We start from the raw sequence: 57393 nt of genomic DNA on the forward strand, positions 1-57393 counted from the left end.
AGGCTGGTCCGCAAAACCGCCTTGCAACCCAAACCAGCCGGCGCTTTTGCGGACCAGCAACGGGGAGAACTGTAACCCATGTATCCGGTCCATTCTGTTACCCATCCATCGGCTGGACACCCGAAGGGCCGGTGAGGGGGGTGCCTCAGCGTTTCGCCGTAGGCGAGGCGCCGAGGGCCCATGTGCGATTGCCCTGCCGTGAATCGAGAGAGATGTCCGGCAGGACAGTGAGGCGCAACGCCGCGACCGGCACCAGGCTATCCTGAATCTTCACCCGAAAATGCTCTTGCTGCGACGCGATGCAAAACCGCAACAACAGGTTGTCATGGCGCTTGATCCTTGCCATCGTGCCGCCGGGCGGCGGCCGAGCTTTTCGAACGCTGGCCGAATGCAAGGAGAGGTCATGATCAGAAGACGCATTTTATCGATTTCCGCCGCAACCCTCATGATAGCGGGTTGCCAGTCAAGTTCGGACCCGCAGGTGCAGGCTCGCAATCACGAGTTCGGCTGCATGGCCGGCACGGTGGGCGGCGCGGTCGTCGGGGGCCTCATAGGAAGCACCATCGGAGCAGGATCCGGACAGGTCCTGGCAGTGGCGGGCGGAATTGGCGCTGGCGGCTATATCGGCAACCGTCTGGCTTGTCGCTGAGCGAGGAGAGATACGATGAAAAAGCTTGTTCTGACCGCCGCGTGCTGCCTGCTTCTTGGAAACGGCATCGCCGCCGCGCAACAATCTCCCGCGATGAATGAGGGACAACTCAACCAGCTCGACAGCGACAAGAGCGGTAGCGTGAGCAAGGCCGAGTACCAGACCTTCATGTCCGCCGCCTTCACAAAGATCGACGCAAACGGCGACGGTTCGATAAGCGTGACCGAAGTGACGAAGATACTGACGCCGGACCAGTTCTCGGCAATGGATGCCAACGGCGACAAGCGCGTGAGCCGTGCGGAATTCATGGGTCAGGTCATGAAGGACTTTGCCGGAGCCGATCGTAGCGGTGACGGACAACTGAAGTGAATACCGGGCTGAGCCCGGATATTTCCGAAGCCGGGACCGACATCGCCCCGGCCGGGACATGCCGGCTGGCGGGCATCACATGCCCGCATCGGCGTCGTTGCGACTGCATGGCGGTGGGCCTCCACCTGTAACTGCAGTCACATCTCCTCGTCGCAGCCGGATTGTCGGACTATTCATAGGACAAACGGCCAATGTCGGGATGCGAAACCGCCTGCGGAGGCGCGAAGCCGTGCCTCCGCAGGAGCCCCGAAGCCTGACGCGGTTGCGTGGATTCGCGACATGCATCAGCCTTTCGGCGGATATGCATGCTCCGTGCCGCGAAAATCGGTGACGGCAAAAATCTCGCCGTCTGGCACGATGGCGGCGGGGCCGATCGGCGCCTTGCCGAAACCGCCGGGAATGTCGAGCATGTAGGCCGGCTGGCACAGGCCGGAGATGCGCCCGCGCAACGCCGCGACCAGCGCCTGGCCTTCCTGAACCGTTACCCGGAAATGGCCGGTGCCCGGCGCAAGATCGGGATGGTGCAGATAATAGGGTTTTATCCTCGTCTCGACGAAGGCGCGCATCAGCGCCGCCAGCACGTCGACGTCGTCGTTGACCCCCTTCAGCAGCACCGACTGGCTGACCATGGCGATGCCGGCGTCGATCAGCCTTGCCGACGCCGCCCTCGCCTCCTCCGTCAGCTCGCGCGGATGGTTGGCGTGCAGCGCCACGTAGATCGTCTTGCCGCCGGCCTTCAGCGCGTCGACCAACGCGGCGCCGACCCGTTCCGGCTCGACCACCGGCACGCGCGTGTGGAACCGCACGACCTTCACATGCGGGATCCGTTTTAGCCGCCGCATGATGTCGGAAAGCCGCCGCGGCGACAGCGCCAGCGGGTCGCCGCCGGTAAAAATCACCTCCCAGATTTCTGGGCGCGCGGCGATATAAGTGATCGCCGCATCGAGCTCGGCTTCCGACAGTACGCCGAGGCCTTTTGGCCCGACCATCTCGCGGCGGAAGCAGAAGCGGCAATAGACCGGGCAGGCATGCAGCGCCTTCAACAGCACGCGGTCGGGATAGCGGTGGACGATGCCCTTGACCGGGCTGCGCGCGGCATCGCCGATCGGGTCGGCGCGCTCTTCCGGCAGCACCGCCAGTTCGGCCGCGTCGGGCACGAACTGGCGGGCGATCGGATCGGCCGGATCGGCTGGATCGATGAGGCCGGCGACCGCTGGGCTGATCGCCACGGCGTAGCGCCTTGCCACCTCGTCGACAGCGGCTTCGAGACTTTCGCCGACCAGCCCGGCCTCGACCAGCTCCCGCGCCGTCTTGATGGTGCGGTGGATGGTCATGGCTCGGCGCCCTTCCTCTTCTCCCCAACGGGGAGAAGGTGGCCGCGAAGCGGCCGGATGAGGGGGCTGGCGCGACCCCTCACAAGGGTCGGAAAGAAGGCCGGCCCGAAACGGTCGATTGCAAACGAAAGATCCACGCCGGCGCCAATATCCGACCCCGCCCTCCCGGTAAACCCGTTGCACCGCGCCGCGCGGTCGCAGCCGCCATGATTGCCCCCTCCCTCACCGCATGCCATAGCTCCGCCCGAAATCGGAGCCACCACGGTGCAGGACAAAAAATTGCTGAAGGTGCTCGGCGGCGAGACGGTGCCGCCGCCGCCGCTATGGATGATGCGCCAGGCCGGGCGTTACCTGCCCGAATACCGCGCCTTGCGCGAAAAGGCCGGTTCCTTCCTCGACCTCTGCTACAATCCGGATTTCGCCGTCGAGGTCACGCTTCAGCCGATCCGCCGCTTCGGTTTCGACGCGGCGATCCTGTTCTCCGACATTCTGGTCGTGCCGCATGCGCTCGGCCGCGACCTGCGCTTTGTCGAAGGCGAGGGGCCGCGGCTGACGCCGATCTCGGCAGCGGAAATTCCGCGCCTCGGCGAAGGCCACGATTTCCATGCGCATCTGGCGCCCGTCTACGAGACCGTTTCCCGCCTGCGCAAGGAATTGCCGCAAGAGACCACACTGATCGGCTTCTGCGGTGCGCCGTGGACGGTGGCGACCTACATGATCGCCGGGCGCGGCACGCCGGACCAGGCGCCGTCGCGACTGTTCGGCTATCGCGAGCCGGAGGCTATTGCCGCCCTGCTTTCGAAACTGGCGGAGGTCTCGGCCGACTATCTCATCCGCCAGATCGACGCCGGGGCGGACGCCGTGCAGATTTTCGATTCCTGGGCGGGTGTGCTCGACGAAGCATCCTTCGAGGCCTGGTGCGTGAAACCGGTGGCGGAGATCGTCCGAAAAGTCCGGCAAAAGCATCCCAAAACGCCGATCATCGGTTTTCCGCGCGGTGCCGGCAGCCTCTATTCGGGCTATCGGGATAAGACCGGCGTCACCGCGCTGGGCCTCGACTGGTCGGTTCCGCTTTCGCAGGCCCGCGCCCTGCAGGCCGGGGGACCGGTTCAGGGCAATCTCGACCCGCTGCGCCTCATCGCCGGCGGCCGCGCCCTGGACGAGGGCGTCGACAACATCCTGCAGGCGCTGGGCGACGGCCCGCTGATCTTCAATCTCGGCCACGGCATCACGCCGGACACGCCGATCGCCCATGTCGAACGGATGGTGGAACGGGTGCGCCGCTAACCCTCCCCCTTGAGGGGAGTGTCGGCAAGCCAACGGAACGAAGTGGGGTTGCGCGAGCCGGAGTGGGGTCGCTTCCGGATGGAGCGCCTTTTCGATCGACGCCGAATCGGCGTGCGCGACGTCAAATCGAGATCCGCGAAGCCCAAGCGGCTATGCATGAAGCGCGCGGTGCGAAAAAACCGTCATCCGTGAAGCCCGAAACCGCACTGGGCTCCTGACATTCCACCCAAACCGTTGCGACATAACGATATTTCGGACTTCACGCGGCGAGGCGATGGGCTGCCGCTATCCAACCGCCTGCCGCCAACGCGCCACGTAGGAAAACCATTCCGGTTCCGGAACGATCATGGTTTCCGCGCCGCCGACCGGCCGAAAATCCGGCCCGGCGCAAAGCAGGGCGGCGCCAATGCTGGTGCCGGTGCTGCCTTTCGAGACGACCACCGAACGCCCGCTTGCAGTCGCCAACATCTTGATAAAACAGCGGTTCTGCCCGAAAGGCCCCTCGACCACCGAGTCGCCTTGCGCTCCGATCAGGTCAAGACAGGTGGCGGTCATCATGGCGAGATAAAAGGAGACGGCGGCAAAACGCTCGCCGGGGTTTTGAGGCTCCTGCGGTAACCATCTTGCCTTGCGGTGCTGGAACGGCCCGGAGCCCTGGTCGACAGACGGTGTCAGGAGGAACGGGGCGTTCAGGACGCGCCCGATCTCGGCCTCGCCTGGCTCCACGCCCTGGTCGCCGATCAGCAGCGAAAATTCGCGCCCGCCCATGAAGCGCGAGGACGGCACCGGGTCGCCGAAAGCGTTGACGTTGATCAGAGTATCGCGAGCCGGATCAAGCACTTGGCGCTCGCCACCGACCGCCATGACGATCACCCAGGTGCCGGTCGACACCACCGTGAACGGCGCCTGCCGGGCAAGCAGGTGCGGATAGAGCGAGGCGTTGGAATCGTGGATGCCGCAGAATACCGGCGTGCCGGCGGCAAGGCCTGTTTTCGCAACGATTTCAGGGAGTAAGGTCCCGAGCCGATCGCTCGCCCGGCGCACCGGCGCCATCTTTTGTCGCCAGCCCAGCCGGTCGACAAGGCTCGAAAAATCGCGATTTTCCGGGTTCCACAGGTCGGTGTGAGCCCCCAAGGAAGTCGCCTCGTTGGCCGCCACGCCGCAAAATCGGAACGTCCAGTATTGCGGATGGGTCAGGATCGTCGCAACACTTTGAAACTCTTCGGGAAATGTGTTCGCCTGCCAGAAGAACTGCGCACCGAGGTTTAGACCCACCGGCAGTCGCGGCGATCCGGTCTCGGCAAAACCGGGCCGCACAAGGTCATAATCAGCAAGGATCGTTTCGGGGCCGGAATGTTCGTAGTCGAGCATCGGCAAGGCGAGGCTTCCGTCCGCTGCAAGCAGCGCCCCCGACGCGCCGTGGGCGGTCGTCACCACCGCGTCCGGCCTTGCCCGACGGCCCGCCTCGGCCAGCCCGTCGAGCATGAACGCCCACAGACGTTCCGTGTCGAAATGCGGGTAACAGCCGGAATTCTTTACGGAATTCTCGGTTCGTGCGATGACCGTTTCTTCCAGCGACGCGAGATCGACCAGCGCTACCTTGGCGTTGCTCTTGCCGACATCGACAACGGCAACGGTGCGAATGGTCATGCGGCTCGGCTCACCGGCCGGTCCGCAGGCCGAGCTTGTCGGCGATGCGCGGAATGGCGATCACCGCGATCAGCAGAAGGCCGATATAGACGCTGACCACCTGCCCCGGAATGTTGTTCAGCGACATGCCGAAGGTCACAAGCCCTAGCGTCAGCACCGCAAGGAACACACCAAGGATTGAGCCGACGCCGCCGGCGATCGACACGCCGCCGAGGATGACCATGGTAACGATGTCGAGTTCCCAGCCTATGGCGATGTTGGAGCGCATCGACCCCAGCCGCGCCGTCAGCAGCGCTGCCGCCAGTCCGCAAAGCATGCCGGAGACGACGAACAGCAGGAAAGTCAGCCGATCGACCGCAATGCCCGAAAACCGCGCGGCGACCGGATTCGAACCGATGGCGAAGAGTTTTCGCCCCGTGGCGGTCTTGTGCAACACGATGCCGAAGATCGCCGTCAACACCAGAAAGATCAGGAAAGACAAAGGGATCGGCGGGATGAACAGCCAGGAAACGCCGCTCTCCTTCATCTTGATGAAATAGCTCTGGCCGAGTTCGAGGAACTCTGCCGGATATTTCGTCTTGGCCTGGTCGCCCAAAATCACCTGGGTAATGCCGCGAAACAGCGACATGGTGCCGATGGTCACGACGATCGACGGCAGGCCGGCGTAGGTGACCAGGAAGCCGTTGAAAACGCCGCATAAAATGCCGATGCCGATACCGGTGGCGAAGAGGCCCGCCGGCCCGAATCCGGCCTCGGCGGCGTAACCTATGCCCATCGCCGCCAGTGCAACGATCGCCGCCACCGACAGGTCGATCTGTCGGACAAGGATCAGCAGCGCCATGCCCAGCGCGATGATCGCCTTCTCGGAAAAGTTGAAGGTCGCATCGGCGAGGTTGAAAACGTCGAGGAAATAGGGCGAGACGATGGTGTTCACGACGATCGTCGCCACCAGCAGGATGACCAGGATCACTTCCCAGCGCAGCAGGATGTCGCGCGCCCGGCGCGGCGCGGCGTCGAGAACCGCATAGCGGCTTTCCGGCGGTTGCATCGGCGCGTTCATGCCCGCACCCGTCCGATGCGCCGCGCTTCCGGCAGGATGAGTTTCTCAGGCCGCTTTTCGGCGCGTGCATTGATGACCACCGCGGCGAGGATCACCGCGCCGGAAATGGCCATCTGCCAGAAAGGCGAGATCTGCAGCACCGGCAGCGCGGTCATGACGATGCCGAGGAACAGCGCGCCGAGCAGCGTGCCGGCGACCGAGCCGACGCCGCCGCCGATCGACACGCCGCCGATCACGCAGGCGGCGATCACCGTCAGTTCATAGCCGTTGGCGATCTCCGAATAGGCGACGCCGTAACGCGCGACCCAGAGATAGCCGCACAGCCCGGCGACCGCCCCGGAGATCGAATAGGCGAGCATTTCCTGCTTTTTCTGGTCGATGCCGCAATAGCGCGCCGCGACCGGATTGCCGCCGACCGCGTAGAGGCCGCGTCCGGCACGGGTGAGATTGAGGAAGACCCAGAACAGGATCGAGACGCCGATTGCGATCCACACCGGACTGGTCAGCCCGAGCAGAACCTGCTTGGGAAAGGCCTGAAAAGCAGCGCCCATTTCCGAGGCGTTCACCTGGTCGCCGCCGGCGATGATGATGATCATGCCGCGATAGACGGCGAGCGTGCCCAACGTCACCACGATCGGCGGGATGCCGAGAAAGGCGATCAGCCCACCATTGATCAGGCCTAGCACCAGGCCGGTGATCACGCCGGCCAGGATCATCAGAAGCAGCGGCGTATCGGGATAATACTGGCTGACGAGTGCGGCGATCATCCCGGACAGCGCCAGGTTGGCGGCGACCGACAAGTCGATGCCGCGCGTCAGGATCACCACCATCTGCGCCAGCGCCATCATGAACAGCACGGAGGTCTCGGTAAGCAGGTCGCTGATGTTCTCCCAGGCCAGGAATACCGGCTGGTAGGCGCCGATCGCCGCCACGCCGACGACCAGGATCAGCCCGAGCGCAAGCTCGCGATAGTTTACGAAACCTTTCACGCGGCCTCCTTGGCGGCGCCCGTGGCCGCGCCGACGATCTGTTCGGCGCTCCAGGCACCGCGCTTGAATTCGTCGACGATGCGACCTTCCTTCATGACGATGACGCGGTCGGCCAGACCCATCACCTCCGGCAGTTCCGAGCTGATTAGCACGACCGCCAGGCCGTCCTGCGCCAATTCGCCGATAAAATCGTGCACCGCCGCCTTGGAGCCGACGTCGATGCCTTTTGTCGGCTCGTCGAGCACGATCACTTTCGGCCTTGTCGCCAGCCATTTGGCGATCACCACCTTCTGCTGGTTGCCGCCGGAAAGCTCACCGAGCCGCTGTTCCCAGTTCGCCGCCTTGACCGCCAGCCGGCGGCCGAGCGACCGCGTCGCCTCCTGTTCGGCGGGGCGTGACAGGAACAGGCCGCGCACATACTTTGAAAGGTTCGCCAGCGTCACATTCTCGCGGATGCCGAGCGATAGAATCGCGCCTTGGTCCTGCCGGTCCTCGGGCACGTAGGAGATGCCGGCGGCAATGGCGTCCGACGGGGAATGGATGGAAAGCTGCCTGCCGTCCAGCGAGACCGTGCCGCGCGTCACCGGCGTGATGCCGAACAGGCCCTGCATGGCCTCCGTCCGCCCCGCCCCGACCAGCCCGTAGAGTCCAAGGATCTCGCCCCTGCGCAGGTCGAAAGAAACGTCGGCATATTCGGTGGCGTTGGAGAGGTTTTTCACCGACAGCACGACCTCGCCGATCGGCACATCGCGCTTGGGGAAGACCTGGTCCACTGGGCGGCCGACCATCATGCGCACCAGTTGCGCCTCGGTGACGGAGGAGATTGGCCCCTCGCCCACCTTCTCGCCGTCGCGCAGGCAGACGAAATCGTCGGCGATGCGGAAGATCTCGTCGAACTTGTGGCTGATGAAAACGATGGCGCGGCCTTCCGCCTTCAACTGCTCGACGATACGGAAAAGATCGTCGATCTCGTTTGCCGACAAGGCCGCCGTCGGCTCGTCCATGATGACCACGCGCGCCTCGTGCGAGAGGGCGCGGGCGATTTCGACGAGGTGTTTTTGCGCCACCGACAGGCGCTTCAGCTTAAATTCGGGCGGGATGGGCGCATCGATGCGCTTCAGCAGCTCGGCCGATTTCTTGCGCATCTCGGCCCAGTCCACGAGCCGCGTGGAACCCGTGGGCATATGGCCGGTAAAGATGTTCTCGGCGACGGAGAGCTCGTCGAACATCACCGTTTCCTGGTGGATGGCGGCGATGCCGGCCGCCCATGCATCGCGCGGCGAGGAAAAATGCTTTTGCTCGCCACCGACGCGGATCTCGCCTGCGTCCGGCCGGTAGATACCAGTGAGAATCTTGACGATGGTGGATTTGCCGGCGCCGTTCTCGCCGATGACGGCGGTGACACGGCCGGGCTGCAGCGACAGGCTGATGTCATGCAAGGCCCTGACGCCGGGAAAGCTTTTCGAGACGCCGGAAAGGGTGAGGATGGGATCGGACACGGAAACCTCTTAACCCTCCCCCTTGTGGGGAGGGTCGGCGAGCATGCTGAGCAAAGCGAAGCATGTAAGGCGGGGTGGGGGTGCCTGGGCAGCGACCCCCACCCCGCCGCTTCGCGTCGACCCTCCCACAGGGGGAGGGTAAGAACCGGCTTCGATCAGAAGACCTTGGCGAATTCCTCGACGTTGGTCTTGTTGAATTCGAAGGGCTCGCCCATGACGGCCTCGCCGTCCTTGCCGACGGTGGTCTCGCCCTTCTTGCCCATGGAGAGCTTCGAGCCTTCGGCGGTGTCCTTGCCGGCAAGGATGTCGGCCATGATCATGGTCGAAGAATAGCCGTATTCGACAGGGTTCCAGATGGCGAAGGTGTCGCAGGCGCCGGCAAGCACATAGTCCTTCATTTCCGAAGGCAGGCCGAGGCCGGTGATGAACACTTTTCCGGTCAGGCCGCCGTCGACGATCGCCTTGGCGCCCGAGCGGATGCCGATGGTGGTCGGCGAGATCACGCCCTTGAGGTTCGGATAGGCCTTCACCAGGCCCTGCATCTCGCGATAGCTCTTGTCGTCCTGGTCGTCGCCATAGACGGTCGCCACCAGCGGCATGTCCTTGTATTCCGGCTTCTTCCACTCTTCCTTCATGGCCTCGATCCAGGAGTTCTGGTTGGTCATGGTGGAGGCGGCGGAAAGGATGGCGACCTCACCCTTGCCACCCAGTGTCTTGGCGATCATCTGCACCTGCTTGGCGCCGATGAGCGGGGTGGACGAGGCCGAGAGGTGGACGATGCGGCCGGCCGGCGCGATGGCCGAGTCGAAGCTCATCACCTTGATGCCGCGCTCGGCCGCCTTCTTGCCGACCGGGACCAGCGCGTCGGCGTCGTTGGCCGAAACGATGATGCCGTCGACCTTCTGGGCGATCTGCGCGTCGATGACGGCGATCTGCTCTTCCGCCGTCGGCTTGGCCGAGGCGGTGTAGATGATCTCGATGCCGCCGAGTTCCTTGGCCGCTTCCTTGGCGCCGTTGGCGCAGGCGTCGAAATAGCTGTTGCCGAGGTTCTTCACGATCATGGCGATGCGCTTGTCGGCGGCGCGCGCCCTGGTGGTGATGATTGTCGGCATGGCAAGTGCTGCACCGGCGGCGCCGGCAAGCTGCAATACGGTACGACGTGTAGTCTTCATGGCAAATTCCTCCCTGCCATTCCCGGTTGAAATATCCTCGGACCGGCCCATGCCGGCCCGACCGTCCGCCGATCATGCGGCGGAAGCGATCTCCTTGGCAACGGGCGCGATTCTTACGTCGAGCCCGGCATTCTCCATCATCGCTAGCGCGGCCTCGCTGACGGCATCGTCCGTCACCAGCGTGGTGACGCGCGACAGCGGGCACACCACCAAGCTTCCGCGCGGCTCAAACTTGGTCGAATCGGCGAGCACGATCAACCGTTCGGCGCGGCGGAGCAGCTTCGCTTCTGCGCGCGCCACCAGCGGGTCGGCCTCGACCACGCCGAGCGGCGTGATCGCGGCCGCGCTCATGAACATGGTGGTGGCGTGCAGGGTCTGGATCGTGTCGTCCTCGAAAGGCGACAGGATGATGCCCTGTTCGCGATAGACCTCGCCGCCCGGCAGGGTGATGCGGTTGTCGCTGCTGCGGATCAGCGCCTCGGCGATCGGAAAGGAGTTTGTGAGGATGTTCAGTCGCCGGTCACGCAGGAAATCGACCATGGCGAAGGTGGTCGTGCCGGCGTTGATGATGATCGATTCGCCGTCCTCCACCAGCCCGCAGGCGAGCGCGGCGATGGCGCGTTTCTTGTCGGCGTTCTTGATGCGCTGCGAACTGAAGGTCGGCGCGCCGAGGGTGGCGGGGAAAGCCGGCGCCGGGGCGGAGATGCCGCCATGGACGCGCCTGACCAGACCTTCTTCTTCCAGCTTGGCCAGGTCACGCCGCAGCGTGGCGCTGGAGGCGCCGGTGAGGTCGACCAATTCGCGCACCGGCACGACGGGCCTGCCGGCCATCGCCTCCAGTATCGCAGATCGGCGGTCCATCTCGCGCATGTCGATGCGGTTGCCTCGAAATAATCGATCATCATGAATGCACGCTCGCTCACGATCGTCAAGAATTGTGAGCGTATTGCATCGCATCAATTCGATGCTGCACCGCAAACGCTCAAAGTTCGGGCGAATCACGATTGACCGTGAGCGAATAGGCTCATAACTTCCGCCAAAAATCTCGAAAGGGCGGAAACATGGCCATGCAAGGACTTGCCGATCTCTGGGACGACGCCAAGGCCGCCGGCATGAGCGAGGCGGAACTGCTCGTCTACCGCTCCAACCTGCTCGGCTCGGACAAGCGCATCACCAACTATGGCGGCGGCAATACTTCCGCCAAGGCTTCTGAGAAGGACCCGCTGACCGGCAAAGCGGCTGAGGTGCTGTGGGTCAAGGGCTCGGGTGGCGACCTCGGCACCATGAAGATGGACGGGCTGGCCAGCCTCTATATGGAGAAGCTCGAGGCGCTGAAAGGCCTTTATCGTGGCCTCGCGCATGAGGACGAGATGGTTGGCTATCTGCCGCACTGCACCTTCAACCTGAACCCTCGCGCGGCCTCGATCGACACGCCGCTGCACGCCTTCGTGCCCAAAAAGCATGTCGACCACATGCATCCCGATGCGGTGATCGCGATTGCCGCGGCCAGGGACAGCAAGGCGCTGACGAAAAAAATCTACGGCGACGAGATCGGCTGGCTGCCGTGGAAGCGGCCAGGATTCGAGCTCGGCCTTTGGCTGGAGAAATTCTGCAAGGAGAACCCCAAGGCGCTTGGCGTGGTTCTCGAAAGCCACGGCCTGTTCACCTGGGGCGACACGGCGAAAGAGTGCTACGACGTCACCATCCGCATCATCAACAAGGCTATGGAATTCTTCGAGGCTGAAGGCAAAGGGAAGGCCGCCTTTGGCGGAGAAGTGCGCAAAACTTTGCCGGCTGAGGAGCGCCTCGCCATCGCGGCAAAACTCATGCCGGCGCTACGCGGCATGATTTCCGCCGGGGAACGCAAGGTCGGACATTTCGACGACCAGGCGGCAGTGCTGGAATTTATCGCGGCGCGCGACATGGAAAAGCTGGCAGCACTTGGCACAAGCTGTCCCGACCATTTTTTGCGCACCAAGATCAGCCCGCTGGTGGTCGATTTCGACCCGGCCAACCCGGATATCAACGAGACGCTCGCCGGTCTTCCGGCCTCGCTGGAGGCATACCGGCAAGGCCACGCCGCCTATTACGAGCGCTGCAAGCGCCCGGTGAGCCCGCCGATGCGCGATCCCAACGCGGTGGTCTATCTCGTCCCCGGTGTCGGCATGATTACCTTCGCCAAGGATAAGGCGACGGCGCGCATTTCGGGCGAGTTCTACGTCAACGCCATCAACGTCATGCGCGGCGCCTCGACGGTGTCGGACTATATGGGGCTGCCCGAGCAGGAAGCCTTCGACATCGAATACTGGGTGCTGGAGGAAGCAAAGCTGCAGCGCCTGCCCAAGCCGAAACCGCTGGCCGGCCGCGTCGCGCTGGTTACCGGCGGGGCAGGCGGCATCGGCCGGGCGATCGCCGACCGGCTGATGGCCGACGGCGCCTGCGTGGTGCTGGCCGATATCGACGCTGGCTCGCTGGAAATCGCTGAAACCGAGTTCGCCAAGCGCCATTCGGCCGACGTGGTGCGCGGCGTGAAGCTGGACGTGACAAAAGAAGCCGAGGTCGCCGAGGCTTTTGTTTTCGCGGCTAAGGAATTCGGAGGGCTCGACATTCTGGTCTCCAATGCCGGCATTTCGTCCGCCTCGCCGGTCGAGGACACGGAACTGTCGATGTGGACCCGCAACATCGACATTCTGGCGACCGGCTATTTCCTGGTGGCGCGCGAGGCGTTCCGGCTGATGAAAAAACAGAAGGCTGGCGGCAACATCGTCTTCATCGCCTCCAAGAACGGGCTGGCGGCTTCGCCGAACGCCTCGGCCTATTGCACGGCCAAAGCGGCGGAGATCCATCTCGCCCGCTGCCTGGCGCTGGAAGGCGCGGACGCCGGCATCCGCGTCAACACCGTCAACCCGGACGCCGTGCTGCGCGGCTCCAACATCTGGAAGGGCGAATGGCGCGAGCAGCGCGCCGCCGCCTACAACATGAAGCCGGACGAGCTCGAGGAGCATTACCGCAAGCGTTCCATGCTGAAGCTCGGCGTGTACCCGGAGGATGTCGCCGAGGCGGTGTGGTTCTTCGCCTCCGACCTGTCGGCGAAGTCGACGGGCAATATCCTGAACGTCGACGCGGGTAATGCGCAGAGTTTTACGAGGTAGCGCAGCCTAACCCTCCCCCTTGAGGGGAGGGTCGACGAGCCGACGCAACGAAGTGGAGTTGGCGAGGCGGGGTGGGGTCGCTTCAGGATGGAGCACCTCTTCGGCGACCCCACCCCGCGTCACAAGCCCGCTCGTGCCGAGCGGGCTGCTCCGCGACCCTCCCCTCAAGGGGGAGGGTGAACGAAGGGAGGACCCATGACCGAATCCATCATCGCCGCTGACGCTGTCGCCGCCCACAACGCCGCGCGGGAAAACAACCTGCGTCGCGATTACGACCACCTCGGCGAACAGCTCGACCGACGCGGCATCAAGATCGACGCGATCCGCGAGAAGGTGGAAAACTTCGCCGTCGCCATCCCGTCCTGGGGCGTCGGCACCGGCGGGACGCGTTTCGCCCGTTTCCCCGGAGAGGGCGAGCCGCGCGACGTGTTCGACAAGATCGAGGATTGCGCCGTCATCCAGCAGTTGACGCGCGCCACGCCGACGGTGTCGCTCCACATTCCGTGGGACAAGGCCGATCCGAAGCGGCTGAAGCAGGCGGCAAGCCGTTTTGGCCTCGGCTTCGACGCGATGAACTCCAATACCTTCTCCGACGCCAGGGCCCAGAAGCTCTCGTACAAATTCGGCTCGCTCAGCCATGCCGACGCCGCCGTGCGCCGCCAGGCGGTCGAGCACAATCTCGAATGCATCGAAATTGGCAGGACGGTCGGCTCGAAGGCGTTGACGGTGTGGATCGGCGACGGCTCGAACTTTCCGGGGCAGGTCAATTTCACCAAGGCGTTCGAGCGCTATCTCGACGCCATGCGCGACATCTACGACGCGCTGCCGGACGATTGGCGGCTGTTCTCCGAGCACAAGATGTACGAGCCGGCTTTCTACTCCACGGTTGTGCAGGACTGGGGCACCAACTATTTGATCGCCCAGGAGCTAGGGCCGAAGGCTTTCTGCCTGGTCGACCTCGGCCATCACGCGCCCAACGTCAACATCGAGATGATCGTGGCGCGGCTGATCCAGTTCGGAAAGCTCGGCGGCTTCCACTTCAACGATTCCAAATATGGCGACGACGACCTCGACGCCGGTTCGATCGACCCCTACCGGCTGTTCCTCGTCTTCAACGAGCTGGTCGACGCGGAATTGCGCGGTGCGAAAGGCTTCGATCCGGCGCACATGCTCGACCAGAGCCACAACGTCACCGACCCGATCGAGAGCCTGATGCTGTCGGCGGTCGAGGTGCAGCGCGCCTACGCGGCCGCACTGCTGGTCGACCGCAAGGCGCTGGAAGCCCATCAGACGGACAACGACGCGCTGATGGCGACGCAGACGCTAAAAGCCGCGTTCCGCACCGATGTCGAGCCGATCCTGGCGATGGCGCGGCTGAATGCCGGCGGCGCTATCGACCCGGTCGGCGCCTATCGTGCCGCCGGCTATCGGCAAAAGGTAGCCGCCGAACGTCCGACCGTCAGTTCGGGTGGCGGCGGGATCGTCTGAGGGTTACCGCTCCGCGACGATGCGCGCGGTGATCGCCTCGGCCTTGTCGATGGCATTCATGAAACAGCCGCGCAGATCGGCGCGCATGCCGGTGAACCACAGGCCGGGCAGCTTCGGATCGCTGTGGCCGCCGTTGAACAGCGGTTTGCCGCGTTGGTCGAGTACGCCGAGATGGCCGACCATCGACTCCAGCCCGGTTCGGTAGCCGGTCGCGGCGATCACCACGTCGGGTTCGACGGAACAGCCGTCCTCCAAGACGACCTTCGTGCCGTCGAAGCTTTTGATCTCCGGCACCGCCTTGATGCGGCCCGCCTTCATCGCCGCTACCGCGCCGTCGTCGGTGGCGATCGCCACGCTGTCGATGGCGAGCCGGCTCGCCGGACCGCCGGCCGATTTCGGCAGACCGAGCCGGCTCAGGTCGCCGAAACTCAGGCGCTGCACGGTCGAGATGATGAGGTCGGCCAGCGCCAGCGGCAGCCGCGCCAGCATCGCCGAATTCTTGTGCACGGCGATGTTGAACACACGCTTCGGCAGCACCGCCAGCGCATGCCGCGCCGACAGCCAGATCGGCCCGGTCTCCACCCGGATCAGGTGGTTCAGCACATCGATGCCGGAATTGCCCGCGCCCGCCACAAGCACGCTGCGTCCACGATAGAATTCCGCTTCACCAAAATCGGCCGCGTGCACGATCCGTCCCGGAAACGTCGCCAGTCCCGGCCAGTCGGGAATGAAGGGCACGCGATCGCGGCCGGTGGCGACGATCACATGCCGCGCCCGGTAGGTGCGGTCGCCGGCCTTGATCTCCCAGCGCTCGCCCGCCCGGTCGATCCGCTCCACCGCGGTAGAATAGTCGATCGGCAATTTGTGCAGCCGGGCGAAATCCTCGAACAGCGAGATCACCGCGGCGCGGTTGGGGAAAGCAGGCGTGCCGGCCGGATAGGAAACGCCGGGCAGCACGGAGAGATCACGGTAGGAGTTCAGCGTCAGGTGCTTGTGCCGCCGCCGCCAAGGGCCGCCGAGTTGCGCTTCACCCTCGGCGAGCCGTACGGCGACGCCCGCCCTGGCCAGCGCCTGCGTCACCGCCAGACCGGCAGCACCGCCGCCGACCACCAAAACGTCCGTCTCGATCATGCCACGCTTGTGTCCCGGCCGTTGCGGCGCCGGTGATCGGGCGCAATGCCTGCCCTGTCAACCCATGCCGGCGGTGTTCCCGCGGCGGATGCGACATCACGCCCCGCGCGTCGGCGTGCCGCTTTGACCCGAAGCCCGCTCGGACATACTCTCCCGTTCAGGAACCCGCTTGGAGCAAGGCCTCATGGACCCGCTCATTCTATCGCGCATGCAGTTTGCCGCGAACATCTCGTTCCACATCCTGTTTCCGACCATCACGATCGCGCTCGGCTGGGTGTTGCTGTTCTTCAAGATACGCTACAATGCCACCTCCGACACCGCATGGATGCGCGCCTACTTCACCTGGGTAAAGGTGTTCGCGCTGTCCTTCGCCATGGGTGTGGTCTCCGGCGTCACCATGAGTTTCCAGTTCGGCACCAACTGGCCGGGCTACATGGAGAAGGTCGGCAACATCGCCGGCCCGCTGCTCGCCTACGAAGTGCTGACCGCCTTCTTCCTGGAGGCCGTTTTTCTCGGCATCATGCTGTTCGGGTTCCGGCGCGTCTCCAACAAGGTGCATACGGCGGCGACCGTTCTGGTCGCCTTCGGCACCACCATGTCGGCCTTCTGGATTCTCGCGCTGAACTCCTGGATGCAGACGCCGGTCGGCTTCGAAATCCGCGACGGCGTGGTCCATGCGACAAGCTGGTGGGCGGTGGTTTTCAATCCGTCCTTCCCGTACCGCCTCGTGCACATGCTGCTCGCCTCGGGTCTCACCGTCTCCTTCCTGATCGCCGGCCTGTCGGCGCTGCGCTGGCTCGTCGGCGACCGTTCCGAATCGATGTGGAAAGCGCTGCGCACCGGGACCTTCCTTGGCGCGATCCTGATTCCGATCCAGATTTTCGCCGGCGACCAGCACGGGCTGAACACGCTGGAGCATCAGCCGCAAAAGATAGCGGCGATGGAGGCCAATTGGGAGACGCGCGCCCATGTGCCGCTGGTGCTGTTCGGCTGGCCGGACGAGGCGGCGCGGACGAACCACTTCGAGGTGACCATACCCGACGGCGCCAGCCTGATCCTGCGCCACAGCCCCGACGGTGTGGTGCCCGGCCTCAACGACTATGTCGGCAATCATCCGCCGGTGCTGCCGCTGTTCTGGGGTTTCCGCATCATGGTCGGCGTCGGCGTTATGATGCTCCTTGTGTCGTGGACGGCGACATGGTGGCTCTGGCGCCGCCAGACGCTGCCGAGGCCGCTGGCGCTGCTGATGGTGCCGATGGCTTTCTCCGGCTGGGTGGCGACGCTGGCCGGCTGGTACGTCACCGAGATCGGCCGCCAGCCCTGGCTGGTCACCGGCGTATTGAAGACCGCCGACGCGGTCGGGCCGGTCGCCGGCAGTCACGTCGCCTTCACGCTCGCGGTCTATCTGGCGCTCTACACGACGTTGCTGATCGCCTATCTCGCCACGCTCACCCATCTGGCGCTGAAGGCGGCGAAGGAGGGCGACAAGTCGCCGCTGCCGGCCGTGCTCGACAAGCCCGCCGCCCAGCCGTTGGCGGGAGGGTGATCTTGTTCCTCCCCCAGCGAAGGGGAGTCCGAAAGACAGTCGCCGAAGGTCGTGAAGGGGGCGTAAGAAAATCCGTGGGAGATCTCGAACAATGACTCTCGACTGGCCGACCCTGCTGCCGCTCATCTTCGCCGGCCTCATGGGCCTGGCGATCCTCATCTACGTCGTGCTCGACGGCTTCGACCTCGGCATCGGCATCCTGTTCTCGCTTGCCGATGACAAGGAGCAGGATACGATGATCGCCGCCATCGGCCCGTTCTGGGACGCCAACGAGACCTGGCTGGTGCTGGCCGTCGGTCTGTTGCTGGTCGCCTTTCCGATGGCGCATGGCGTCATCCTCACCGCGCTCTATCTGCCGGTCTTCGTGCTGCTGGTCGGACTGATCCTGCGCGGCGTCGCTTTTGACTTCCGCGCCAAGGTGCCGACGCACCGCAAGCACCGTTGGAACCGCATCTTCTTTATCGGCTCGCTCACTGCCTCGCTGGCGCAGGGTTACATGCTCGGCGTCTATGTGCTCGGCCTGCAGACCGGCATGGCGGCGATGGCCTTCGGTGTGTTGGTGGCGTTTTGCCTCGCCGCCGCCTATGCCGCGATGGGTGCGGCCTGGTTGATCTACAAGACCGAGGGCCCCTTGCAGACCAAGGCCGTGCTGTGGCTGCGCGCGGCGCTGGTGTTGACCGCCCTCGGCATGGCGGCTGTCTCCATCGCCACGCCGCTTGCCAGCCCGCGCATCTTCGACAAATGGTTCGTGCTCCCGGAACTGCTGTGGCTGTCGCCGCTGCCGATCCTGTCGGGCATCCTGTTCCTGTGGCTGTGGTGGCAGACGTTTCATCTGCCCAAGCCCGGCGACCGCCATGCGGCGCTGCCCTTCGTCACGCTCGCCGCGATCTTCGTGCTGGGTTTCGCCGGCCTCGCCTGGTCGTTCTACCCGTTCGTCGTACCGGAGCGCCTGACGATCTGGCAGGCGGCCTCTGCGCCGGAGGCGCTGGGCATCATCCTGGTGGGCGTGGCCTTCGTGCTGCCGGTCATCCTCGGCTATTCCGTCTATGCCTACCGCGTCTTCGGCGGCAAGGCCGACGACCTGCGGTATGATTGACGGGCGCGCGGAAGCCCGCCGATCCGCTCACAAGCGGTTTGACGCCGCCCGGATCGCCATGATGGAGACGGCCTTGTTGTGGCCGATGCCCGAATCCACGCATCCGCCCATGACGTGGACGCCGACCAGTGCCCCCGCCGGGTCGAGGACGCCGGATCCGGACGAACCGCCTTGCGTGTCGAGGTCGCCGTAGTGGAGCAGACCGTCGATGAGGAAATCGAGCGGTCCGGCTTCGATCTTTTTCGGATTGCCTGCCGGATGCTGGATCACGGTAAGTGGCGTCCCGTTGGCTGCGTCCGTCGTAGCGACCGCGCGCACGCCATAGACGTCACCGGCCTGCTTGCCGTCGGCGCCGATCCGCACGATGGCGAAGTCGAGGCCGCCGATACGATATTCGTCGAGCGCCGTTATAGCAAAGACCATCGGCGTGCGCACCGCACCCGTGCTTTTGTCCACCTGGTAGCCGAAATTGACATGCATGTTCGAGGCGATCTCGTTGGGTTCGATGATCACCCACTGGCCGTCGATCAGCCGCCGCGGGCGGCGCCAGCCATTGCCGGTCTGGTCGAAGCAATGGCCTGCCGTCAGCATTTCGTTGGGACTGATCATCGTGCCGGTGCACCAGCGTTTCCCGGAGACATTGCCCGCGTCGGCGTTGGGTGCGGGAAATTTCTGGGCAAGGTCGGAGTTCCATTGGAACTGGGCGGTGCTCGGCTCGTTGCCTGCCACGAAATCCTGCGTTGGGCCGAGCGTCCCGTCATAAAGTTCGACGTCCTGGGAATCGTCGGGGCCACAGATCGATTCGAGAACCGCCTTGGCTTTCTGCGTCTCGATCGCGTCGATCGCTTCGATGGCCTCGACAGCGATGGTCGGCAGCTTGCCCGCCACACCCGTGGTGGCGTCGCTGAAGAAGTCTTTCACCGTTTCGGCCATGTCGTCCGGAAACGGCAACGCATGCCGCTCCTGTCCGGCAGCGGGTCCAGCGAGGCCCGCCAGCAGGGCCATCGCTACAGCCGCACCGACGCCGATCGTTTTCTCGTTCATGGAATCCCTCCTCCCTTTCGGAATTGATGAGCCTCGTTTGCGCGTCGACGCCCGTTGCTCGAAAGCTTCGGTGTCACCGTCGACGGCTCGTGGCCGGCAAGGCGTGACCTGCCGGCCGGACCTCGATACCGGCAAAAAGGTCCCGCGTTGCGGGACGCCGGGCAGGCATTGCCCGTCCGACGCCCCATCGACTCAGCAGACCGTTTTGTCGCAGGCCAGCAGGCACAGCGACTTGGCAGGCTCAGGCAGTGCCTGGCATCCTATCCTGCAGATGTCGCAGGCGATGCCGGCCGCGTTCACGCCCGCCGAGCGGTCGAGCGACCGGTTGTATCCGCGCGCCACCGGCCGGGCCTGGTTTGGAAACGTCATGATCTTCTCTCCTTGATCGACCGGTCCGGGACGCTCGGTCCGCAATGTGGGCGCCGTGGTGACGCGCCACGGTGGTCGCATCGCCCCCGCAGCGGTGCGAACGAGTTCAAATGCAGACGCCCGAACCCATGGCAGGTGTCCCGAACGCTGCTAACCTGGTCCCGCCGGCATAGGCGATGCCGCGAACCGCGTTCACGCCATCAGCACTGGCCGATATTCGGCACGCAGATACCGGCGCAGCCTCCACCAAAGGGCAGGCATGCGCCGACGCAGCACCTGCCGGCCCCGCAGCAATCGGAAGCCGTGACATTCGACGATTCGTCGCGCGTCTGGCTGTGACCGCGCGCGACCGGTTTGGATTGGGTTGGCAGCTTCATCTCGGTCTCCTCTGGATCGGCCCGGCTCGGGAGGCCAGGTATGGTGATATCGTCTCCTGCGAGACGGCTCCGCGACATCGTCCCCGCGCCGATGTGCAACTGGGATTAGAAGCAGTCGATACAGCCTGCTGCGCCGATTCCGGCGAGACACTGGACGCAGGCCGTGCCGAGACTGCCCACGCAAACCGCGCCACATGCGACAAGTGCCGTCCCGCAGGCGATCTTCTTGAAGATGTCGCAGCCGGATGGATGTATGCCACTCAAGATCGGCTGTGCGGCGACACCACGCGCGACAGGTTTCGATTGGATGGGAAGTCGCATCTTGGTTCTCCTGATTGGTTTCAGTTTCTCGTGCTCTCTTCAGTGCCAACACACCGGCGCGCAGACCTTGCTGCAGACGGTTGCCGGGAGGCCGGCCTGCTGACACGCTTGCAGACAGGCGGTGCATGGGGGCACCAGCGACGCCGACTGGAGCCGCGCACGCCATCGCGCGGTGGACACGCCGCGTATCACCGGCGTCCTCTGAGGCGGCAGGTTCAGGCGGGTGGCAGGCGCCGCGGTTGCGGCGGCAGACCGGCTACGCGCCTGCCGGCGCGGTTGCTTCGTCTTCGCTCGCTTGGCCGCCATCACACCCTCCGCGTCCAACTGCGCACCGTGCCGACCGTCACCGGCACGACGTCGCTGACGTCGACCGTGAAGCGGTAGATGCGGCTCGCCACATTGGTATTGTCGGGATTGAAGAAGGAGATCTCGACGTCGTAGCATTCGGAATCCGGCCGGCAGACCGGGCTTTTCTTGACCGCTATGCGATCGAGGTCGAGCTTGTTCTCCGTCGTCGCGCGGATCACGTCGGCGACCTGCACCGCATTGGTCGCGGAATAGTTGAGGGCGCGTTCCTCGCCGGTGAGCCCGAGGTTGCGCAGGTCGTAGTAGACGCGGTCGAGATAGTTGCTCAGCCCCGCCGAGAAACGCTCGTACACGTCGCGCGCGTCCGCTCCCTCGGGAGCCGCGGCGGCGAATTGTTTCACCAGCGGTTCGGCCGCCCAGTCATAGATGCCGCGAATGGCGGGCACGATGACCGGCACGACCTGACCCGATTGCAGCCGCGTGGATCCGCCGATGACGCCGGGCACCGAAATCAGATCGGCGCGGTCCGGTGGGTTCGACAGTTGGTCGGCCAGGGCCTGGCGCAGCTTCCCGTAGCCGACATCGGCATAGGCGCCGACAGGCTGGACCGCATAGATCGGCGTGGCGTCGAGATTGAGCGTCCATATGACCGCCGTTGCGTCTTGGGGGTCGCTTTCGAGGTGGGCCAGCCACTGCTCCGGCAGCATCGGATTGTTGTTCGGGGCTCGCATGGTCTGCACCAGCGAGTCGCGGCGCGCCTCGGAGCCGAAATCGTAGCCGAGTTGGCCCAGTGCATAGACGAGCTGCGGTTTCTTGGCCTCGCCGCCACCGCATCCGCAGCCTCCCTTGTATTCGTCGCCGCCGCCGTTCTTGCCCTTGCCGCCGCAGCCGCAGCCGCAATCCGACGGAGTGATCAGTCCGGCTCCTGCCGGCGGGTCCGTCGGCACGGCTGTCGCTGCGCTTTCCTCGCCGGAGGGACGGATCCCGTCGCTCGGCGCCTTGGCGGAAAGCACCGAATAGGCGGCTGCCCCCGCAAGGGCCGCCGCACCCGGCATCGTTTCGGAATGCGTCCAGGACGACGCATCGCGCAGGTTCGGCATGTCGATGTCTTCAGTCATGGTGTCTCCCCCTGTGATGGCTCGGACCGTGTCTGCAATGTTCAGGCGGCCGGCGAGAATTTTGCGGCAGTCGTCGGATGTACCGGGAACGCAAGGGAGCGCGTGTTTCAGGAGCGCCGCCCGTATGGCGTGCGGATCGGACGGGCGGCCGCGCGTCAATTGCAGGCCGGCAAGCACGGCCGCCAGGCCTGAAACGAACGGCGTGGCGAAGCTCGTGCCGCTGCGGCGGGCCGTACCGCCGCCGGGCGCTGCGCCCAATACGTCCGTGCCCGGCGCCAGGATGCCCTGGCTTCCGTAGGCCGGCCCCCAGTTGCTGGATTCGAGCGGAACGCCCGCTGCATTCATTGCGCCCACCGCCAGCACCGTGGGGGCTGCTGCCGGCACATGCAGGCAGGCGCAGCCGTCGTTGCCGGCCGCCGCCACGATCAGCACATTGCGCCGCGCACAGGTCTCGATGGCGTTCGCCAGCAGCGGGTCTGGTTCTCCCGACTGCGACAACTGCCCGCCGCTGATGTTGATGATATGGGCGCCGTGCTCCAGCGCGAGCAGGATGGCGCGGGCGAGGTCGAGTTGCGAACAGGCAAACTTGCCGGTCTGCTCGGAGAAAATCGGGACGATCAGCCCGCTGCATCGCGGCGCGACACCCTCGACCGAACTGCCCGGCTGGCCGAAAATGATGCTCGCGACGTGGGTACCGTGAGCGAGCGCGCCGGCGCCGCCTGCATTGCCCGCCTGGGTCTGGATGACGCTGATCCGGGCGCCCGTGAAGCACGGATGCTCCAGATCGACCGGCCCATCGAGAACGGCTATCCGGATATGCTCGTGGCCCCCGCCAAATCGAGCGGGATCCTCACCACCGATCCCTCCAGACCCCCTCACGGCTCTACTCCACCGAGCAAGACGAGACGATACAACCTATGGGGGTATCGTCTGTCTTGCTTGAAAGAATGTCAACCAAAAATTGTGACGATGATTCTATGCAAGTCAAAATTGCGCATCGGGCGAGCGGATCGTCGAGCAGTGTATCCGAAGATGACTGGTCGGCTTTTCGCCCGCCCGTGCATGCAGCTCGCTGTTTTACTCGCCTTCGAACTCGACCTTGAACGCCTCGAAGTCGACCTGCATGCCGTTGAGCACGGCGCTCCAGTTCCGCGTCAGGCCTGTCTGCGCCACCGCCTCGGCGATCTCGGCGTCGGCGGCGCCCATGTCCTTGGGGAGATGATCAAGCAGGTCATGGTCGGCTGGCACGCGCGCTTCCGCGGCTATCTCGAAGAGATCGCGGCGGTCTACCCGATCCGCAACGGCATCGAACTGTCCGACATGGCGGACGCGCTCGGCTGCATGGTCGACGGTGGCATCCTGCTGGCCAAGATATCGGGCGACGCGGCGCGGCTGGAGCGGCAGGTCTTGACCTACCGCAATTTTGTACGCCTTGCCTTCGCGCCGGCGGTCCCGCTCGCCCACACCCTCAAGATCGCCAGCGCGGCGTAGACTGCCGCGTTCCGGGTCGCCCGAGTCTCCTCGCCGGCCGCAATCGTCGGGTAACGAAAACCCTTACTTCGCCAGCGATATGCCGAGCGGGCGCGGGGTATAGTCGCACTTGCCGGTCACCTTGTAGTGGAAGTCGGCATTGGAGACCGGGGCGGGGACCGCATTGCCGCCGTCCTCCCAGGACTGCTTGCTGGTTTCTCCGCACGGCACGACGGTGAAGATGTCCACCTTCTTGCCGGTCTCAACCTCTACGCCGCCGAGATACAGCCGATTCGAGGTGTTCGGGTCGTCCGATCGAAGCGTCTCTTTCGTGCCCGTGGGCAGCCTGCCGCCGTTCAGGCCGGGATTGGGGTTGGGAATCTTCATTTCGAGATAGAGCGAATTCATCTGACTCACGTCCGCCTCGGCCGCCCCCATGGTGGTGGTGACGCAGGTGGTTAGCTTTTTCTGCCCACTGCTCGTCGTCGTCTTGATCGAGCCGGGGGGAGCGTCGTTGAAAGTGTTGACATTTTTTGTGGTGCAAACCTGCTTCTGCACCGGCGTCAGCACTTCCCGGCCTTGCGCGTCCTTGCTGACGGTGCTGATGGTCATCGTCCCGTAGCCCTTCGGATCGCCGCCTTTGTTGTAGGCGTAGCTGATCTGGAGCAGCTTCTGCGCGTTAGGATCCCCATACTTGCCGCCCCACAGGGTCATCGTCTTGTCCCACCAGCCCGAGGCGCCCTCGATCTCGAAGGTGGTCTTGATGAGGCTTGGCTCCTTGTGCACTTCGGCCTTCACGTCGACCGGCACCTTGTCGATCCTGGCGATGCCCATGAAGTTGGTCGGCACGTCGTATTCGGCCGAACTCTCGGCGTCAGCGGAACCGGTGTTGCCGATGACGAAGCTCTCGAGCTTGGCGGTTCCCTGCCCGCCATTGGCCGCGTAGAATTCCTTCAGCTTAACCTCGCGCTCCTCGTTGGTCGCGGTCTTGGGCATGTTGACGATCGACAGCGTCGCGGCGTCTAGCGCGTTCTGCATGCCGGAGCGGCTTTGGATGGCCATGGTGTAGTCAGCCGAGAAGCCGACCGCCAGCACCAGCGGTATCGCCGCAAAGGCCATGATCAACGCGAAATTGCCGTCACGTGAGCCGGCAAAGCGGCTCAAAACCCGTTTTTCTTCTGGTTTCAACGCCTGAATACTCCACCCCATCGGGCGCAGAGTAACGGGCAAAGTTGAAGTCGCGATTAATGCGATGTTTCAAAATGTAGGAAGAAGATCCGGCCGGATTCGCCCCGGCCCACCGCGGCTCAATCCATATGCGCCGCTGGCGGTGCCTCGGCCCCCGCCGGCGCCGTCTTCGGCTTGCGCAAGAGCAGCGCCAGCGGAATGGCGCAGAGCGTCACCAGCATCATCAGCTTGAAGTCGTTGACATAGGAGATCAGCATCGCCTGGACGTTGACCAGCCGGTCGATCTGCATCAGCGCTGCCGGGTCGCCGTTGGCGGCGGCCGGCGACAGCGCCTTGAGCATCGGGTTGAACGGCGTGATCCCTGCCGAAAGTTCGCTGTGGTTGACCTGCGTGTTGTGCGTCAGGAGCACGGTCACCACCGAGATGCCGATCGCCGAGCCGAGGTTGCGCACCAGGCTGAACAGCGCCGCGGCGTCGGTGCGGAAGCGCGGCTCCAGCGTGGCGAAGGCCACCGTCGACAGCGGCACGAAGACGAGTCCCAGGCCCAGCCCCTGCACGACGCCCGAGAAGATGATCAGATTGTCGTCCATCTGCGGGGAAAACCCGGTCATGTCGTAGAGCGACCATGACGTCATCAGCAGCCCGGTGACCACCAGGATGCGCGCGTCGACGATGCGCACCAGCCGCCCGACCAGCAGCATCGAGATCATCGTGCCGACGCCGCGCGGCGCCATCACCAGCCCGGTCAGGATGGTCGAGTGGTTGAACAGATTGCTGAGCATCGGCGGCAGCAGCGCCATGCTGGCGAGCAGGATGATGCCGATGATGAAGATGAAGACAAGCCCGGTGACGAAGTTGCGGTCGCGGAAGATCGCCGGGTCGATGAAGGTGTCCTTGGCCGTAGCCAGATGCACGGTGAACACCCAGAAGCCGGTGATCGCCAGGCCGAGCTCGATCCAGATCTCGGGCGAGGCGAACCAGTCGACCTCGCCGCCGCGGTCGAGCATCAATTGCAGCGCGCCGACGCCCAGCGACAGCATGGCGAAGCCGAAGAAATCGAAGCCGCGCAGCCGGCGCGCGATGCGCGGCAGGTAGGCGGCGCAGCCGAGGAAGGCGAAGATGCCGACTGGCAGGTTGATGAAGAACACCCAGCGCCAGTTTAACGTATCGGTCAGCCAGCCGCCCAGCGTCGGCCCGATGATCGGGCCGACCATGATGCCGGCGCCCCAGATCGCCATGGCCTGGCCGTGCCGTTCCTTGGGGTTGATGTCGAGCAGGAACGTCTGCGACAGCGGCACGATCGCCGCGCCGAACACGCCCTGCAGCAGCCGGAACAGCACCATGCTCTCCAGGCTCCAGGCGACGCCGCACATCATCGACATCGCCGTGAAGCCGACGATGGTGGTCAGGAACAGTTCGCGGCGGCCGAACCGGTCGGCCAGCCACCCCGTCACCGGCGTCATGATCGCGGCGGCGACGATGTAGGAGGTCAGCACCCAGTTGATCGTGTCCCCCGAAGCGTCGAGGTCGCCCGTCATGTTTGGCAGCGCGACGTTGGCGATCGTGGTGTCGAGTACCTGCATGACCGTCGCCAGCATGATGGACACGGTGATCAGCCCGCGATGCGGGACTTCCTGGAAAGTGGGCGATGCCTGTGCCATGATCGGACGCTCCCGCAGGGGGAGCCCTCATACGAAGTCTGTGCGGGTGCTATTCTGCCGCGTTGGCCGTGCCGAACAGCCCGGCGACGCTTTCCGGCAGCGCCGCGAATCGAGGCAGGCCGCGGGCGACGCCGGTGTCGACGGTGACGTCGGCGCTCATGCCGGTGCGCAGTGCCAGGTCGGTGTCGCCAGTGTCGACCTTGAGCCGCACCGGGATGCGCTGCGTCACCTTCACCCAGTTGCCGGTGGCGTTCTGGGCCGGCAGCAGCGAGAACTCCGCGCCGGTGCCGGCGCCGATCGCCTCGACCGTGGCCTTGATCGGCTGGCCGGGATAGGTGTCGAGCTCGATCTCGGCGGTCTGCCCGGGCTTCATGTGGGTGAGCTGCGTTTCCTTGAAATTGGCATCGACCCACGCCTCGTCGGTCTCGACCAGGCTGAACAGCGGCGTGTTCTCGCCGATCAGTTCGCCGAGCTTGAAGGAGGCGGCTTGCGAAATCATGCCGTCGGCCGGCGCACGCACCGTCGTCTGCTCGAGATCCCACGCGGCCTTGTCGCGCGCCGCGACCGCCGCCAGCACGCTCGGATGGCTGTCGGTCGCGAGGTCCGGCTTGCCGCCAAGCGCGGCAAGGGCGCCGCCGACGGCCTCGCGCGCCGCCTCTTCCTCGTCGCGCGCCTTGGTCAGGTTGCGCTGCGCCTGGTCGAGCAGGGCGCGCGAGCTGATGCCCTTGCCGGCGAGGTCGCTCTGCCGGGCGAACTCGGTCTTCATATAGGTGACCTCGCCGGACGCGACGTGCTCCTGCGCGATGGCTTGGCTGTAGGCCGAGCGCAACTGCTCCACAGAAAGCCGGGCGGCGGCGAGTGCGGCGTCTGCCTGCTCCAGCGCGATCCGGTAGGGCTGCGGGTCGATGACGAACAGCACGTCGCCGCTCTTCACCATGCCGTTGTCGACGACATGCGTCTCGACCACACGGCCGGCCTTCTGCGCGGCGATGCTGACGATGGCCTGCTGCAGATTGGCGTTGTCGGTCTCCTGGTAGCGGCCGCCGGTCACCCAGACATAGGCGCCGCCGGCGGCCAGCAGCAGCGGCAGGGCGAACATCAGCACAAGCCGCTTGCCGCGCCGCTTCTTCGGCTGCGGGGCGGGATTCGGGCTGAGGGCGGCCGGAAGGGCGGGCATCGCCTGTCCCGGCGCGAGTTCAAGCTTGCGGGCGTCGCCTTCCGCCTTTGCCATCGCGTTCATGTCGATTATCCGTATTTCCGATTGTCTGTCGTCGTTGCAGTCGCGGCGGCTGTATCGCCGTCGGAAAGATTGATGGTGATCGCTTCCAGCGCCCGGATCAGGTCTCGGCGCTCTTCCGGCGAGACGCCGGCCAGCGCTTCCTCATAGACCTCGCCGGCCATGCCCTTGACGACATGGTAGGCATCGAGCGCCTTGGCGGTCGGGAAGATGGTGCGCACCCGGCGGTCGCTGGCGTCGGCGCGGCGTTCGATCCAGCCGCTTTCCTCCATCCGGTCGAGCAGGCGCGAGACGCTGATCGGCTCGATTTCAAGCAGTTCGGCCAGCCGCGCCTGGGTGACGCCTTCTTCCTTGACGACGCGCACCAGGAGCCGCCAGTGCGCGGCGGAAACGCCGACACTGCCGGCGCGCGCCTCGAAGCGCTTGCGCAGGACGCGCGCCGCGTCGTGGATAAGGAAGCCGAGCCTGTCGATCCCGTAATTCATGAGCGCGATATATTATAAGCATGCTTATGAAACAAGGAGGGCAAGGCCGGCCCGATAGATATTTTTGCACTGCACCATAGTTTTGCGACCCTTGTGCCAGCCGCGATTGCCAGTTCGATTTTGCCGATTTTCGGGAAAGTCGTTCCCGGAATCCACGCCTTATCGGTTTGCGCCGCGCGGCTATTCTCGGCGCCAACGAGACAGGCAGGGACAAGCTGATGATCACCGCTGAAAAGGCGCGCACCGCCGTCGAGCAATACCGCGAGGAAGGCTACGCCATCGTGCGCGGCTTCGTCGACGGCGACGAACTGGAGCAGTTGAAGCGTGAAACCCAGGCCGTCTACGAGGAAGGGCTGAAGCACCATGCCACCTACCGGCACGGCAATCTGAACTTCCAGATCCTGCCGGAATCTCAATTCGGCAAGCGCTATATGCTGCAGGCCTACTGGTTCTCATGGATCAACGCCTATTTCGAACGGTTCCGCCGCGACGGGCGCTATCTCATGCTGCTCGAAGGCCTGATCGGCCGCGACATCAGGCAGATCGCCCAGCAGTTGCACTGGAAGCCGCCGGGCGCCAATCTCACCGGCTACCGCTTCCACCAGGATCTGCGATTCCGCAAGCGGAGCGAGTTCGACAACATCGCCGAGGCGACCGTTACCACGGGCCTCGCCGTCGACCGCGCCACGAAGGAGAATGGCTGCCTCCAGGTCGTGCCCGGCAGCCACAAGCTTGGCTACCTCGGTCTGTCGGACGAGGGCACCGGCGAATTGATGAAGGGCCTTACCGCCGAGGACGAACTGCGTCAGGTCGGCATCGATCCGGCCAGCATCATAAGCCTCGAATTGGAACCCGGCGACCTCGCAATGTGGGGCCTGCTGACCGTCCATGGCTCGGCCCCGAACAAATCCCGGCACGACCGCGCCTTCGCCCTGTCCAGCTACGTGCGCGCCGACACCACCCAGCGCGGCGAATGGGCCTTTCGCGACGGCGTCTCGACGCCGCTCGGCGACACGCCAAAGCTTTGCAAATACGAGAAGCTCTTCGAGGAGCCCGGCCCTCTCTACGACACGACGGAGTGGTGGAAGTAGTGCCGGCCACTCTGCTGCAATCCGCAAATCCTGACGGTGGGTGCTCTTCGGCGCCCACCGGTTTTGCGCGTTTGTCGGTGCCCCCTCCACCACCTTCGGCGGTCCCCCTCCCCCGCTTCGCAGGGGAGGAACTGGGGCGTGCCGGCTGCGCCGCCGCTGATCCTCCCCTGCGAAGCGGGGGAGGGGGACCACGCGAAGCGTGGTGGAGGGGGCGCTGTTGCTCAATCGGGTTCGCTACAAGGCCGTTACACCAGATCCGGCGACAGCTCCCGGCTCAGGAACTCTACAAAGGCCCGCACCTTGCCCGCCACATAGGTTCGGTGCGGATAGACGGCGTAGATCGGGCTGGAGCCCGGCCGGAAATCGTCGAGCAGCACTTCCAGCTCGCCCGCTGCGATCGCCTTGTCGACCAGGAGGCTCGGCAGATTGCCGATGCCGAAGCCGGCCAGCGTCATCTGGTAGGCGGCTTCGACACTGTTGGTGGACACGCGCCCGCCGACAGCAGCGTTGAACGGCCCCGCCTCGCCGACAAACGGCCAGGTGCCGATGCGCCGGGCGAAATTGCTGAGCACGCAGGAATGCGCCGCCAGATCGTGCGGATGGCCCGGCCGGCCATGCCTGTCGAGATAGCCGGGCGTGGCGCAGACATAGTTGCGCACCTGCCCGAGCTGGCGGGCGATCAGCGCCGAATCCGTCTGCGCCTCGAAGCGGATCGCTACGTCGTAGCCTTCCTCGACGATGCCGACCACGTAGCGAGAGGTCAGGTTGAACTCGACCGAGGCCTGCGGGTTCTCCTCCAGGAATCTCGGCAGCAGCCGCGTGATGCGCGTCTGCGCGAGCACGTTGGAGCAGGAGATGCGCAGCAGTCCGCGCGTGGCGCTATGCAGTCCCCGCGTCGAATCCTGCAATTCGGCGATCTCGTTGAGCAGCACGCGGGTGCGCTCGCTGTATTCGCGGCCTGCCTCGGTGAGCCCGAGCCGGCGCGTCGTCCGGTTGATCAGCCGCACGCCGAGATCGTCCTCCAGCTCCTTGATCAGCCGGCTTACGGCGGTCGTCGACATGTTGAGGTCGCGGGCCGCCGCCGAGAGGCTGCCCAGCGCGCAGGTGCGGTCGAACACCTTCATCGCCACCAGAAGATTCATCGCCGCTCCTCGCCCCGAACGGCGCCCGCTCTGCCAGCCGCCGCCGTCCACATCAAGCCCTTGCGCCGGCGCGTGTTGCGCACCAGCGCCAATTCCACCAAACCGTAACGACAATGGGAGAAAAAGACATGAAATCCAAGGACCTGCACCCGGCGATCACGGGCTACGCCAAGGCCGCGCGCGCCGGAAAGCTCGACCGCCGCGAATTTCTGGCGCTGGCCAGCATTTTTGGCGCAAGCGCTGCCGCCGCCTACGGCATGATCGGCTTGCCGCGCCCGGCAGCCGCCGAGGAGGTAGGCACGCCGAAGAAGGGCGGCGTGCTCAAGGTCAGCATGCAGGTCATGGCCATCGACGACCCGCGAAAGTTCAGCGTCTCGCAGATGGGCAATGTCGCCATGCAGTTCATCGAGCCCCTGGTGCGCTGGAATCCGGATTTCACCTTCCAGCCGATGCTGCTGGAGAGCTGGGAGATCAGCGAGGACGCCAAGCAGTACGTGCTGAAGGTCCGGCCGGGCGTAAAATGGTCGAACGGCGATGCGTTCACCGCCGAAGACGTCGCCTTCAACATCACCCGCTGGTGCGACAAGGACGCTCCCGGCAATTCCATGGCCGGCCGCATGGGCGCGCTGATCGACCCCGACACCAAGAAGGCGGCCAAGGACGCCATCGCCATCAAGGACGACCACACCGTGGTGCTGACGCTGTCGCGCCCCGACATCACCATCGTTCCGGCGATGACCGACTATCCGGCGCTGATCGTGCATCGCGGCTTCGACGCCGCCGGCAAGACGCTGGCCGAGCAGCCGATCGGCACCGGCCCGTTCGAACTCACCGCCTTCGACGTCGGCGTCAAGGCGTCGGTGCGCCGCCGGCCCGACGGCTCCTGGTGGGGCGGCGACGTCTATCTCGACGGCATCGACTGGACGGACTACGGCACCGATTCCGCCGCCACGGTGAACGCCTTCGAGTCCGGCGAGATCGACCTCAACGGCCAGACCCAGACGGCCGATGTCGGCATCCTCGACGGCTTCGGCCTGAAGAAGTCGGAAATCGTCACCGCCACCACCATCGTGGCGCGCTGCAACGTCGCCAACAAGCCCTATGACGACAAGCGCGTGCGCAACGCCATCCAGCTTGCCGTCGACAACGAGGTGGTGCTGAAGCTCGGCGCCGACGGCATGGGCACGCCGGCCGAGAACCACCATGTCGGCCCGATGCACCCCGACTATGCCGAGCTGCCACCGATCCGCCGCGATCCCGAGAAGGCGAAGGCGCTGCTGGCCGAGGCCGGCCAGTCCGACTTCGAATTCGAGCTGATCTCGGTCGACGCCGACTACCGAAAAGAATCCTCCGACGTCATCGCCCAGCAGATGCGCGACGCCGGCTTCAAGGTGAAACGCACCATCTATCCGGAATCCACATTCTGGAACGACTGGACGAAATATCCCTTCGCCACCACCAACTGGAACGCCCGCCCGCTCGGCATCCAGACGCTGGCGCTCGCCTACCAGACCGGCAGCGCCTGGAACGAGAGCGCCTTTTCCGACGCCGAGTTCGACGCCAAGCTGCGCGAGGCCAACGCCATCGCCGACGCCGACAAGCGCCGCGTGCTGATGAAGGATCTCGAGCGCATCCTCCAGGATTCCGGCGTCATCGTGCAGCCCTTCTGGCGAAAGCTGTTCTGCCACATGAAGCCGACGGTCATGGGCTACCAGATGCACCAGGCCTACGAGCAGCATTTCGCGAAAACCTGGCTGGCCGAGCAGGCCTGAGCCTGGAAGGCTTTCGCCCCGCCCCGATGAGGAAGCCGGCCGCGAACCGGCTGGCGGGAGGAACATCCCGAGCTTTCGCCGCGCCCTGTGCGAGGCGAATGTGCCGGCAGGCTTTGAGGGGCGGCGTTACCGCCGGGCCTGCCGGCAGACATTCAACCGCCAAAAGCCGGCGGTTGAATGCCGAAATCATGCAGCACTCGCCTCGGGCACGTCGCGCAATCGCCGCTGCATCGCGACGCCGCCCCGGCCGCTCGCCCGTCGCCATCGGGCGGGCGGCCATCCGGCTGCGGAGTGTCTTTGCCGGCGATGTCGAAAAGGTCGTTCTCCCGCGAAATGTTCATCCGGCGTTCCTGTGTTGGCCCGTGTCGCAGGATAGCGGGGCATCCCGCGCGGATAAGCCGTCGGCTGCGGGAACGACTTTCCCGCCTGGCGGGATGGTCACCGGCCGCCGAGGCCGAAAAGCCTGTCTAGCGCCAGCGGCCCACCGCCAAAGACGGCGAGCGTCAGCGCCATCGCCGCCCAGGGCAGATGGAAATTGGCCCAGCCTTCCGGAACCGTGAGTTGGATGACCGCCGTCATCGCCAGGATGCCGAGCGCGGCGAAACGCGTGCCCAATCCCAGCACCAGCAGGATCGGCAGCGCGATCTCGCCGATGCCCGCCAGCGTCGCGGCGAGCACCGGAGCGGGATAGGGATATTCCGACCCGAAAATATGCAGCTTGAACTCTTGCTCGAACAGGAAACGCGCACCGCCGGACAGCGCGAAGAAGCCGTCCCATTTGGTAAGCCCGGACTTGAAGAATGGGACGGCGATTGCGAAGCGCAGCGCCAGCAGCGGCAGCGCCTCGGGGACTTTTGCGATGAGCGCCTCGGCTTGGCGCATCAGCCTGATCGGCCCGCCGGAACGGTCGGCTGATGGAATGTCGGTCATGGCAGAAACTCCAAAGGTTTACGCACCGTCGCGCGGCACATTCGTATTCAGTTCGCTTCCCCCTCACCCGCCCTCCATTCTCACACCCGCGAACGCGCCGAGCCCGATCAGTCCGACCAGCGCAGCGCCGAAATCGAACTCCGGTTCCGCTGCCGTGCGTTCCGCGGCCTCGCCGAGCGTCAAGCCGCCGAACAACGCCTCGGCAAAAGGTGCGTCGCGTGGCGGCAGCACATGGACCCGCACGTCGAATTCCGGTCGCGTCACCAGCACGCATTCGCCGCCGCTGAAACTTGCCGATCCGGCGATGTCGCCCTGATGCGCTTGCCAGATGCTGCCTGTCGGGAAACACGAGCGCAGCAGAGCGGCAGCCGGATGGACCGTCAATCGCGCGACCGCGAGCCTTTCACCGTCCAAGCCGGCCAGTGTCGCGATGGCCAGCGGCACGGCGTCCGCGGCGTGGTAGGCGTGCGTCCATGCCGCCTCCAGCCGCGCCACGTCGGCAAGATACGGCAGGCCGGCGGCCGGTGCGAAGCCGGCGACGAAATCCGGGAAATCGCCGCCATAAGCAAAGATCAGCGGCGATGCCGGCTTGTGACCGGCGATAAAGGCTCGCGCCATGCCGGCGAAGAAGTCGGCGCCGACCAGTTGTCGCGTTACCGGAAACCGGCTCTCCAACGCCCGCGTCAGGCCGACTGCGACATTGTTGCGATAGACGGCAAAGCGTTTCTCATCGGGCTTGCCGCGTGCCGTGGTGATACCTGCCGGCGCCGGCTGCCCCGGGTCGACCAAAGCGGCGGCGAAGGCGTTCTGGATTGCGATGATATCCATGGTTCAGGCCCGCCGCCGCATCGGCTCGCGCCGCCCGGCCGCTGTCGCAAGCACTGAGTCGGCCCTTCGCGCCTCGGCCAGCAGCAGCGGAAAGGTCGGTACGTCGTTGTCCCATTCGATCAGCGTCGCCACCGGCCCGCAGCGGGCGATCGTGTGGCGATAGAGCGCAAACACGTCGTCGCGCACTTTTGAGCCATGCGCATCGATCAGCAGGCGTTCGCCGGCGCCGTCGACAGTTTCGTCGTAGCCGGCCAGATGGATTTCGCCGACGCGCTCGACCGGAAAGCGATCCATGTAGGCGTAGGGGTCGAGGCCGTGATTGACCGCCGACACCATGACGTTGTTGACGTCGAGCAGCAGGCCGCAGCCGCTGCGCTCGGCAATCGCGTCCAGAAAATCGATCTCGTCGATGGTACTGTCATCGAACAGCACATAGCTCGACGGGTTTTCCAGCAGCAGTTGGCAGCCGGTCGCCTGCTGGGCCTCGTCGACATGCGCCGACACGCGCTCCAGCGTCTCCGCTGTATAGGGCAGCGGCAGCACGTCGTTGAGAAAGCCGGCATCATGCGTCGACCATGCCAGATGTTCCGAGAAGGAATGCGGCCGGTAGCGATCGATCAGCGCGCGGAGCCTTGCAAGATGCTGGCGGTCGAGTGGCCGCGCCGCGCCGATCGACAGGCCGATGCCGTGCAGCGAGATCGGATAGCGCTCGGCGATTGCCGCCAGCGCCCGATGCGGCGCGCCGCCGTCGCCCATATAGTTTTCCGCATGCACCTCGAAGAAGCCGACATCCGGCCGTGCGCTGAGGATGTCTGCATAATGCTCCGGCTTCAGCCCTAGCCCGGCGCGCCAGGGAAGATGGGGGTTATGGAGAGCTTTCATGGTCTACGCCCAGTCTTGTCGGGAACCGCGCGGGTCTCTTTCTCCCATTCACGGGTTCGAAGGACGGGCGCGAGGCGCATCGCCCGACCCGGTCGATGCGCTAATCAGGTGAGGGGCGCCGCCAGCCCACCAACCCCGGCGTCGCCCCTCCTTCCGCCCCGAGGGGCGCCTCGCAAAGCGAGGAGAAGGAAACTCACCCCTTCGCCGGCTCCAGCATGCCCATATGGCCGTCGACATTCATCGTCGTGCAGGTGCCCTTCGGCACGGCCTTCCAGGCATTGCCCTGGTAATCCATGGTCGAAGTGCCCGCGCAGGTGGTGCCGGCGCCGGCGGCGCAGTCGTTCTGGCCTTTCAGCGCGATGCCGTAACATTTTTCCATGCCGACCATCTTTTCGGCGGGCAGCGGCGCGGCAGTGGCGGTCGCCATCGCGGTGGCGAGCGAGCCGGCAAGGGCGAAGGCGAAAGTCTGGCGGTTCATGCTGATCTCCTGTAACGGTCGGGTTGGTGAAGCGCGCCTCGCGCTCCATGCTTCCGACTTCGCCGCCGCCTTAATCCGCGTTACGCCGAGCCCAGAACACGGTTTCGTGATGTCTGTTTCCGCCCCGCTTCCGATTTCGGCGGCCGGCGTAACAATTTCGCGCGCATTGCGAATTCACATGGGAGCGCAATGACGGAAGCCGAGGAAACCGAACTTGCCCGGCTGCTGCGCGCTGCGCTCGGCGGCGACGAGAAGGCTTACGCCGCGTTCCTGTCGCGCGTCGCCGCGCTGGTGCGGGGTTTCGCGCGCCGCAGGATCGAACACGGCGTCGAGCCGGAGGACATCGTGCAGGAGACCTTGCTGGCGATTCACACCAAACGTCACACCTGGCGCAGCGACGCGCCGGTGCGGCCGTGGATCTTCGCCATCGCCAGATACAAGGTCATCGACGCGTTTCGCCGGCGCGGCCGCCATATCGAGGTCGACATCGAGAATTTCGCCGACACGCTGGCCGAACCGGAGCGCGAAAGCGCCAGCCCGCGCGAGGTCGAACGCGCGCTGGAGCGGTTGCCGTCCGGCCAGCGACAGGTGGTGTCGTCTATCTCGGTCGAGGGCCGGTCGATCGCCGAGACGGCGAGGGCATTGGGAATGAGCGAGACGGCAGTGCGGGTCGCGCTGCATCGCGGGCTGGCGGCGATCGCCAGGGGAAGCAACTGATGGACACCGAGAGCCTGATCCGGGGGCTGGCCGGCGATGCGAAGCAGGCGGGGCCGCGCCTTTCAGCCGTGCTGGCAGGCGCGCTGGCCGTGGCCGTGGCGGTCGCCGGGCTGGCCTTCTTCGCCATGCTCGGCCCACGCCCCGACATCGCGCTGGCGGCTGAGACGCCGCGCTTCCTGTTCAAATTTGTCGTCACGCTGGCTCTGGCGCTCACCGCAGCCGGGGCTTTTTCGGCGCTGGCGCGTCCCGGCGCGCCGGTTGCCTGGCGTCTGCTCGCCGCCGCGCCGCTGCTGGTTCTGGCGGCCGTCGCCGTGGAGCTTTTACTCGTTCCGCAGGATCAATGGGAGGCGCGCTGGATCGGCGCCAATGCCGCACAGTGCCTGACCTTCATTCCGCTGATCGCCCTGGGTCCCCTGGCGATCCTGCTTTGGGCGATGCGCCGCGGCGCGCCGACAAGACCGCGTGCCGCCGGTGCGCTCGCCGGCCTGCTTGCCGGCGGCATCGCCGCGACCTTCTACGCAGCCCACTGCGCCGACGATTCGCCGCTCTTCGTCGCCACCTGGTACACGCTGGCAATAGTCCTGCTGACGGCGGTCGGAGCGACGGCCGGCGCGCGGCTGCTCAGGTGGTAGTTTGGCGACTTGGGTCGCAGGTGGTTGATCCGTAGCGGCCGCCCACCTTCGTCATCCTCGGGCGAGCAGGAGCGAAGCGAACTGTGAGACCCGAGAACCCATGCCGTAACGATGGCGAAGTGCTCCGGCGGATCGGAATGCACGCAATCGCGCATCGCTTCGATTTGTAAAAAACTTAGCCCTTGCGCTAACTATCCCATCCTGATACTTAGCCTTATGGAACACTATCAAGCCCGCCTCGACGGCGTCTTCCAAGCCCTTGCCGATCCCACCCGCCGCGCGGTGCTGGGACGGCTGGGCAAGGGGCCGGCCAGCATCAGCGACCTGGCAAAACCCTTCGACATGGCGCTGCCGTCCTTCATGAAGCATATCCGGCTTCTTGAGGAGAGTGGCTGGATAAGCACCGCCAAGCAGGGCCGCGTGCGCACCTGCGCCATCGAGAAAAAGCAGTTCGCCGCGGTCGAATCCTGGCTCTCCGAGCAGCGGGCGATCTGGGAAGCCCGCACCGACCGCCTGGAGAAATTCGTTCTCAGCGAGGAAAAACCCGAATGAAAGCGCCGCTCAATCCCGACCTCGACCTCACCATCTCGCGCGTCATCCGCGCACCGCGCGCCGCTGTCTGGTCAGCCTGGGCCGATCCGAAAAAATTCGAGCGCTGGTGGATTCCGGAACCGGCGCTGTGCAAGGTGGTCAGCATGGAACTCACCCCCGGCGGCGCGTTGGTGACTGAGATCAGCGAGAGCGGCGGCGCCTTCGCACCGCATCTCGACGCCTGTTTCCTCGCCGTCGACGAAGGCCGCCGCATCGTCTTCACCAATGCGCTGACCGGCGGCTGGCGGCCGGCCGAAAACCCGTTCATGACCGCCATCATCACGCTCGCCGACCATGCCGATGGCACGGACTATGCCGCCCACGTCATGCACAAGAGCAATGCCGACCGGAACATGCATGCCGAGATGGGTTTTTACGACGGCTGGGGCACCGTCATCGGGCAACTCGCCCGGCTGGTGGAGGCATGACCGCAAAGCCTCGTGGGCACCGCCAACGACATCAGCCGCGATCGGCCACGGTTGAAACCTTGGCCCGCCGCCCATAGTGTCGCCGTCGAAACCCATCGACGGAGCGGGCGTGCGGACATTCATCGGCATATTGCTTGCGGCGGCGCTTCTTGCCGCCGCGCAGGACGCGGCGAGCAACACCTGGCAGCCGGTCGAAAAGATCGAGCCCTACGCCATATCCGGTACCACGCCCGCCGAGCTCTACGCCTCGATGGGCGAGCGCGGGCCGGAGATCGGCAAAGGCCGCCGCAGCATCGCCTTCACCAATTTCAAGCTCACCTGGAGGCGGGACTACCAGCCGCGCGGCAATGCCTGCGTGCTCGCCAGCGCAAAGCCGAAGCTGATCATCACCTACACGCTGCCGAAGGCGCCAAAGAACCTGCCGGCCGCCACCCGCGCCCGCTGGCAGCCCTTCTTCGACGGCATCGCTGCGCATGAGAAGGTGCATGGGCAGTACATCATCGAGATGGTGCGCGAGATCGTCGCCTACAGCGTCGGCCTCACCGTCGAGGACGATCCCGCCTGCAAGAAGATCCGCACTGTGCTGACCGCGCGCCTCTCCGAACTGTCGCAGGAGCAGCGCCGCAAAGGCCGCGAGTTCGACCGCGTCGAGATGGGCGACGGCGGCAATGTCCAGCAACTGATCATCGCGTTGCTGACCGAGGAGTAAGCGGCGTCCCTGCGCCGGTTGCCAGCGGAATCTGCCGTCCGAGGCCGACAGGACTGGCGACAGGGTCGGGCGTTGTATGCTTGGCTGCATGCCTGACCCGCGTCCGTGGGCTCGAGGGGAGCCAAAAATGGAAGTCGCCGATCTGGTCCTTCCCGTCTTCGCCATCATCGTCACCGGCTGGTTGGCTGGTTGGCTCGGCTACGTATCGAGGTCGCTGGCCGACGGGCTGGTGCATTTCGCCTACAATGTCGCGATGCCGGCCCTGCTGGTCGTCACCATCGCGCAGGAGCCGGCCCGCAACCTTCTGGAATGGCGCTTCCTGCTGGCCTTCGGCGGCGGCTCGATCCTGTGCTTCGTCCTGGTGTTCCTCGCCATCCGCCTCGGCTGGCGGCGCGACCTCGCCGGCAGCACCATCTACGGAATGACCGCGGCGATGACCAACACCGGCTTCGTCGCCCTGCCGATCCTGCATTCGATCTACGGACAGCCGGCCGTCCTGCCCGCTGCCATTGCGACGGTGTTCGTGGCGGGGGTGATGTTCCCGCTCGCCGTCGTCCTGCTGGAGGCCGGCCGCGGCGATCCGCACGACGGCAAGCCGCGCTCGCGCAAGCTGGCGCGGCAGATCCTGCTCAATCCGATGGTGCTGTCGACGCTGGTCGGCCTGGCATGGGCCGTCGCCGGCCTGCCGATCCCCGCCCCGCTCGCCGCCTACCTGAACATTTTTGCCGCCGCGCTGACGCCCTGCGCGCTGTTTGCCATCGGGCTCGGCCTTTCGCTCGGCGGCATACGCACCAATCTCAAGGCGACAGCCGCGCTCGCGGCCATAAAGCTGCTGGCCATGCCGCTGGTCGTCTACGGCCTGTGCGTGGCGACCGGGCTCGGCCCGCTCTACACCATCGCCGCCGTCGTCTGCGCCGCCGTGCCGACCGCCAAGACCGTCTACATCCTCGCCGGCGAATACAAGGTCAAGGAAGAGCTCGTCGCGTCCAGCGTCTCGATCACCACGCTTTTGTCGGTCGTCACCCTGCTCGGCTGGCTCTACGTGCTCCCCGGGCCGGTGTGATCCACCCGAATTTCCCGCCAAAACCGCGCTTTGCCGCCTTCGCGCCTGCAAAACGGGCTTTCCGTTTTGGCCGCGAATGCTCTATAGCCGCCCTCCATGACGACACCGCTCAAAAACATCCGCAACTTCTCCATCGTCGCCCATATCGACCACGGCAAGTCGACGCTGGCCGACCGCCTCATCCAGATGACCGGCGGGCTCGACGCGCGCGAGATGGCGGGCAAGGAGCAGGTGCTCGACAACATGGACATCGAGCGCGAGCGCGGCATCACCATCAAGGCGCAGACCGTGCGCCTCAACTACCGCGCCAACAACGGCCAGGACTACGTGCTGAACCTCATCGACACGCCCGGCCATGTCGACTTCGCCTACGAGGTGTCGCGCTCGCTCGCCGCCTGCGAGGGTTCTCTCCTCGTCGTCGACGCCAGCCAGGGCGTGGAAGCTCAGACGCTCGCAAACGTCTACCAGGCGATCGACAACAACCACGAGATCGTGGTCGTGCTGAACAAGATCGACCTGCCCGCCGCCGAGCCCGAGCGCATCAAGGAGCAGGTCGAGGAAGTCATCGGCCTCGACGCCAGCCAGGCCGTCATGATCTCGGCCAAGACCGGCATCGGCATCGAGGATGTGCTTGAAGCCATCGTCCACCAGCTCCCGCCGCCGCGCCAGGGCGACGCATCCGCCCCGCTGAAAGCCATGCTGGTCGATAGCTGGTACGACGCCTATCTCGGCGTCATCGTGCTGGTGCGCGTCATCGACGGCGTGCTCAAAAAAGGCCAGACCATCCGCATGATGGAGGCCGACGCCAAGTACCTGGTCGAGCGCACCGGCGTGTTCACACCAAAAATGCTGACCGTCGACGAGCTCGGCCCCGGCGAGTTCGGTTTCATCACCGGCTCGATCAAGGAAGTCGCCGACACCCGCGTCGGCGACACCATTACCGAGGACCGCCGCCCCACCGCCCATGCGCTGCCGGGTTTCAAGCCGGCGCAGCCGGTCGTGTTCTGCGGCCTGTTCCCGGTCGACGCCGCCGACTTCGAGGATTTGCGCGCCGCGGTCGGAAAGCTGCGCCTTAACGACGCCAGCTTCTCCTACGAGATGGAGACCTCCGCCGCGCTCGGCTTCGGTTTTCGCTGCGGTTTCCTTGGCCTGCTGCACCTCGAAATCATCCAGGAGCGGCTGGAGCGCGAGTTCGACCTCGACCTCATTGCCACCGCGCCCTCGGTCGTCTACCGCATGGCGCTCACCGACGGCACCGTGAAGGAGCTGCACAACCCGGCCGACATGCCGGACCTGGTCAAGATCGACCACATCGAGGAGCCGTGGATCCGCGCCACCATCCTGACCCCCGACGATTATCTCGGCGGCATATTGAAACTCTGCCAGGACAGGCGGGGCATCCAGGCCGACCTCTCCTATGTGGGCAAGCGCGCCATGCTGGTCTACGACCTGCCGCTCAACGAGGTCGTCTTCGACTTCTACGACCGGCTGAAGTCGATCTCGAAAGGCTACGCCAGCTTCGACTACCACTTGACCGACTACCGCGAGGGCGACCTGGTGAAAATGTCGATCCTGGTCAATGACGAGCCGGTCGACGCGCTCTCCATGCTGGTCCACCGCACGGCGGCGGAAAAGCGCGGCCGCGTCATGTGCGAGAAGCTGAAGGAACTGATCCCGCAGCACATGTTCAAGATCCCGATCCAGGCGGCGATCGGCGGCCGCATCATCGCCCGCGAGACGATTTCGGCGCTGCGCAAGGACGTGACGGCCAAATGCTACGGCGGCGACATCACCCGCAAGCGCAAGCTTCTGGACAAGCAGAAGGAAGGCAAGAAGCGCATGCGCCAGTTCGGCAAGGTGGATATCCCGCAGGAGGCGTTTATCCAGGCGCTGAAGATGGGCGATTGACGTGGGGGCTGGCCGGGGGTCGAAGAGAAAAGGCTCAGCCCAAATTTCCCCAAGCTATTAACAGGTCGCGAAACTTCGGTTGCCTGCCTAGAGGGCAAATTCAAGTAACTCTTAGTAACTATTTTTACCTTAGTGATAGGAAAATATTCCCTTGACCATAGCGCTATATGCGATATCATGTCAAGAGGTGATTTGGGCTGGAGAACGAAAATATGACACCCTTGCCTTCCACCTCCTCAATGACGAAATCTCGCCTAAGTGAGCTTGCGTTAGAAGCCGCAATCCAGTTGGACCAAGTGACCCAATCGCGTTCGGCTGCGACCGTGAGCATTGACAGGTTCTTCCAGGCTGTTCGAGAACAGCTCGATCAAGACGAGCATAAAGTCGTTAAGGATCAAACGTTGGTTCCTGTGTATGCGTTTGCCTTGTCTCAAGGCGGGACAGATAGCTATACACCTCGTGCGACATTGAGCGGGTTGTTGCAGGATGTTCTCCAAAATTATGAATCGGTAGACAACGCTGCTGAGCGGCCAACGGATCAGCAGCTTGCCTTTCTGCGAGACTTTTGTTTAGCTGTACACGAAGCCCTGATAGCGAATCTCATGGGCAGTCGGATTGCTGCCGTACGACGAGATGAGCGAGCTAGATACAACTAGTATAAAAATTGTTCGTGGAAAGCTCGAAAAATTAGTCGAGCAGTGTAAGACGTTATTAACAGACGATTTTCCTTACGCAGACTCTAAGGCCGCTCTATACGCGTTGAAGGCTCAAGCCGAGCGATTAAAGACGCAGGCTGACGTCATTCCATCTACGTCCATGGCGACTCGGCAGCAGCTTCGTCTTCATATTAGTTATAAACTAGAATCTTTGACTTATATACTTGGAATAATTACCCGATCCGGGGCAATGCGGAATAATTTTGAAATATACCAACCGTTCAAGCTGATTTGTAGTAAATTTTTTGAGGAGGAGACTCATTTTATTTTGTCATCGGAGTGGAATTATACGCCATTTACGTACCCGATGAATCTACAGGAGTTACCGGACTTTATTATCATAGGATTGCCGGCTCCGGAATCAAATAATGTTTTGATCTTCCCTGCCGCCGGACACGAGCTTGGACACTCGGTATGGCTGAAGCGGAATCTATCTGAGCGATATTCAGGAGAGATTTTTGTTGAAGCGAATGAATTTCTCGAAAATAATACGGGAATTATAAATTCCCTACTTCCTCCTGCTACGGAGGGGCAGGCGGACTTATTTGCAAAGCAAATAAAGGAGCAGTTTCTTTCGGACGTTACGGCTTCATGCTTACGCCAGTTGGAGGAGTTATTCTGTGATTTCATAGGCCTTCGTCTTTTTGGCGAGGGGTATCTTCATGCTTTTAGATATTTGGTTGCGCCGGGTGATGGCAGCCAAAGATCGACGAACTATCCGCAGACGAAAGAGAGGGCTAAATTTCTTCAGGCTTATGGCGCGCGCATTGGCGCGCATATTGATAACTATGCGGACGACTTCATGGACGGGCGCGACCGCCGGAATTTGGCGTATGAGCATTTCGTCCTAAGAGCTGCGGATTTTGTCCGTGATAAGCACGTGGAAGAAATGTATCTGACAGCTACCAAATGCACCGAAGAGGCTGGTATCGTTGTTAATGAAGCCGTTTCCGCGCAGGAGATTGCCATGGCATTTAAATATTTTGAGAACGGGATGCCTTTGGACTCAGTCGGATCAATCGGCCATCTAATCAGTGCGGCTTGGCGAATGTTTTTGCAAACCGATCACGTTAAGCCAACTAAGGGTACCCAGTCCGTGATGGGATATGTATCGGACCTGGTGCTTAAGTCCGTTGAGGCATATGACTTTAAGAAAGCCATGAAAAGTGCTCAGCGCTGAACGGATTCGTGACCTTCTCAGCAAGGCCGCTACGAGCCCCGATAAAGGGATAGGCTGCTGTCCCAGCCCGATTGGTATCTGTGAAGAACAGATAGGAGCGGCATCGCTCGACATACGGTTGGGACGATGGTTCCTTGTTGTTCAGCAGTCGAAACGATCGATTATCGATCTAGCTAAGAATGACCCGGCTGGTATAGAAGAGATTGATGGGAAATACTATTATATTCCATTTCAGGAAAACTTCATCGTTCATCCCGGCAGGTTTGTTTTAGCGGCCACGCTAGAGTGGCTTCGCTTTCCCCAAAATATCGGCGGATACATCACTGGAAAGTCGTCTCTAGGGCGCAGAGGTCTTGTTATTGAAACAGCAGCAGGCGTGCAGCCGGGGTTCTGTGGAACTCTTACACTAGAGATAGTTAATGTCGGCGAGGTCCCTATTGCAATAACTCCTGGTATGAGAATCGCACAGCTATTTTTTCACGAGTTGCGAGGCGAAGAAGGAGTAAAGACGTCAAGGTATTCTGGCAGGAGAAAGCCGATATTTGGACAGTATGAAATCGATGTAGAGCAGACGTCGACTTTGCAGTCAAACAAATTATTATAGAAACGCTCATCGAGCCGCAGCGACCCGCAACGAATAACCCGGTCAAAAAGCGATTTCCAACGCCTCATCCGCTCGGCGCAGCTTTCGCCTACCGTCCGCAGGAAGTGTGCTTTGAGTGACCGGCGCCTTCGATGTCTTGTCTAACCTACCCTCGCCCCCACCGCCTCCCAATGCTAGCCTCCCCGCGCAACCGGACTCTTTCCCCTATGCGCGGTTTCGACTTCTCCTCCTGGCAGACCATCCTGACCTCGATCGCCGGGCTGCTCTTGGTCACGCTGATCGGCATGGGCATCCGGCTGGTCATGATGATGACGCTGCAGCAGCGGCGCGAGCGCCAGAACCGCCAGATCAACGAGCGGCTGAAGGCGCTGATATCAGCCTACAAGGTCTTGGGCGGTTCCTTCACCGGCACGCTCACCGTCAGCCCGCTGCATCTGCGCGATCTCAAGCGCGCGGAGACCGAGGGCGCGGAGGCGCCTGGTGGCGGCGCCGAGCGGGCGCGCCGGGTGCGCGACGCCGTGGAGGCCGCCCTTTCAGACATCGTGCTGTTCGGCACGCAAGCCCAGGTCGAGCTCGCAGCCGGCGCCATGCGCGACATGGCCGCCGGCCGGCCGGTCGAGGTCCACGCGCTGGTCGTCTCGCTGCGCAACTACATCCGCGAGGTGCTGGACCTCGAAGCCATCCCGCAAAGCGTCGTCATCCCCAACCAGGGCCCCGCCCGCCCCTCCGGCGCCAGCAGCCGGGGCGGCCGCGAGGGAGGCGGCGGACGCGGCGGCGGGGGAGGGGGCGGAATGGGCGGCGGCATGATGCTGGGCGGCATGGGTCTTGGCAGCGACCCCGACCCGGCGGACAAGGGCTGACCGGCGCGCGCCTCTGCCTTCTCTTACAAAGGGGCGAAGGGAAAGCCGCTGACGAAACGCTTCGAGCATGATAGTTTCGGCGCATGAAAAAACGAGCGGTTGCAAGAGAAGCCAGCAGCGGGCGGTTCCTCCCCCGCGACGCCGAAACCGGACAATTCAAGGAGCGCGCCGCTGGCGGCTTCAAGGTCGGCCCGGAAGGCATGGTGAAGCTGAATGCCATAGAAGGCATTTTCCAATCCAGCGAATCGCGAAAAATGTTCGCCGAGTTTGAGCGCAGCGGCGCAAGCCCGGAAGAACGGCGGCGCGCCATCGTCGCCCGGCACGCCAGGAAGAGCTGACCGTCGCGTGTACGACGCGACGCCCGATCCTTATTGTTATCCGGGCACGACCGTCCTCAAGAATCGTCTCGGTCTCAGCGATCAGGCGGCACTCGATGCCTTCGAGGCGGACGTCGTCACGCAGCGGGGTACGGAACCGCTGCCCGCCGGCCGCTTCAGCCCCTCGCATTTCCGCGCCGTTCACCGGCATTTGTTTCAGGACGTCTATTCCTGGGCGGGACGCCATCGCACCGTTCGCATCGCCAAGGACGGCAGCATGTTCTGCTATCCCGAGCATATCGACGCGCAGCTTCGATCCTTGTTCGGCTGGCTGCGGGACCATGACCATCTGGCTGGCCTCGACGCAGCCAGCTTTGCCCGGCAGGGCGCGCATTTTCTCGGCGAGCTCAATGCCATCCACGCCTTTCGCGAAGGCAACGGCCGGACGCAGATGGCCTTCTTCGCCATGCTTGCGGACCGGTCTGGTCATCCGTTCGACCTCGGCCGGCTTGATCCCGAAAAATTTCTGGCCGCGATGATTTTGTCGTTCAACGGCGACGAAACCGAACTGACGAGGCAGATCGAAAATCTTACCTGAGCCGCTCGAACCGCATCACCCAGTTCTTTTCCCAACTCTCCCCGCCGTCGGCCGACATCGCCTGTTCCCACACCGGGTTGTCGCCCGCCGTCCAGTCGAAGCGCACTTTCACCGGCCGGCCGCCCTCGACATCGTCGCCGAAGAATTCACCGCGCCCGTTTTCGAACTTTCCGACCGTCGGCGGAAACAGCCGATAGCTTTTGGTGTCCGACCAGTAGATCGACCACAATCTTGTCCCGGGGTTGTAGAGCCGGAGCGTCATGCCCGTGAACCCGCGCGCCGGGACGAACATCTGGTCAAGATTGCCGCCGAAGACACCGTTGCCGTCCGGCATCACCTTCTCGACCTTCGAGGTGGCGTCGAAAACCTCCCACTCGGTCGAGCCGACCAGCCGGCCTCGCAAAAACTCGTTGCGGATCGTCCACTCGCCGATCAGGAAATCGAAATCGCCGAAGCCGCTCATGAATTCCCCTCCCATGGATGCAGGACGATTGTAGACGACGCCTGCTGACACCAGTCTGGCAGGAACTGCGCCCGCACCGCAATCTCCCTCAGCGCATCGACCGCGCGCGAAGTGTTTTGGGGCTCGCGCGAAGTCAAAACCGGGTTTTCGGCAATGCCAAACCCGCATTTTGGGCCCTTGCGTGAAGCGCAAAACGCGGTTTTGCAACGCCATCCCGCGCAAGCCTTTGATTGAAAAGAATCTTCCGGACTTCACGCGGTTTCGAACGCGCGACAAGGACCGCTCAGTCGTCCTTCAAAAACGTCGCCCAGTCGATCTTCAGATTGCCGTCGTCCTCGGAGATAAAACTGTTGGCGGGGATGGCCATGCGCTGCTTGGCGGCGCGCTCGCGGACGTTCGACAGCGTTGCCAACATCGCCAGATTTCCCATTGAAAACAATTGGCTATAGGCAACCGCAAGGCCGCCGGCGTTGCGCAGCGCAAACAGATCCTCGGCGCCGATGGCGTTCAGCGCCGGCTCGGAAATGCGGAAGACGCCGTCGATCTTCCGGTTGCCCGCCTCCTCCTGCGCGGTGATCGGCCACGGCTCCAACAGCTTCTTTTCGACAAGCATGGCGCCGGCCTGCCGCGCCGTCTGCAAACCGGCCCGCACCTTCGACAGGGTATCGGCCACATCCTGCGTCTCACGGGTCGGCTTGCCGTCGTGCCCGAAGAACGGGAAACCCTCTTCGCCGACCGCCGCGTCCCGAACCAACCCACTGGATTCATTGACACAAAGGGCGACGTTGCCGTCGCCTTTCACGCCCAGGCTGAAGGGGTGGTGCTGCACCGCCGCCGGCACGTAGCCGCCCAGCCAGCGCCCGTCCGGCGCCACGAACAGATTGTGCCCCAGCCTCAGGCTGAACAGCGCCACCAGCGTTTGAACCCCGTCGATCTCCACGAATGCCAGCGGGAAGGCCCGCGCCATGTGGATCATTTCGGCAGCGCTCACCGGCGTCATGTTGAACACCGAGGCGAAGCTGAAATCGCGCGAACGGAACCACTTCTTGTAGGTGTGCCGTTCGCGCGTCACCATATGCAGCGTGTCGGCCATCGCTCTCTCGTTTCCTGCCCGCACCGATGATGCCCGCCGCGGCGGCTGCGCGCAAGCCGTTCCGGCACCGGTGGCGGCCTTCCGGCGGCTCAGCCGCCGTCGCCCATGATGATATCGAGGATCGATGTCTCGCTCTTGACGCGCGGCCCGCCGACTTCGGCCTTCGGCCTCGGGGCGGGGATCGAGGCGGTCGGCTCGCCCGCAATATCCGCCGGCGCCGCGAGCAGTTTCGGCTCGGCCTGATCGGGCTCGGCACGCTCCGTCGGGACGTGTTTCGGCGATTCGGAAACCGCTGCGTTTTCAAGGGTTTGCGCGACCGGATCGGCGACCGTCGCGGTGTCCGGCACGCTCTGGTCGACCAGGCCGGGCTCGGCCTGCCAGCGCCCCGGCAGCACGGCGACCTTCTGCCCTTCATGCGCCGCCGCCATGAATTCGTGCCAGGCCAGCGCCGGCAGCGCCCCGCCGGTCACCTTCTTCATCGCCTTGCCGTCGTCGTTGCCGAACCACACACCGGTGGTCAGTTTCGCGGTGTAGCCGACGAACCAGGCGTCGCGCGAATTCTGGCTGGTGCCGGTCTTTCCCGCCGCCGGCCAGCCGAAGGCCGCCTTGCGCGCCGTGCCGTCGGCCAGCGTCTCCGACATCATGGCGTTCATCATACCGATCACTTCGGCGCTGACGACCCGCGGCGCGCCCCCGCCTTTGTGTTCGTAGAGCACGTCGCCGGACGCCGTGGTCACCCGCTGGACGAAATGCACATCCGGCCGGTAACCGCCATTGGCGAATGGCACATAGGCCGCCGTCAGCTCCAGAGGGGTCACCTCCGACGTGCCTAATGCAATGGAATTGTTGGCCAAAAGGTTGGACTCAATGCCCATGCGCTGGGCCGCTTCCACCACCGAGCCGGGGCCGACCTCCATGACGAGCTGGGCCGCGACCGAGTTCAGCGACTTGGCCAGTGCGGTCGCCAAGGTGACCCGCCCGTAATATTTGCCGTTGTAATTTTCCGGCGTCCATTTGCCGATGCGGATCGGCGCATCGTTGCGCACGCTGTCCGGCCGGCTGCCCTGTTCGAGTGCTGCCAGGTAGACGAACGGCTTGAACGCCGAACCCGGCTGGCGGCGCGCTTCCGAGGCGCGATCGAACTGGCTGTTGGCATAGTCGTAGCCGCCGACCATCGCCCGCACCGCGCCGGCGTCGTCGATCGCCACCAGCGCGCCCTGGCTGACATTGAGTTTTTTGCCGTTCTCGTCGATCAAGCGGCGGATGGACTCTTCCGCGCGCTTTTGTAGGGAGAGATCGATCGTGGTGTCGACAACGATGTCGGCGCGCACGTCGCCGATCAGCGTCGGCAGTTCCTCCATGATGCGGTCGGCGACATAATTTTCCGAGCCGGTCCAGAAGGCCGCGGCGCGGGTGGCCGGCGTGCCGATCGCGTTGGCGAGTTCCTTGTCGCCGATCATGCCTTCCTCGCGCATGGCGCCGAGCACCAGTTGTGCGCGCTTCTCGGCGGCTTGCGGGTCGCGGGCGGGCGAGAGCTTCGACGGCGCCTTCAACAGGCCGGCCAGCAACGCCGCCTCGGCCAGCGTCACGTCGCGTGCCGATTTGCCGAAATAGCGGCGCGACGCAGCTTCCACGCCATAGGCGCCCGAGCCGAAATAGACCCGGTTCAGATACATTTCGAGGATTTGGTCCTTGCTGTGCTCGTGCTCGAGCCACAGCGCCAGCAGCACCTCCTGCACCTTGCGCTCCAGCGTGCGGTCCGGCTTCAGGAACAGGTTCTTGGCAAGCTGCTGTGTCAGCGTCGAGCCGCCCTGGGTGAAACGTCCGTTGATGACATTTTGCACCATGGCGCGCGTCAGCCCTACGGGATCGATGCCGAAGTGCGAATAGAAGCGGCGGTCCTCGATGGCCATCACCGCCTGCGGGATATAGGGGGACATCTCGTGCAGGCCGATCGCCTCGCCGCCGGTCATGCCTCGATTGGCGACCAGCGAGCCGTCGGTCGACACGATTTTCACGTTGGGCGGCCTGTCGGGCACAGACCAGTTTGCGACGCTGGGCAGTTGCGCGCCATACCAGGCGACGACGCCGGCAAGCCCGATGGCGCACCACAGCATGAGCACGCAGCACCAGTAGACCAGGCGGCCGAGGCGCAAACCGCGCCGCCCGCCCGCCCGCCTCGCTTTGGACCGGGCCTTGCCGCCCTTGCGCTCGGGCGGACGTCTTCGCGATACTGCCGGTACGACGCGATCGTCGTCGCCCAGCGAAAAATCATCGTCCGATCTGCCGCGCGACGGCCCGTCGAAGGTAGGTTCGATCCGCGTGCCGCTGCGTTTTGCCATTCCCGCGATGATGTCCCCGTTTGCCAGCGGCAACCGGGTGGAGTCTAAATGCGGCGATTTAAGGGGGCGTTAAAGGGGAATATTTTCCTGCACCCAATGGGCGTTTCAAAGCCGCGCGTTATGGCTCCGTTGAAGCCCCTGCTGCGCTCTCCGGCAGGATGGCAGGCGACCACACAATATCAAGCAGATCACGACACCAAATACGATCCGATCCGCGCGTTCCGTACCCTCCAATAGCACCGGGAACCAAAGGCAAGTGCGCGCGTTCTCTTGCGTTGCAGTGCGTCGGGGGCTCCGTGCAGCGTTCATTGCTCAAACCAAAACTACTGACAAAGTGGGTTCGCTCTCCGGACGCGGGACTGGACGCTGGGAGGACAACATCGTCATGAACGTCGAGGTACCGCGAGATCAGCTCGATCGCCGACATATCTTGCTTGCGCTGCGCTCGTTCCGACGAGGCGATTTTTCGATCCGCCTCCCGATGCAACTCGACGGGGTGGATGCGGAGATCGCCGAGACATTCAACGAAATCGTCGAGATGAACCAGCAGTTGACGAATGAGTTCGAGCGGCTGGCCCGCGTCGTGGGCAAGGAAGGAAGAATCGGCGAGCGCGGCCACGTGCGAAACGCCACCGGCGGCTGGGAATCGAGCATCCACTCCGTCAACGACCTGATCGAGGACATGGTGCAGCCGACGGCAGAAGTGGCCCGCGTCATTGGCGCCGTCGCCAAGGGCGACCTGTCGCAGCAGATGATGGTGGAGATCGACGGCAGGCCCCTGCGCGGTGAGTTTTTGCGCATAGGCAAGATCGTCAACACCATGGTTGACCAGCTTGCGTCCTTCACCTTGGAGGTGACGCGCGTGGCCCGCGAGGTCGGCACCGAGGGCAAGCTGGGCGGCCAGGCACGGGTCAAGGGCGCCGCCGGCACCTGGAAGGATCTGACCGACAACGTCAACGCGATGGCGACCAACCTGACCAGCCAGGTGCGCAACATTGCCGAGGTGACGACTGCGGTGGCGTCCGGCGACCTGTCGAAGAAGATCACGGTCGATGTGAAAGGCGAGATCCTCGAGCTGAAGAACACAATCAACACCATGGTGGACCAGCTCAACTCCTTCGCTTCCGAAGTGACGCGCGTCGCCCGCGAAGTCGGCACCGAAGGCAAGCTAGGCGGCCAGGCGCGCGTCGAGGGTGTCGGCGGCACCTGGAAGGACCTGACCGACAACGTCAATCTGATGGCGGAGAACCTGACCAGCCAGGTCCGCAACATCGCGGAGGTGACGACCGCGGTGGCGTCCGGCGACCTGTCGAAGAAGATCACGGTCGACGTGAAGGGCGAGATCCTGGAACTGAAATCCACCATCAACACGATGGTGGATCAGCTCAACTCCTTCGCCGGCGAGGTGACGCGCGTCGCCCGCGAGGTCGGCACCGAGGGCAAACTCGGCGGCCAGGCGCAGGTGAAGGGGGTGGCCGGCACCTGGAAGGATCTCACCGACAACGTCAACTCGATGGCGCAGAACCTCACCGGCCAGGTGCGCAACATCGCCGAAGTGACGACGGCAGTGGCGTCCGGCGACCTGTCCAAAAAGATCACTGTCGATGTTAAGGGCGAGATTTTGGAGCTGAAGTCGACCATCAACACGATGGTGGACCAGCTCAACTCCTTCGCCGGCGAGGTGACGCGCGTCGCCCGCGAGGTCGGCACAGAAGGCAAGCTCGGCGGCCAGGCGCAGGTGAAGGGCGTCGCAGGCACCTGGAAGGACCTGACCGACAACGTCAACTCGATGGCGCAGAACCTGACCGGCCAGGTGCGCAACATCGCCGAGGTGACCACCGCCGTCGCGAGAGGTGACCTGTCGAAGAAGATCACCGTCGACGTTAAGGGCGAGATCGCCGAGCTCAAGGACACCATCAACACGATGGTGGACCAGCTCAACTCCTTTGCCTCGGAAGTGACGCGTGTCGCCCGCGAAGTCGGCTCCGACGGCAAACTCGGCGGCCAGGCGCATGTGGAGGGCGTCGGCGGCACCTGGAAGGACCTGACCGACAATGTGAACGCCATGGCCGGCAATCTCACGGGTCAGGTGCGCAACATCGCGGAGGTGACCACCGCCGTCGCGAGAGGCGACCTGTCGAAGAAGATCACGGTCGACGTCAAGGGCGAGATCGCCGAGCTCAAGGACACCATCAACACCATGGTGGACCAGCTCAACTCCTTCGCTTCGGAAGTGACGCGCGTTGCCCGCGAGGTCGGCACGGAAGGCCGGCTCGGAGGACAGGCGCAGGTGAAGGGCGTCGGCGGCACCTGGAAGGACCTGACCGACAACGTCAACGCCATGGCCGCGAATCTGACCGGCCAGGTGCGCAACATCGCCGAGGTGACCACTGCCGTGGCCCAAGGCGACCTGTCGAAGAAGATCACCGTCGATGTCCGCGGCGAAATCCTGGAGCTGAAGGACACCATCAACACGATGGTCGACCAGCTCAACTCCTTCGCGTCGGAGGTGACGCGCGTCGCCCGCGAGGTGGGAACCGAAGGCAAGCTCGGCGGCCAGGCGCAGGTGAAGGGCGTAGCCGGCACCTGGAAGGACCTGACCGACAACGTCAATTCGATGGCGCAGAACCTGACGGGCCAGGTGCGCAACATCGCCGAGGTGACGACCGCCGTCGCCAGAGGCGACCTGTCGAAGAAGATCACCGTCGACGTCCGCGGCGAAATCCTGGAGCTGAAGGACACCATCAACACCATGGTGGACCAGCTCAACTCCTTCGCCTCGGAAGTGACGCGCGTTGCCCGCGAAGTGGGCACAGAAGGCAAGCTCGGCGGCCAGGCGCAGGTGAAGGGCGTCGCAGGAACGTGGAAGGACCTGACCGACAACGTCAACCTGATGGCCACCAATCTTACCAATCAGGTGCGCAACATCGCCGACGTCGTCACCGCGGTCGCGCAGGGCTATCTGAAGCGCAAGCTGACCGTCGACGCCAAGGGCGAGATCGCGGCGCTCGCCGACACCATCAACGGCATGATCGAGACGCTGGCCACCTTCGCGGATCAAGTGACGAACGTCGCCCGCGAGGTCGGCATCGAAGGCAAGCTCGGCGGCCAGGCCCGCGTGCCGGGTGCAGCCGGTCTGTGGCGCGACCTGACCGACAACGTCAACCAGCTCGCCGCCAATCTGACGACGCAGGTGCGCGCCATCGCGGAGGTGTCCACCGCAGTGACCAAGGGCGACCTGACGCGCTCCATCGCTGTTGAGGCCTCGGGCGAGGTTGCCGCGCTCAAGGACAACATCAACGAGATGATCCGCAACCTCAAGGATCAGACGCTGAAGAATGCCGAGCAGGACTGGCTGAAGACCAATCTGGCGCGCTTCTCGCGCATGCTGCAGGGCGAGCGCGACCTTTCGACGGTCTCGCGCCTGATCATGTCCGAACTCGCGCCGCTGGTGAACGCGCAGTACGGCGTCTTCTATGTGACCAACCGCGAGGAAGAGCAGTTCTATCTCGAGCTGGCCGCCTCTTACGGCGCCGAGAGCAGCGCCTCGATCCGCCAGAAGATAGAGGCGCGCGAAGGGCTTGTCGGGCAGGCGGCCGCCGACAAGCGCGTGCTCGTGCTCAACAATGTGCCGCCGGACTTCGTGAAGATCAGCTCAGGACTCGGGGAGGCCCGCCCCGCCAGCGTCATTATCCTGCCTGCCCTGTTCGAGGACGACGTCAGGGCGGTGATCGAGCTGGCGTCCTTTGGCGAGTTCAGCGACACGCACCAGTCCTTCCTCAACCAACTGATGGAATCGGTCGGCATAGTTCTCAACACGATCGCCGCGACCATGCGAACGGAGGGTCTGCTCAAGCAGTCGCAACTGCTTACCGCCGAGCTGCAGGCGCGACAGGCGGAGCTGACCAAGAAGCAGGAGGAGTTGCACGCCACCAACGAGGAGCTGCAGGAAAAGGCGCAGCTTCTCGAAAACGAGAAGAAGCAGGTCGAGAACAAGAATCTCGAGATCGAGATGGCGCGTCGAGCGCTCGAGGAGAAGGCCGAACAGCTCGCCCTCACCTCGAAATACAAGTCGGAATTTTTGGCCAATATGAGCCACGAGCTGAGGACGCCGCTCAACTCGCTTCTCATTCTCTCCAAGCTCCTGGCGAGCAACCAGCAGGGCAATCTGAACGACAAGCAGGTGGACTTCGCCCGCACGATCAACTCGGCCGGCACCGACCTCTTGAGCCTGATCAACGATATTTTGGACCTGTCGAAGATCGAATCCGGCACTGTGTCGATCGACATCAACGAAATGCCGATGGCGCATCTGAAACAGCACATGGAGCGCACCTTCCGCCAGCTCGCGGCGGACAAGGGGCTGGGCTTCGCGATAGAGATCGATGCGCGCGTGCCGGAAACAATCCGGACCGACGAGAAACGCCTGCAGCAGGTTGTCCTCAACCTGCTGTCCAACGCCTTCAAGTTCACGTCCGTGGGCGAGGTGAAGCTGCATGCAAGCATCGTCAGCCGTCCGCCGCACGAGCCCGGCAGACGTCACGGCCAGGCGCTGGCGATTGCCGTCTCCGATAGCGGCATCGGCATACCTGCCGACAAGCAGAAACTGATCTTCGAGGCCTTCCAGCAGGCCGACGGCACCACCAGCAGAAAATATGGCGGCACCGGCCTCGGCCTTTCGATCAGCCGCGAGATCGCGCGGTTGCTGGGCGGCGAACTCAAGGTGGAGAGCGAGCCCGGCAAGGGCTCGACCTTCACGCTGACCATCCCGCTGGACGGACCGCAGAGCATGGCGCCCGGTGCGGGCGCCGGCTCCGTTCCGGCGCGTGCAACCGCGACGGGCGAGCCCGCGGGCGCCGACAAGGCGGTTGAATTCGCGGACGACCGCGATTCGATCTCGCCGGACGATCGGGTCGTCCTGATTGTGGAGGACGACCCGACATTCGGGTCGATCCTGCTCAGGCTGGCGCGGAGCTCCGGACTGAAAGGTGTGCTTTCGACCGCGGGCGCCGGCACGCTTGCGCTGGCGCGGCGCTTCATGCCGGACGCGATCACGCTTGATCTGGGCCTGTCCGATATCGACGGCTGGGTGCTGTTCGATCTGCTTCGGCACGATCCAAAAACGCGACGCATCCCGATCCATGTCATCTCGGGCGGCGACGACCTGAATGCGCTGGCCGAAAAGGGCGCGGCGAGCGTGTGGACCAAACCGGTCGAGCCGGAAGAACTCAGCGGAATTTTCAAGGACATCCGGTCGCGCAAGCTGCGGGTCCAACGCAACATCCTGGTGCTGGACAGCCATCCGGATCGCCGACTGTCGATCGTCGAGGCGGTGCGCGACGGGATCACATCGGTGATAGCGCTGGGTGCCCTCCCGGCGGATGCCGATGAGAACGAACTCGACCGGTACGATGCGGTGGTGGTCGGGCTCGGCCGCTCGGCCGAGGAAAACGAGCGGACGCTCGCCGGCTTCCATGCGAGTTCAGCCAAGCTGCTCCTGTTCAACGAGTCAGCGGAGCCGGTCGACAAGGCGCTTGCGGCGCACGCCGAACTGGATTCCGCCCGGCGCGTACACAGCCAGTCCCTGATAGGGCAGGAGCTGGCAGCGCTTTTCGAAACGTCCAAGGACGTTGCTCTGGCGGATCAGGAACGGTCCGGCACCGGCGATCTGAAAGGCGCGCGCGTCCTGATCGTGGACGACGATATCCGCAACATCTACTCGCTCACCAGCGTGCTGGAGACCTACGGAATTGAAGTGCTGCACGCCGAACGCGGCCAGGACGGCATCCACATCCTGGAACACACGTCCGATGTCGACGTGGCGTTGATCGACATCATGATGCCCGAGATGGATGGCTATGAGACGATGCGGGAAATCAGGCGCCGGCCACAATTGAAGGAGCTGCCGCTGATCTCGGTTACGGCGAAGGCAATGAAAGGAGACCGCGCAAAGTGTCTGGAAGCCGGGGCTTCCGACTATATCGCCAAGCCGGTCGATCTGGATCTCCTGCTGGCACTGCTTCGGGTATGGATCGGCCGCTCGCGTATACGTCGCGCTGCCGCCAAGGGCGAGGCTCCCGTGTTGACGGTGGTCGCATGACGCGTCCAGTGGCGGGTCGTGTGCCCCGGTCTGCGAAATCGGCGGTCATGCCAATTGTGGCGGCGGCAACAGGTCGGGCGCGCATACTCGCGGTCGATGACGATGAACGCAATCTGCTCGCGGTCCGGGAGGTGCTCGATCCGGTCGGTGACGTCGTGTGTGCCCATTCCGGCGAGGAGGCGCTGCGCTGCCTGCTCAAGGAGGATTTCGCTGTCGTTCTGCTCGACGTGCTTATGCCCGGCATGGACGGCTACGAGACGGCGAACCTGATCCGACAGCGGGAACGGTCGAAGCGCACGCCCATCATCTTCCTCTCGGCGATCAACAAGGAAGAAGCCCATATGCTGCGCGGTTACGATGCCGGGGCGGTGGACTACGTCTTCAAGCCGTTCGACACGTTGATCCTGCGCTCGAAGGTGGCCGTGTTTGTCGACCTCTACGAGAAGACCCGTGAGATCGAGGAGAAAGCCGCGCGCGAACAGGGACTGCTCGAGGCGGCGCTTCAAGCCCAGGCGGAGAAGCTCGAGGCCGAACACGCACTCCGCCGCAGCAAGGACCAGCAGGAGGCGATCCTGCGATCCCTTCCCGTCGTCTTCCACTCGCGGTCGACCGACGAACCGTTCGGCCCCCTTTTCGTGAGCGACGGTGTCGAAGCTCTTACCGGTTTCACGTCCGAGCGCTTCCTCTCCGAACCGGATTTCGGCGTGAGCAGGGTTCATCCCGAGGACCGCGAGAGGGTCGCTCAGGCACATCGCGACGCCGCCAGCCACGGCAGCTATAGCTGCGAATACCGGTGGCAGGCGGCGGACGGAAGCTGGAAGATATTCTTGGATCAAGGGGTTCTGGCTCCGGCGGAAGAGGATCGGCAGCGGGCGCTCTTCGGCACGCTTCTCGACATCACCGAGAGGAGACAACTGGAAGAGCAAGTGGCGCACACGCGCAAGATCGAGACCATCGGCCAATTGACCGGCGGGATCGCGCACGACTTCAACAATCTGCTCGCATCGATCCTAAGCGGATTGTCACTGATGGAACGTCAGGTGAAGTTGCCGGACAATGCCCGGCAGGTGCTTGAGATGACGCGCCACGCCGCCAGGCAGGGAGTCGACCTCATAAACCGCATGCTCGCCTTCTCGCGACGGCAGCGGCTCAGCCCGACAACGGTTCACCTTCCTAAGCTGGCCGAAACACTTGAGGGGCTGCTGGCTCCCGTGCTCGGCGGGCGCATACGGCTTCACTGGAAGATAAGCGCCGATATCGCACCTGCGCTTGCAGACAAGGGACAGCTCGAACTCGCCATCATGAATCTCGTCCTCAACGCCAGAGATGCCATGCCTCAAGGGGGCACAATCACCTTGGGCGCGTGGAATAGCCGCGCGGAAGCGGCGTCCGGCCTGGACCCTGGCGACTATGTGGTGATCAGTGTCGAAGACACCGGTGTCGGCATAGCCCCGGAGCTGCTCGACAAGGTGGTTGAGCCGTTCTTCACCACCAAGGAAGTCGGCAAGGGTACCGGCCTGGGATTGAGCACGGTCTATGGCTTCGCGCAGCAATCGCGAGGCGCATTGCAGATCCAGAGCGAAGTCGGGCGGGGCACGCGGGTCGAGCTCTGGCTGCCTTGCTCGGACGAAGCCGACATTCCGGCGATCGCGAACATCGCTCCGGCTTCGGACATGCCCCGCCTGGAGCGGGAGAAGGCACCGGATATCCTGCTCGTCGACGACAGCGAGAGTCTTAGGGAGATAACCGCGGCGATGCTGCGGGACCGCGGTTTCATGGTCGTGACGGCCACGGGCGGAGCCGAGGCCCTTGCATGGATCGAGCGCGAACCGGACCGCTTCGATCTCATCGTTACGGATTTCGCCATGCCCCTGGTGTCCGGCCTGGACGTGGTGCGTTTTGCGCGCGGCCTGCGTTCCGGATGGCCGGCAATCATCATCAGCGGCTATGC

General features: G+C 64.2%; 50 protein-coding genes (1 of these 50 only partly in view). 25 read left to right on the top strand and 25 right to left on the bottom strand.

What is annotated here, in order from left to right:
- Positions 1 to 145 precede the first annotated feature (145 nt).
- Positions 146 to 346: a hypothetical protein gene (locus RB623_RS18770; protein WP_308058457.1), complete on the bottom strand. Its 201-nt coding sequence runs from the start codon at positions 344 to 346 to the stop codon at positions 146 to 148.
- A gap of 57 nt (positions 347 to 403) precedes the next feature.
- Here RB623_RS18770 and RB623_RS18775 point away from each other — a divergent pair, with 57 nt between their 5' ends.
- Together RB623_RS18775 and RB623_RS18780 are read left to right on the top strand one after the other, a co-directional pair.
- Complete coding sequence (locus RB623_RS18775; protein WP_374121705.1) at positions 404 to 649, top strand: hypothetical protein; 246 nt, start codon at positions 404 to 406, stop codon at positions 647 to 649.
- 15 nt (positions 650 to 664) lie between these two features.
- The gene (locus RB623_RS18780; RefSeq protein WP_308058458.1) at positions 665 to 1018 is read left to right on the top strand and encodes an EF-hand domain-containing protein; all 354 of its coding nucleotides are present in this window, start codon (positions 665 to 667) and stop codon (positions 1016 to 1018) included.
- Positions 1019 to 1302: 284 nt separating this feature from the next.
- Here the strand turns inward: RB623_RS18780 and RB623_RS18785 are convergent, their stop codons facing one another.
- Entirely contained in the window at positions 1303 to 2352 is a 1050-nt protein-coding gene (locus RB623_RS18785) for a lysine-2,3-aminomutase-like protein (protein WP_308058459.1), read from the bottom strand.
- Between the two features lie 264 nt (positions 2353 to 2616).
- Between RB623_RS18785 and hemE the strand changes: the two genes are divergently transcribed.
- Positions 2617 to 3639 (top strand): uroporphyrinogen decarboxylase, encoded by a 1023-nt coding sequence (gene hemE, locus RB623_RS18790; RefSeq protein ID WP_308058460.1) that lies wholly within the window; start codon positions 2617 to 2619, stop codon positions 3637 to 3639.
- A 285-nt stretch (positions 3640 to 3924) separates the two neighbouring features.
- Here the strand turns inward: hemE and RB623_RS18795 are convergent, their stop codons facing one another.
- The 6 genes from RB623_RS18795 to RB623_RS18820 form a co-directional block, all read right to left on the bottom strand.
- On the bottom strand, positions 3925 to 5289 hold the full coding sequence (locus RB623_RS18795; RefSeq protein WP_308058461.1) for an FGGY-family carbohydrate kinase: 1365 nt from the start codon (positions 5287 to 5289) through the stop codon (positions 3925 to 3927).
- Between the two features lie 10 nt (positions 5290 to 5299).
- Positions 5300 to 6337: an ABC transporter permease gene (locus RB623_RS18800; protein WP_374121710.1), complete on the bottom strand. Its 1038-nt coding sequence runs from the start codon at positions 6335 to 6337 to the stop codon at positions 5300 to 5302.
- Positions 6338 to 6345: 8 nt separating this feature from the next.
- Positions 6346 to 7338 carry an ABC transporter permease gene (locus RB623_RS18805; protein ID WP_308058463.1) on the bottom strand — a complete coding sequence of 331 codons (993 nt, stop codon included), beginning with the start codon at positions 7336 to 7338 and terminating at the stop codon, positions 6346 to 6348.
- Positions 7335 to 8837: a sugar ABC transporter ATP-binding protein gene (locus RB623_RS18810; RefSeq protein ID WP_308058465.1), complete on the bottom strand. Its 1503-nt coding sequence runs from the start codon at positions 8835 to 8837 to the stop codon at positions 7335 to 7337. The genes RB623_RS18805 and RB623_RS18810 overlap by 4 nt, the downstream gene beginning before the upstream one ends.
- Positions 8838 to 8992: 155 nt before the next feature.
- Entirely contained in the window at positions 8993 to 10009 is a 1017-nt protein-coding gene (gene rhaS / locus RB623_RS18815) for a rhamnose ABC transporter substrate-binding protein (protein WP_308058466.1), read from the bottom strand.
- A gap of 72 nt (positions 10010 to 10081) precedes the next feature.
- Positions 10082 to 10870: a DeoR/GlpR family DNA-binding transcription regulator gene (locus RB623_RS18820; protein ID WP_308058468.1), complete on the bottom strand. Its 789-nt coding sequence runs from the start codon at positions 10868 to 10870 to the stop codon at positions 10082 to 10084.
- 206 nt (positions 10871 to 11076) lie between these two features.
- Here RB623_RS18820 and RB623_RS18825 point away from each other — a divergent pair, with 206 nt between their 5' ends.
- Both RB623_RS18825 and rhaI read left to right on the top strand, forming a co-directional pair.
- A complete protein-coding gene (locus RB623_RS18825) occupies positions 11077 to 13161 on the top strand; it encodes a bifunctional rhamnulose-1-phosphate aldolase/short-chain dehydrogenase (RefSeq protein WP_308058469.1) in 2085 nt (694 codons plus the stop codon).
- 195 nt (positions 13162 to 13356) lie between these two features.
- On the top strand, positions 13357 to 14649 hold the full coding sequence (rhaI, locus tag RB623_RS18830; RefSeq protein ID WP_308058470.1) for an L-rhamnose catabolism isomerase: 1293 nt from the start codon (positions 13357 to 13359) through the stop codon (positions 14647 to 14649).
- A gap of 3 nt (positions 14650 to 14652) precedes the next feature.
- Here the strand turns inward: rhaI and RB623_RS18835 are convergent, their stop codons facing one another.
- On the bottom strand, positions 14653 to 15780 hold the full coding sequence (locus tag RB623_RS18835; RefSeq protein WP_308058471.1) for an NAD(P)/FAD-dependent oxidoreductase: 1128 nt from the start codon (positions 15778 to 15780) through the stop codon (positions 14653 to 14655).
- 184 nt (positions 15781 to 15964) lie between these two features.
- Between RB623_RS18835 and RB623_RS18840 the strand changes: the two genes are divergently transcribed.
- The gene (locus RB623_RS18840) at positions 15965 to 17326 is read left to right on the top strand and encodes a cytochrome ubiquinol oxidase subunit I (protein WP_308058472.1); all 1362 of its coding nucleotides are present in this window, start codon (positions 15965 to 15967) and stop codon (positions 17324 to 17326) included.
- Positions 17327 to 17417: 91 nt separating this feature from the next.
- Positions 17418 to 18422, top strand: coding sequence for a cytochrome d ubiquinol oxidase subunit II (locus RB623_RS18845; RefSeq protein WP_308058473.1), 1005 nt, complete (start codon positions 17418 to 17420; stop codon positions 18420 to 18422).
- A gap of 27 nt (positions 18423 to 18449) precedes the next feature.
- On the opposite strand, the gene RB623_RS18850 is transcribed toward RB623_RS18845, so the two are convergent.
- The 4 genes from RB623_RS18850 to RB623_RS18865 all read right to left on the bottom strand — a co-directional run bounded on the left by RB623_RS18850 (position 18450) and on the right by RB623_RS18865 (position 23205).
- Positions 18450 to 19466: a trypsin-like peptidase domain-containing protein gene (locus tag RB623_RS18850; protein ID WP_308058474.1), complete on the bottom strand. Its 1017-nt coding sequence runs from the start codon at positions 19464 to 19466 to the stop codon at positions 18450 to 18452.
- Positions 19467 to 19658: 192 nt separating this feature from the next.
- On the bottom strand, positions 19659 to 19835 hold the full coding sequence (locus RB623_RS18855) for a hypothetical protein (protein WP_308058475.1): 177 nt from the start codon (positions 19833 to 19835) through the stop codon (positions 19659 to 19661).
- 1003 nt (positions 19836 to 20838) lie between these two features.
- A complete protein-coding gene (locus RB623_RS18860; protein WP_308058476.1) occupies positions 20839 to 22836 on the bottom strand; it encodes a PatA/PatG family cyanobactin maturation protease in 1998 nt (665 codons plus the stop codon).
- Between the two features lie 198 nt (positions 22837 to 23034).
- Positions 23035 to 23205, bottom strand: coding sequence for a hypothetical protein (locus RB623_RS18865; RefSeq protein ID WP_308058477.1), 171 nt, complete (start codon positions 23203 to 23205; stop codon positions 23035 to 23037).
- Here RB623_RS18865 and RB623_RS18870 point away from each other — a divergent pair.
- The gene (locus RB623_RS18870; protein ID WP_308058478.1) at positions 23191 to 23448 is read left to right on the top strand and encodes a hypothetical protein; all 258 of its coding nucleotides are present in this window, start codon (positions 23191 to 23193) and stop codon (positions 23446 to 23448) included. The genes RB623_RS18865 and RB623_RS18870 overlap by 15 nt on opposite strands.
- A 63-nt stretch (positions 23449 to 23511) precedes the next feature.
- Here the strand turns inward: RB623_RS18870 and RB623_RS18875 are convergent, their stop codons facing one another.
- The 4 genes from RB623_RS18875 to RB623_RS18890 form a co-directional block, all read right to left on the bottom strand.
- Positions 23512 to 24591, bottom strand: coding sequence for a pilus assembly protein (locus RB623_RS18875; RefSeq protein WP_308058479.1), 1080 nt, complete (start codon positions 24589 to 24591; stop codon positions 23512 to 23514).
- Positions 24592 to 24734: 143 nt separating this feature from the next.
- Positions 24735 to 26276, bottom strand: a complete 1542-nt coding sequence (locus RB623_RS18880; protein ID WP_308058480.1) for a DHA2 family efflux MFS transporter permease subunit — start codon at positions 26274 to 26276, stop codon at positions 24735 to 24737.
- A 49-nt stretch (positions 26277 to 26325) separates the two neighbouring features.
- A complete protein-coding gene (locus tag RB623_RS18885; protein WP_308058481.1) occupies positions 26326 to 27516 on the bottom strand; it encodes an HlyD family secretion protein in 1191 nt (396 codons plus the stop codon).
- 5 nt (positions 27517 to 27521) lie between these two features.
- Positions 27522 to 27998 carry a MarR family winged helix-turn-helix transcriptional regulator gene (locus tag RB623_RS18890; protein WP_308058482.1) on the bottom strand — a complete coding sequence of 159 codons (477 nt, stop codon included), beginning with the start codon at positions 27996 to 27998 and terminating at the stop codon, positions 27522 to 27524.
- A gap of 218 nt (positions 27999 to 28216) precedes the next feature.
- On the opposite strand from RB623_RS18890, the gene RB623_RS18895 reads away from it, so the two are divergent.
- On the top strand, positions 28217 to 29089 hold the full coding sequence (locus RB623_RS18895) for a phytanoyl-CoA dioxygenase family protein (protein ID WP_308058483.1): 873 nt from the start codon (positions 28217 to 28219) through the stop codon (positions 29087 to 29089).
- Between the two features lie 245 nt (positions 29090 to 29334).
- Here the strand turns inward: RB623_RS18895 and RB623_RS18900 are convergent, their stop codons facing one another.
- The gene (locus RB623_RS18900; RefSeq protein ID WP_308058484.1) at positions 29335 to 30231 is read right to left on the bottom strand and encodes a LysR family transcriptional regulator; all 897 of its coding nucleotides are present in this window, start codon (positions 30229 to 30231) and stop codon (positions 29335 to 29337) included.
- A 128-nt stretch (positions 30232 to 30359) separates the two neighbouring features.
- Between RB623_RS18900 and RB623_RS18905 the strand changes: the two genes are divergently transcribed.
- Positions 30360 to 32003 (top strand): ABC transporter substrate-binding protein, encoded by a 1644-nt coding sequence (locus tag RB623_RS18905; RefSeq protein WP_308058485.1) that lies wholly within the window; start codon positions 30360 to 30362, stop codon positions 32001 to 32003.
- A gap of 438 nt (positions 32004 to 32441) precedes the next feature.
- Here RB623_RS18905 and RB623_RS18910 read toward each other — a convergent pair whose 3' ends face one another.
- The 4 genes from RB623_RS18910 to RB623_RS18925 all read right to left on the bottom strand — a co-directional run bounded on the left by RB623_RS18910 (position 32442) and on the right by RB623_RS18925 (position 35121).
- Positions 32442 to 32933: a DoxX family protein gene (locus RB623_RS18910; RefSeq protein ID WP_308058486.1), complete on the bottom strand. Its 492-nt coding sequence runs from the start codon at positions 32931 to 32933 to the stop codon at positions 32442 to 32444.
- Positions 32934 to 32996: 63 nt separating this feature from the next.
- Positions 32997 to 33761 carry a DNA-binding domain-containing protein gene (locus RB623_RS18915; RefSeq protein ID WP_308058487.1) on the bottom strand — a complete coding sequence of 255 codons (765 nt, stop codon included), beginning with the start codon at positions 33759 to 33761 and terminating at the stop codon, positions 32997 to 32999.
- Positions 33762 to 33764: 3 nt separating this feature from the next.
- Entirely contained in the window at positions 33765 to 34643 is an 879-nt protein-coding gene (locus RB623_RS18920) for a DUF692 domain-containing protein (protein WP_308058488.1), read from the bottom strand.
- Positions 34644 to 34836: 193 nt separating this feature from the next.
- Positions 34837 to 35121, bottom strand: coding sequence for a DUF2282 domain-containing protein (locus tag RB623_RS18925; protein ID WP_308058489.1), 285 nt, complete (start codon positions 35119 to 35121; stop codon positions 34837 to 34839).
- A 189-nt stretch (positions 35122 to 35310) separates the two neighbouring features.
- Here RB623_RS18925 and RB623_RS18930 point away from each other — a divergent pair, with 189 nt between their 5' ends.
- The 13 genes from RB623_RS18930 (at position 35311) to RB623_RS18990 (ending at position 45444) form a co-directional block, all read left to right on the top strand.
- Positions 35311 to 35838 carry a sigma-70 family RNA polymerase sigma factor gene (locus RB623_RS18930; RefSeq protein WP_308058490.1) on the top strand — a complete coding sequence of 176 codons (528 nt, stop codon included), beginning with the start codon at positions 35311 to 35313 and terminating at the stop codon, positions 35836 to 35838.
- Positions 35838 to 36470, top strand: a complete 633-nt coding sequence (locus tag RB623_RS18935) for an NrsF family protein (protein WP_308058491.1) — start codon at positions 35838 to 35840, stop codon at positions 36468 to 36470. The genes RB623_RS18930 and RB623_RS18935 overlap by 1 nt, the downstream gene beginning before the upstream one ends.
- A 216-nt stretch (positions 36471 to 36686) precedes the next feature.
- On the top strand, positions 36687 to 37022 hold the full coding sequence (locus RB623_RS18940; protein WP_308058492.1) for a metalloregulator ArsR/SmtB family transcription factor: 336 nt from the start codon (positions 36687 to 36689) through the stop codon (positions 37020 to 37022).
- Positions 37019 to 37489, top strand: coding sequence for an SRPBCC family protein (locus RB623_RS18945; RefSeq protein ID WP_308058494.1), 471 nt, complete (start codon positions 37019 to 37021; stop codon positions 37487 to 37489). The genes RB623_RS18940 and RB623_RS18945 overlap by 4 nt, the downstream gene beginning before the upstream one ends.
- Positions 37490 to 37598: 109 nt before the next feature.
- Entirely contained in the window at positions 37599 to 38198 is a 600-nt protein-coding gene (locus RB623_RS18950; protein ID WP_374121706.1) for a DUF922 domain-containing Zn-dependent protease, read from the top strand.
- A gap of 127 nt (positions 38199 to 38325) precedes the next feature.
- Positions 38326 to 39261 carry an AEC family transporter gene (locus RB623_RS18955; protein WP_308058495.1) on the top strand — a complete coding sequence of 312 codons (936 nt, stop codon included), beginning with the start codon at positions 38326 to 38328 and terminating at the stop codon, positions 39259 to 39261.
- A gap of 96 nt (positions 39262 to 39357) precedes the next feature.
- Positions 39358 to 41169, top strand: a complete 1812-nt coding sequence (gene lepA, locus RB623_RS18960) for a translation elongation factor 4 (protein ID WP_308058496.1) — start codon at positions 39358 to 39360, stop codon at positions 41167 to 41169.
- 212 nt (positions 41170 to 41381) lie between these two features.
- Positions 41382 to 41825, top strand: a complete 444-nt coding sequence (locus RB623_RS18965; RefSeq protein WP_308058497.1) for a hypothetical protein — start codon at positions 41382 to 41384, stop codon at positions 41823 to 41825.
- Positions 41803 to 43065, top strand: a complete 1263-nt coding sequence (locus tag RB623_RS18970) for a hypothetical protein (RefSeq protein ID WP_308058499.1) — start codon at positions 41803 to 41805, stop codon at positions 43063 to 43065. The genes RB623_RS18965 and RB623_RS18970 overlap by 23 nt, the downstream gene beginning before the upstream one ends.
- A complete protein-coding gene (gene dcd / locus RB623_RS18975) occupies positions 43052 to 43669 on the top strand; it encodes a dCTP deaminase (RefSeq protein ID WP_308058500.1) in 618 nt (205 codons plus the stop codon). The genes RB623_RS18970 and dcd overlap by 14 nt, the downstream gene beginning before the upstream one ends.
- A 206-nt stretch (positions 43670 to 43875) precedes the next feature.
- A complete protein-coding gene (locus tag RB623_RS18980; protein ID WP_308058501.1) occupies positions 43876 to 44529 on the top strand; it encodes a hypothetical protein in 654 nt (217 codons plus the stop codon).
- Between the two features lie 83 nt (positions 44530 to 44612).
- Positions 44613 to 44867 (top strand): hypothetical protein, encoded by a 255-nt coding sequence (locus RB623_RS18985; RefSeq protein ID WP_308058502.1) that lies wholly within the window; start codon positions 44613 to 44615, stop codon positions 44865 to 44867.
- Positions 44868 to 44874: 7 nt separating this feature from the next.
- Complete coding sequence (locus RB623_RS18990) at positions 44875 to 45444, top strand: Fic family protein (protein WP_308058503.1); 570 nt, start codon at positions 44875 to 44877, stop codon at positions 45442 to 45444.
- Here RB623_RS18990 and RB623_RS18995 read toward each other — a convergent pair.
- From RB623_RS18995 to RB623_RS19005, 3 genes are all read right to left on the bottom strand, one after another.
- Entirely contained in the window at positions 45437 to 45907 is a 471-nt protein-coding gene (locus RB623_RS18995) for a hypothetical protein (RefSeq protein WP_308058504.1), read from the bottom strand. The two genes, RB623_RS18990 and RB623_RS18995, sit on opposite strands and share 8 nt — an antisense overlap.
- Positions 45908 to 46190: 283 nt before the next feature.
- Positions 46191 to 47000: a SapC family protein gene (locus tag RB623_RS19000; RefSeq protein ID WP_308058505.1), complete on the bottom strand. Its 810-nt coding sequence runs from the start codon at positions 46998 to 47000 to the stop codon at positions 46191 to 46193.
- Positions 47001 to 47089: 89 nt separating this feature from the next.
- Complete coding sequence (locus RB623_RS19005) at positions 47090 to 49342, bottom strand: transglycosylase domain-containing protein (RefSeq protein WP_308058506.1); 2253 nt, start codon at positions 49340 to 49342, stop codon at positions 47090 to 47092.
- A gap of 385 nt (positions 49343 to 49727) precedes the next feature.
- Between RB623_RS19005 and RB623_RS19010 the strand changes: the two genes are divergently transcribed.
- A complete protein-coding gene (locus tag RB623_RS19010; protein WP_308058507.1) occupies positions 49728 to 55442 on the top strand; it encodes a HAMP domain-containing protein in 5715 nt (1904 codons plus the stop codon).
- Between the two features lie 47 nt (positions 55443 to 55489).
- On the top strand, positions 55490 to 57393 hold the 5' portion of the coding sequence (locus RB623_RS19015) for a response regulator (RefSeq protein ID WP_308058508.1). The gene runs 139 nt beyond the window's last position; only the first 1904 of its 2043 coding nucleotides appear in the window; its start codon is at positions 55490 to 55492; its stop codon lies off the right edge, out of view.

Origin of the sequence: Mesorhizobium sp. LHD-90 (assembly GCF_030929505.1) — a bacterium.
GTDB lineage: Bacteria > Pseudomonadota > Alphaproteobacteria > Rhizobiales > Rhizobiaceae > Kumtagia.

Excerpts from the sequence above, each read along its gene's own strand:
- RB623_RS18770 (WP_308058457.1), bottom strand. The coding sequence starts at position 346 with ATGGCAAGGATCAAGCGCCATGACAACCTGTTGTTGCGGTTTTGCATC.
- RB623_RS18775 (WP_374121705.1), top strand. The coding sequence starts at position 404 with ATGATCAGAAGACGCATTTTATCGATTTCCGCCGCAACCCTCATGATA.
- RB623_RS18780 (WP_308058458.1), top strand. The coding sequence starts at position 665 with ATGAAAAAGCTTGTTCTGACCGCCGCGTGCTGCCTGCTTCTTGGAAAC.
- RB623_RS18785 (WP_308058459.1), bottom strand. The coding sequence starts at position 2,352 with ATGACCATCCACCGCACCATCAAGACGGCGCGGGAGCTGGTCGAGGCC.
- RB623_RS18795 (WP_308058461.1), bottom strand. The coding sequence starts at position 5,289 with ATGACCATTCGCACCGTTGCCGTTGTCGATGTCGGCAAGAGCAACGCC.
- RB623_RS18800 (WP_374121710.1), bottom strand. The coding sequence starts at position 6,337 with ATGCAACCGCCGGAAAGCCGCTATGCGGTTCTCGACGCCGCGCCGCGC.
- rhaS (WP_308058466.1), bottom strand. The coding sequence starts at position 10,009 with ATGAAGACTACACGTCGTACCGTATTGCAGCTTGCCGGCGCCGCCGGT.
- RB623_RS18820 (WP_308058468.1), bottom strand. The coding sequence starts at position 10,870 with ATGGACCGCCGATCTGCGATACTGGAGGCGATGGCCGGCAGGCCCGTC.
- RB623_RS18825 (WP_308058469.1), top strand. The coding sequence starts at position 11,077 with ATGCAAGGACTTGCCGATCTCTGGGACGACGCCAAGGCCGCCGGCATG.
- rhaI (WP_308058470.1), top strand. The coding sequence starts at position 13,357 with ATGACCGAATCCATCATCGCCGCTGACGCTGTCGCCGCCCACAACGCC.
- RB623_RS18835 (WP_308058471.1), bottom strand. The coding sequence starts at position 15,780 with ATGATCGAGACGGACGTTTTGGTGGTCGGCGGCGGTGCTGCCGGTCTG.
- RB623_RS18840 (WP_308058472.1), top strand. The coding sequence starts at position 15,965 with ATGGACCCGCTCATTCTATCGCGCATGCAGTTTGCCGCGAACATCTCG.
- RB623_RS18845 (WP_308058473.1), top strand. The coding sequence starts at position 17,418 with ATGACTCTCGACTGGCCGACCCTGCTGCCGCTCATCTTCGCCGGCCTC.
- RB623_RS18850 (WP_308058474.1), bottom strand. The coding sequence starts at position 19,466 with ATGAACGAGAAAACGATCGGCGTCGGTGCGGCTGTAGCGATGGCCCTG.
- RB623_RS18855 (WP_308058475.1), bottom strand. The coding sequence starts at position 19,835 with ATGACGTTTCCAAACCAGGCCCGGCCGGTGGCGCGCGGATACAACCGG.
- RB623_RS18870 (WP_308058478.1), top strand. The coding sequence starts at position 23,191 with ATGGTCGGCTGGCACGCGCGCTTCCGCGGCTATCTCGAAGAGATCGCG.
- RB623_RS18880 (WP_308058480.1), bottom strand. The coding sequence starts at position 26,276 with ATGGCACAGGCATCGCCCACTTTCCAGGAAGTCCCGCATCGCGGGCTG.
- RB623_RS18885 (WP_308058481.1), bottom strand. The coding sequence starts at position 27,516 with ATGAACGCGATGGCAAAGGCGGAAGGCGACGCCCGCAAGCTTGAACTC.
- RB623_RS18890 (WP_308058482.1), bottom strand. The coding sequence starts at position 27,998 with ATGAATTACGGGATCGACAGGCTCGGCTTCCTTATCCACGACGCGGCG.
- RB623_RS18895 (WP_308058483.1), top strand. The coding sequence starts at position 28,217 with ATGATCACCGCTGAAAAGGCGCGCACCGCCGTCGAGCAATACCGCGAG.
- RB623_RS18900 (WP_308058484.1), bottom strand. The coding sequence starts at position 30,231 with ATGAATCTTCTGGTGGCGATGAAGGTGTTCGACCGCACCTGCGCGCTG.
- RB623_RS18905 (WP_308058485.1), top strand. The coding sequence starts at position 30,360 with ATGAAATCCAAGGACCTGCACCCGGCGATCACGGGCTACGCCAAGGCC.
- RB623_RS18910 (WP_308058486.1), bottom strand. The coding sequence starts at position 32,933 with ATGACCGACATTCCATCAGCCGACCGTTCCGGCGGGCCGATCAGGCTG.
- RB623_RS18915 (WP_308058487.1), bottom strand. The coding sequence starts at position 33,761 with ATGGATATCATCGCAATCCAGAACGCCTTCGCCGCCGCTTTGGTCGAC.
- RB623_RS18920 (WP_308058488.1), bottom strand. The coding sequence starts at position 34,643 with ATGAAAGCTCTCCATAACCCCCATCTTCCCTGGCGCGCCGGGCTAGGG.
- RB623_RS18925 (WP_308058489.1), bottom strand. The coding sequence starts at position 35,121 with ATGAACCGCCAGACTTTCGCCTTCGCCCTTGCCGGCTCGCTCGCCACC.
- RB623_RS18930 (WP_308058490.1), top strand. The coding sequence starts at position 35,311 with ATGACGGAAGCCGAGGAAACCGAACTTGCCCGGCTGCTGCGCGCTGCG.
- RB623_RS18935 (WP_308058491.1), top strand. The coding sequence starts at position 35,838 with ATGGACACCGAGAGCCTGATCCGGGGGCTGGCCGGCGATGCGAAGCAG.
- RB623_RS18940 (WP_308058492.1), top strand. The coding sequence starts at position 36,687 with ATGGAACACTATCAAGCCCGCCTCGACGGCGTCTTCCAAGCCCTTGCC.
- RB623_RS18945 (WP_308058494.1), top strand. The coding sequence starts at position 37,019 with ATGAAAGCGCCGCTCAATCCCGACCTCGACCTCACCATCTCGCGCGTC.
- RB623_RS18955 (WP_308058495.1), top strand. The coding sequence starts at position 38,326 with ATGGAAGTCGCCGATCTGGTCCTTCCCGTCTTCGCCATCATCGTCACC.
- lepA (WP_308058496.1), top strand. The coding sequence starts at position 39,358 with ATGACGACACCGCTCAAAAACATCCGCAACTTCTCCATCGTCGCCCAT.
- RB623_RS18965 (WP_308058497.1), top strand. The coding sequence starts at position 41,382 with ATGACACCCTTGCCTTCCACCTCCTCAATGACGAAATCTCGCCTAAGT.
- RB623_RS18970 (WP_308058499.1), top strand. The coding sequence starts at position 41,803 with ATGAGCGAGCTAGATACAACTAGTATAAAAATTGTTCGTGGAAAGCTC.
- RB623_RS18980 (WP_308058501.1), top strand. The coding sequence starts at position 43,876 with ATGCGCGGTTTCGACTTCTCCTCCTGGCAGACCATCCTGACCTCGATC.
- RB623_RS18985 (WP_308058502.1), top strand. The coding sequence starts at position 44,613 with ATGAAAAAACGAGCGGTTGCAAGAGAAGCCAGCAGCGGGCGGTTCCTC.
- RB623_RS18995 (WP_308058504.1), bottom strand. The coding sequence starts at position 45,907 with ATGAGCGGCTTCGGCGATTTCGATTTCCTGATCGGCGAGTGGACGATC.
- RB623_RS19000 (WP_308058505.1), bottom strand. The coding sequence starts at position 47,000 with ATGGCCGACACGCTGCATATGGTGACGCGCGAACGGCACACCTACAAG.
- RB623_RS19005 (WP_308058506.1), bottom strand. The coding sequence starts at position 49,342 with ATGGCAAAACGCAGCGGCACGCGGATCGAACCTACCTTCGACGGGCCG.
- RB623_RS19010 (WP_308058507.1), top strand. The coding sequence starts at position 49,728 with ATGAACGTCGAGGTACCGCGAGATCAGCTCGATCGCCGACATATCTTG.